The following is a 57671-nucleotide window of genomic DNA, read 5'->3' as shown; positions in this document are numbered from 1 at the left end:
GACGTCGGCGTCGCGATGAACACCGGCACCTCGGCCGCCAAAGAGGCCGGCAACATGGTCGACCTCGACTCCGACCCCACCAAGCTGATCGAGATCGTCGAGATCGGCAAGCAGCTCCTGATCACCCGCGGCGCGCTGACCACCTTCTCGATCGCCAACGACATCGCCAAGTACTTCGCCATCATCCCGGCGATGTTCGTCGGCCTGTTCCCCGGCCTGGACCTGATCAACGTCATGCGGCTGCACAGCCCGCAGTCGGCGATCCTGTCGGCGGTCATCTTCAACGCCATCATCATCGTGCTGCTCATCCCGCTGTCTTTGCGCGGCGTGCGCTACACGCCGAGCAGCGCGTCGAAGTTGTTGAGCCGCAACCTGTATATCTATGGGCTCGGCGGGATCGTCGCGCCGTTCATCGGTATCAAACTGATCGACCTCGTCATTCAATTCGTCCCGGGGATGTCCTGACATGAAGTTTTCGAACCTGTTGCGCATTCACTGGGCGGCGCTGCGCGCGCTGCTGGTGCTGACCGTCATCACCGGGATCGCCTATCCCCTGCTCATCTGGCTCGTCGCGCAATTCCCCGGGTTGCACGAGAAGGCCGAGGGCTCGATCCTGACCGCCAACGGCAAGCCGGTCGGGAGCCGGTTGATCGGTCAGCTCTTCACCGACAAGGACGGCAACGCCCTGCCGCAGTACTTCCAGAGCCGCCCCTCGGCCGCCGGCAACGGCTATGACCCGATGTCGTCGGGGGGCAGCAACCTGGGTCCGGAGAGCACCGTCGACACGCCCGCCGACCCGGCGCTGCTCGCCGCGGGCAAGTCGGCGAGCGACGCGGGCTTCAAACCCAGCCTGCTGACCCAGGTGTGCTCGCGCAGCGTCGCCGTGGCCTCGCTGGAGGGGCTGGACAAGGCGGCCGCGGCCCGCCCGTTCTGCACCGGCGGCGGCGTGGGCGCGGTGCTTTCGGTAATCGGCCCCCGCGACGCGCGCGGCGGCGTCGTGCATCCCACCCGGGTCGTCAGCGTCAACGAGCCGTGCCAGTCGACGCCCAGCCCGTTCGTCGCCTTCTATGAGGGCGTGCGGGTCGAGTGCGCGAAATTCGGTGAGGACTATTCCCTGGGGCAGATCGTGCCGGTGCGCGGCGCCGCGCCGGCCGAGCCCGTGGTGCCCGCCGACGCCGTCACCGCGAGCGGCAGCGGGTTGGACCCGAACATCTCCGTCGCCTACGCCGACCTACAAATCGCCCGGGTGGCCCGGGCTCGCCACGTCAGCCCGGATCAAATCCGCGCGGTCCTTGCGCAGTACCGCAGCGGCCGCGAGCTCGGCTTTTTGGGGGAGCCTTGCGTGAACGTGGTGCAAGTCAACGTGCAACTCGACCACAAATACCCCCTGTCCGGCTAGCGCCGCGGGTGGATGATGGTTGACGTGAGCGACGTCGACCGCCACCCCAAGCGGGGGGAGCTACGCATCTATCTCGGAGCGGCACCGGGTGTCGGCAAGACCTATGCGATGTTGGGCGAGGCGCACCGGCGGCTGGAGCGGGGCACGGATGTGGTGGCCGCGGTCGTCGAGACGCACGGGCGTCGCAAGACCGCCGAGATGCTTAAAGGCATCGAGACGATCTCCCCGCGCTATCTGCGCTACCGCAGCGCCAGCCTCGCCGAGATCGACGTGCCGGCGGTGCTGGCGCGTCGCCCGCAGGTGGTGCTCGTCGACGAGCTCGCCCACACCAACACCCCGGGCAGCAAGAACGCCAAACGGTGGCAGGACGTCGAGGAGCTGCTGGACGCCGGGATCACGGTGATCTCCACCCTCAACGTGCAACACCTGGAAAGCCTCAACGACGTCGTCACCCAGATCACCGGGATCGAACAGAAAGAGACCATCCCGGATTCGATCGTGCGGCAGGCCGCCCAGGTCGAGCTCATCGACATCACCCCGGAGGCCTTGCGGCGCAGGCTATCTCACGGCAACGTATACGCCCCGGACCGCATCGATGCGGCGTTGTCGAACTACTTCCGCCCCGGAAACCTCACCGCGCTGCGGGAATTGGCGTTGCTGTGGGTGGCCGACCAGGTGGACACCGCGCTGGCGAAATACCGCGCCGAGAACAAGATCACCGACGTGTGGGAGGCGCGCGAGCGGGTGGTCGTCGCGGTCAACGGGGGCACCGGTTCGGACACGCTGCTGCGCCGGGCGTCCCGGATCGCGTCGAAGTCCAGCGCGGAGCTGATGGTGGTGCACGTCGTCCGCGGCGACGGACTGGCCGGGCTTTCCGAGGCGCGGATGAGCAAGATCCGCGAACTCGCCACCAGCCTGGACGCCTCCCTGCACACGGTGGTCGGTGACGACGTACCGACCGCGCTGCTCGACTTCGCGCGCCAGATCAACGCCACCCAGTTGGTGATCGGCACCTCGCGGCGGTCGCGACTGGCGCGGATCTTCGACGAGGGCATCGAGCAGGCGGTCGTCGAGCGCTCGGGCCGGATCGACGTCCACATCGTCACCCACGAGGCCGAGGCCAAGCGCGGCCTGTCCGCCGTGGCGCTGTCACGCCGCGAGCGACGCATCGCGTCTTGGTTGGCCGCGATCGTCACCCCCTCGGCCATCTGCACGATCGCGGTCACGTTGCTGGACCCCTATTTGGACACCAGCGCCGAAAGTGCGCTGTTCTTCATGGGCGTGCTGCTGGTCGGGCTGCTGGGCGGGATTGCGCCGGCGGCACTTTCGGCGGTGCTGTCGGGACTGCTGCTCAACTACTTCCTGATCGCTCCCCGACACAGCTTCACCATCGCCGAACCAAGCAGCGCCACAACGGAATTGGTGCTGCTGTTGATTGCCGTCGCCGTCGCGGTGCTGGTCGACTTCGCCGCCAAACGCACGCGCGAGGCGCGGCGCGCGTCCCAGGAGGCGGAACTGCTCACACTGTTCGCGGGTTCGGTGCTGCGCGGGGCCGACCTCGAGACGCTGCTGGAACGGGTGCGGGAGGCGTACGGGCAGCGTGCGGTCAGCATGGTGCGCCGCCCCCGCGATGCGGGGGCGGCGGGCCGCAAGACGAGTGAGGTGGTCGCGTCCGTGGGCCGCGACCCGTGCGTCAACCTCGAATTCGCCGACACCGCCATCGAGGTGGGCGACGACGAGTTCTGGATGCTGCTGGCCGGCCGCAAGCTGTTCTCCCGCGACCGGCGGGTGCTCGGCGCGGTGGCGCAGCAGGCCGCCGGGCTGGTGCGGCAACGCGAACTCGTCGAGGAGGCCAGCCGGGCCGAGGCGATCGTGCGGGCCGACGAGTTGCGCCGCTCGTTGCTGTCCGCGGTCAGCCACGACCTGCGCACGCCGCTGGCCGCGGCCAAGGTGGCGGCGTCGAGCCTGCGCGCCGAGGACGTCGCCTTCTCCCCCGACGACACCGCCGAACTGCTTGCCACCATCGAGGAGTCGATCGACCAGCTGACCGCGTTGGTGGGCAACCTGCTCGATTCGTCGCGGCTGGCCGCGGGCGTGGTCCGTCCGGACCTGCGCCGGGTGTACCTCGAGGAGACCGTGCAGCGGGCCCTGGTCAGTATCGGCAAGGGCGCCACCGGTTTCTACCGCTCCGCGATCGACCGGGTCAAGGTGGACGTGGGCGACGCGGTGGTGCTGGCCGACGCGGGGTTGCTGGAGCGGGTGCTCGCGAACCTGATCGACAATGCGCTGCGCTACGCGCCCAACTGCGTGATCCGGGTCAACGCGGGACGGGTGGGCGAGCGGGTGCTGATCAACGTCATCGACGAGGGGCCGGGCATTCCGCACGGCAGCGAGGACCGGGTGTTCGAGTCGTTCCAGCGGCTCGGGGACCAGGACACCACCACGGGGGTGGGGCTGGGCATGTCGGTGGCGCGGGGGTTCGTCGAGGCGATGGGCGGCACCATCACCGCGACCGACACCCCCGGCGGCGGCTTGACGGTGGTGGTCGATCTCGCCGTGCCGGACTCGGTCGAGGCGCCATGACGCGCGTGCTGGTGATCGACGACGAACCCCAGATTCTGCGGGCGCTGCGCATCAACCTGTCGGTGCGTGGCTATGACGTGGTGACTGCGTCCACCGGCGCAGGGGCGCTGCGCGCGGCCGCCGAACACAAGCCTGACGTGGTGATCCTCGATCTGGGGCTGCCCGACATGTCCGGGATCGACGTGCTGGCCGGCCTGCGCGGTTGGTTGACCGCGCCGGTCATCGTGTTGTCCGCGCGCACCGATTCGTCGGACAAGGTGGAGGCGTTAGACGCCGGCGCCGACGATTACGTCACGAAACCCTTTGGCATGGACGAGTTCTTGGCGCGGTTGCGCGCGGCCGTGCGCCGCAACACGGCGGCGTCGGGACTCGAGCAACCGGTCGTCGAGGCGCAGTCGTTCACGGTCGACCTGGCCGCCAAGAAGGTCACCAAGCACGGGGCCGAGGTGCACCTCACGCCCACGGAGTGGGGAATGCTCGAGGTGCTGGTGCGCAACCGCGGCAAGCTGGTCGGGCGGGAGGAACTCCTCAAAGAGGTGTGGGGCCCGGCGTACGCCACCGAGACTCATTATCTGCGTGTCTACCTGGCGCAGCTGCGACGCAAGCTGGAGGACGACCCCTCGCATCCCAAGCACCTGCTGACCGAGTCGGGCATGGGATACCGCTTCGAGGTGTGAGCGCGGCGGGCTTTTCGGGGGCAGTGACGAAGTGCCCGCCTCATAGCGACAACGCACGCGCCGCTGGGCGCTAATCCCGGGCGCGCGAGCGGGCCCCCTCTCCAGGGGCAGTGACGAAGTGCCCGCCTCATAGCGACAACGCACGCCGCCGGGCGCCGTCCATGGGAGCGCAACGAGAACAACGCCCGCTCGGCATGCGGGCCCTTCTCTCCGGGGTTACTTACGAAGTGCCCGCCTCGCAGCGACAACGCGCCGCCGCACGCAGCGCCAGCACGCGCTGATGGATGCGGTACTCCGTCGATCGCGGCAGATAGCCGGGCCCGTACCTGCCACGTCCCAGCCTGCACACCCGGGCCCGGCCGACCTCCCAGCGCAACGCGTCCGAGATGGCTTTCGACGGGCGACCGTGCACCCGGAAACCGTAGTCGACCAGGGCGTCATGCAATTCCGAGACGGTGGCCGGCCCGTGCACGGCCAGGTGCATCGCCAGCACGTAGCGAAGCTCGATTCCTTTGAGTGGTTCGTCCATCGGCGAACCGTCGCACACGGGTGTGACAATCCGCAGTTGTCGCTATGAGGCGGGCACTACGACACATGCTTGGGGAGAGCGCCGCGGGCGCCCGGCGCCGCGCGCCAGACCCGGTCCGCGCCCAACATGCTAGTCGCCGAGCGAGAGCACGATGCCGTCGAGGATGTCGTGTTCGCTGACGGTCAGCTCGTCGATGCCTGCGCGAGCCCGCAATTCGCGCGCCAACTCCTGCACCACGATGGCGCCCCCGCCGATGACGTCCGCGCGGCCCTCGTGCATCGGCGGCAGCGCCGCGCGCTGCGCGCGCGTCATGCCGATCAAACGCTCGCACACCGCCAGCAGGTCCGGCCCGGCGACCCGCGAAAGATGAATCGCCGCAGAGTCATACTCCGTCATCCCGTGCGCCAGCGCCGAGAGCGTGGTCATCGTCCCGGCCACCCCCACCCACCGGCGGGCACCCTCGACCGGCACGGCTCGCAGGGCCGCCGCGAGGCGCTCGCGCACCACCTGCCGCGCCGCCGCCACCTCCGCCGCCGTCGGTGGGTCCGAATGCAGGCACCGTTCGGTCAATCGGACGCAGCCGATGTCGGCGGAGAAGCTCGCGGCCACCGTCCGGTCGCCGACGACGATCTCGGTAGACCCGCCGCCGAGGTCGACGACCACGAAAGGCCCATCGGCGGAATCCAATTCGCCGACGGCGCCGCGGAACGATAACTCCGCCTCCTGTGCACCGGTGATCACCTCGGCCACCGCACCGGGGAGCACCGCACCCAGCACCTCAGCCGTCATCGCGAAGAATGCGTCACGGTTGGCGACGTCACGCGCCGCCGAGGTGGCCACCATCCGCACACGCTCGGCGCCGTGCTGCCGAATCAGGGACGCGTAATCGGTCAGCGCGGCGCGGGTGCGCTCCATCGCCTCCGGCGCGAACTCCCCCGTGGCGTCCACACCCTGACCCAGGCGCACGATCCGCGTCTCCCGATGCACGTCGCGCAGCCCACCCGCGCCGGCGTCGGCGATCAGCAGCCGAATCGAGTTGGTGCCGCAGTCGATTCCGGCGAGCCGGCTCACCACCGCCCCGCCTCCAAGACGCCGGCCAGCGCCGGTTCACCCGCCAGGATCGCCAGGGCCTCGTCGCCCAGCGGGTTGCAACCGGGGCCCTTGGCCAGCGAGTGCGCGATCAGCACGTGCAGGCACTTCACCCGGTCCGGCATCCCGCCGCCCGAAAATTGCGTCCCGAGCGGCTCGATCGAATCCCGTTCGGCCAGATAGGATTCGTGGGCCCGCCGATACGCGGCCGCAAGTTCGTCATCGCGGCCCAGCCGCTCGGTCATCTCCCGCATCAGTCCCGTCGTCTCCAATCTGCTCGCGGCGGCGGTCAACGCCGGATGCGTGAGGTAGTACAGCGTGGGGAAGGGTGTGCCGTCGGGCAGTTTCGGCGCGGTCTTCACGACCCCGGGTTCGCCATTGGGGCACCGGTAGGCGATCTCCAGCACGCCGCGCGGTTCGCGCCCCAGCTGGCGCGCCACCGCGTCCAGGTCGGCGCGATCAACCACCGGGAGGAGTTGGGGTCGGCGCGGGCGAATTAGGCTGCGGGGCAGAGGTTTCCGGCGCCGCCGCGGGCGGTAGATGCGGCGCGTCGGCGATGGTGTGCCACAGCGAGGTGTACCACGGGTCGTTGTTGGCGGGCTTCGCCGATTGCGTGCCCGGCTGCACCGGCACCGCCGCTGTCGGCGGGAGCTGCACCTGGAACGGGATGTCGCCGGGCTTGACGAAGCCGAGCCGCTCGCGGGCCTGCGCCGCGATGTAGGCCGGATCGGCCAGTTTCGCCTTCTTGGACTCCAATTCGGTGATCTGGGCGCGCAACGCGGCCTGGCTCGCCGACAGCTGATTCATCTCGGTGCGCTGCGCGAAATAGGTGCGCACCGGGCCGGCGATCGTCAGCGTCAGCACGCAGACGACCGCGGCCAGCACGGCCGCCCGGCGCGCCGTGAAACCCAACCGCTGATCCGAACGGTGCTCGACGGATTCGGCGGCTTGGCGCTTGATGGGTTCGACGACGTGCTCGAACGGCGTCCGGGTGGTGGCGCCACCGACGGTGGGCGACGCCGACGGCTTGGCCGTGGGCTTCGCCGAAACCTGGGTCGGCTTGTTCGGGCGCCGGCGCCGGCCCGCGTCACCGGCCTTGCCCGGCCGCGAGGCCGGGGAGCGCCGCCGCGAGTCCGGCCGGTTCCCGTCGGGCATGTCAGACGCCGTTGCCTGTCAAGCTATTTCGCCTCGAACGTGTACCGCGGGAAGGCCAGGTCACCGGCGTAGCGGGCGGCGTCGCCGAGGGCTTCCTCGATGCGCAACAGCTGGTTGTACTTCGCGACGCGCTCGCTGCGGGCGGGCGCACCCGTCTTGATCTGACCGCTGCCGACCGCCACCGCCAGGTCGGCGATGGTGGTGTCCTCGGTCTCGCCGCTGCGGTGACTCATCATCGTGCGGTAGCCGCTGTGGTGGGCCAGGGCCACCGCGTCGAGCGTCTCGGTGAGCGTGCCGATCTGATTCACCTTGACCAGCAACGCGTTTCCGACGCCCTTCTCGATGCCCTCCTCGAGCCGCTCGGGGTTGGTGACGAAGATGTCGTCGCCGACCAGCTGCACGCGGTCACCGATCGACGCCGTCAGCGCCGCCCAGCCGTCCCAATCGTCCTCCGACAGCGGGTCTTCGATGGAGACCAGGGGGTAGGAGCCGAGCAGCCCGGCGTAGAACTCCGCCATCTGCGCCGCGGTGCGGGTCGTGCCCTCGAAGGCGTAACCGGTGCCGTCGGTGTAGAACTCGGTGGCGGCCGCGTCCAGCGCCAGCGCCACGTCGGAGCCGAGCTTGAAACCCGCCGATTCGATGGCCCGGCTGATCAGGTCCAGCGCCGCGGTGGTGCCGGCCACGTCGGGCGCGAAGCCGCCCTCGTCGCCGAGGCCGGTGCTCAGCCCCTCTTTCTTCAACACCGCCTTGAGCGAGTGGTACACCTCGGCACCCCAGCGCAGGGCCTCGGCGAAGCTGGGGGCGCCGATCGGCGCCACCATGAACTCCTGGATGTCGACGGCGGTGTCGGCGTGCGCGCCGCCGTTGAGGATGTTGAGCATCGGCACCGGCAGGATGTGCGCGTTCGGGCCGCCGAGGTAGCGGAACAACGGCAGCTCGGCGGAGTCGGCGGCCGCCTTCGCGACCGCCAGCGAGACGCCCAGGATCGCGTTGGCGCCCAGCCGGGACTTGTCGGGGGTGCCGTCCAGGTCGACCAGCGCCTGGTCCACCAGCCGCTGGTCATCGGCGTTGAGCCCGATGACCGCCGGGCCGATCTCGTCGAGCACGGCCTGCACCGCCTTGTGCACGCCCTTGCCGCCGTAGCGGTCGCCACCGTCGCGCAGCTCCACGGCCTCGTGCTCACCGGTCGACGCGCCGGAGGGCACCGCGGCCCGGGCGAACGTCCCGTCGATCAGGGCTATCTCGACCTCGACCGTCGGGTTGCCGCGGGAGTCGAGGATCTCGCGAGCCCCGACCTGCTCGATAATCGGCACTACAGTTCTCCTTAACCGGTGCGTGCTTGGTGGGTCAGCGATACATCCTGCTACAGCGGATGACCCGCCGCATAAGCGGTCGCCCAGTCGCGGACGGCACGGGCGTAGACGCCGGAGTTGTTGTAGGCGCGCAGCGCGGTGATCCAGCCCCGCGGCGTCGCCAGATCCTTACCGCGCCAACACAGGTAGCCCGCCGCGGCCAGCGCCGAATCGTCGATGTTGTCGGGGCTGACCCGCCCGTCGTTGTGAGCATCGACACCATAGAGCCGCCACGTCTCCGGGATGAACTGCATGGGGCCCATGGCGCGCGCCACCCCGTCGTCGTCCGTGACGTCCTCGGCGCTGTCGACGATGCGCAGGTTGCCGCCGGTGCCGTCCAGGCGGACGCCACGGATCGGGGGGCTGACGTCGCCGTTGGGCGCCAACCGCGAGCCGCGGTAGGTGCCGTGATGGCTTTCCACCTGCCCGATGCCGGCCAGGGTGGTCCACGCGATGTGGCATTTCGGGTTCTCGACCTCGGCGACCCGCGCGGCGTAGGCGTACGCCTCGAGCGCGATGACCGGGATCTCCAGGGCCGCCGAGCGCTGCTGCGCCCAAGCCCGCAGCTGATCCGCGGGCCGGCCACTGGCGTGGGTGTTGACCGGCGGCACCGCGTCACCGGGCGGTGGCGGCACCCCCTCGGGGATGAACAGGCTCAACTGCCAGGTGCAACTGGACGCGAGGAGCATCGCGGTCGCGCCGATCACGGCGGCCGCGCGCAACCAACGCCTCGGCGACACCATGGCTGTCCGCAACACCCTTACACTCCCCCGCATCACTTGCCGCAACCATCGTCCCATGCGATCGCGCGGTGTCAGGGCGCGTCGGGGCGCGGCGCCCCGGTTTTCCCGCCGAATCCGCAACGCCGCGATTAGCTGGCCCGGCCCGCAGCGACGGCGATCAGACGGCGTCCGCGGCCGGCTCGGTGCCGTCTTGGGGGGCGCCCGGAGCGCCGGCCTCGGGGACCTCGTGGGGCGTCGGGGCGTCGGCCGGCGTCGGAGCGTCGACGACCGCCAAGGCCTCGGCGCCCGCCAAGGCCTCGGCGCCCGGCCAATGGCCGCGCCATTCCGCCTCGCTGACGTCGTCGAGGCGGGCGACGTCGAACTCGTCGGGAAAGCCCGATCCGCGGCGGGCGGCGGCGATCCGCTTCTCCACGGCGCGGACCGTGTCGACGAAGTCCAGAACCGCCGCGCGCAAAGCGCTTTCGGCATCGACGTCGGCCGACACCGTCACGGAGGTGATCGCCGCGGGCACCAGGTCGGCCGGCACGCCGGCCCTGGCGGCGCGCTGAATCACCTTCTGCGCCAGCGCCAACGCGGGCTGACCGGTGTGCACCTCGTCCATCACCGATGTGCGGGGCTTCTCGGCGGCCTTACGCTCCTCCCACTGCGCCAGCTGCTCCTCGAGCGAAATCGACTGTCCGGCAAGAACTCCCGGCACCCGATTGCCCAGCTTGCGCATCAGCGCCGCGGCCACGTCGTCGATGGTGAACGGGGACTGCGGCGCGTCCTCGGCGATGCGGGCGTGGAAGAGCACCTGCAGCAACACGTCGCCGAGCTCCTCGCGCAACTGCTCGGCGCTACCGCTGCCCACCGCGTCGAGCAGCTCGTAGGTCTCCTCCAACAAGAACCTGCGCAACGAATCGTGGGTTTGCTCGCTCTCCCAGGGCCCCGCCGTGCGCAGCTTGTCCATCATCGCGACGGCATCGACGAGCCGTTCGCCGCGCGGCGTCTCGGGCGCCGCGATCAGCCGGGCGCCGGCGGCCAGCCGGGCGGTGACGGCCGGGTGCTCGGGGTCGGACGACAGCAGGACCGGGGCCGGGGCGTCGGGGTCACCGGAGTGCACCGGCCGCGCCGAGCGCAGCGACCACGGCACCGCGACCGGCATCTCCTCGGTGTACTCCACCTCGCCGCTCAGGTGCTCGATGGCCTCGACGGGCACCAGCGACGGGCGGCGCGGGTCGAACAACACGACGATCATGAGCGCACCTCCTCATCGCTTCGTCGGCCGCAAGCGGGCGGTACCCCCACGGCGTCGTCGCGGGCACCGATCATCGCGCTTGCCGCCCCTCACTGGCCATCGACGCAGGTAATTCACTCGTTATACCAACATCCGTCTGCGGTTTACCTTGCAGCGCCGTGACCAGATTGGCCACCATCTGCACCAGCTCGACGTCGCGCAGCCGCGGCGCCCCCACGCCGCCCGCGCGCGGTATCGGCACCTGCACCGTGTTCGTCGTGGCGCGGTAGTTCGCCGACGGATACATCCGCTTGAGCCGCACCTGCGCCGAATCCGGCAGCGTCAGCGGGGAGAGCCGAACCGTCGTCGCCGACGGCGCCGACACCTCGGTGATCCCGGCGGCGCGGCACACCAGCCGCAACCGGGCGACGGCCACCAGCCGCTCGGCCGGTTCGGGCAGCGCCCCGTAGCGGTCGACGAGCTCCTCGACCGCCGCATCCACCGCGGCGTCGTCGGCCGCGGCGGCCAGCCGCCGGTACGCCTCCAGGCGTAGCCGGTCACTGGCGATGTAGTCCGGCGGCAGGTGCGCGTCCACCGGCAGGTCGATCCGGACGTCCTTGGGCTCCTCGGCGGTGGTGACCGTCTGGCCGTCGGCCGCCGCGCGGTAGGCCTCGACGGCCTCGCCGACCAGCCGGACGTACAGGTCGAAGCCCACCCCCGCCACGTGCCCGGACTGCTCGACGCCCAGCACGTTGCCGGCGCCGCGGATCTCCAGGTCCTTCAGCGCGACCGCCATGCCCGCGCCCAACTCGTTGTTCTGCGCGATGGTGGCCAGCCGGTCGTACGCCGTCTCGGTCAGCGGCGTGTGCGGCGGGTACAGGAAGTAGGCGTAGCCCCGTTCCCGGCTGCGCCCGACGCGGCCGCGCAGCTGGTGCAGCTGCGAGAGGCCGAAGGTGTCCGCGCGCTCCACGATCAGCGTGTTGGCGTTGGAGATGTCCAGGCCGGTCTCCACGATCGTGGTGCACACGAGGATGTCGTACTCCCGGTTCCAGAACCCCTGCACGGTGCGTTCCAGCCGGTCCTCGGGCATCTGCCCGTGCGCGACCACCACGCGGGCCTCGGGCACCAGCTCCCGGATCCGGGCCGCCGCGCGGTCGATCGAGCTGACCCGGTTGTGCACGTAGAACACCTGCCCGTCGCGCAGCAGCTCGCGTCGCAGCGCGGCGGCCACCTGCTTGTCGTCGTGCGGGCCGACATACGTCAGCACCGGGTAGCGCTCCTCGGGCGGGGTGAGGATGGTCGACATCTCGCGGATGCCGGCCAGGCTCATCTCCAGGGTCCGCGGGATCGGGGTGGCGCTCATCGTCAGCACGTCGACGTGGGTGCGCAGGCTCTTGATGTGCTCCTTGTGCTCGACGCCGAACCGCTGCTCCTCGTCGACGATGACCAGGCCGAGGTCCTTCCAGCGCACGCCGGTCTGCAGCAGCCGGTGCGTGCCGATGACGACGTCGACCGAGCCGTCGGCCAGGCCCTCGATCACGGCGCGCGACTCGGCGTTGTCGGTGAACCGCGACAGCCCCTTGACGGTCACCGGGAACCCGGTCATCCGGTCGGTGAACGTCTGCAGGTGCTGGTCGGCCAGCAGCGTGGTCGGCACCAACACCGCGACCTGCTTGCCGTCCTGCACGGCCTTGAACGCCGCCCGCACCGCGATCTCGGTCTTGCCGTAGCCGACGTCGCCGCAGATCACCCGGTCCATCGGGATCGGCTTTTCCATGTCGGCCTTGACCTCGGTGATGGCCGTGAGCTGATCGACGGTCTCGGTGAAGCCGAACGCATCCTCCATCTCGGCCTGCCAGGGCGTGTCCGGCCCGAAGGCGTGACCCGGGCTGGCCTGCCGCTTGGCGTACAGCGACACCAGCTCCCCGGCGATCTCGCGCACGGCCCGCCGGGCCTTGGTCTTGGTGTTCGTCCAGTCGCTGCCGCCCAGCTTGGACAGCGCCGGCGCCTGCCCGCCGACGTAGCGCGACAGCTGGTCGAGGGAGTCCATGGGCACGTAGAGCTTGTCGGAACCCCCGCCCCTCTTGCTGGACGCGTATTCCAGCACCAGGTATTCGCGGCGGGCGCCGCCGACGGTGCGCTCGGTCATCTCCACGAACCGCCCGATGCCGTGCTGGTCGTGCACCACCAGGTCGCCGGCCGTCAGCGCCAGCGGGTCGACGGTGTTGCGCCGCTTGGCCGCGAGGCGCTTGCCCTCGACGGCGGTCACCCGGCTGCCGGTCAGGTCGGTCTCGGTGATGACGACCAGGTTGGCGCCGGGGATCACGACACCCTCGTGCAGGGGCCCCTTGAGCACACCGACGACGCCCGCCTTGGGCGCCGCGCCGCAGTCCAGCATGCCGGCGGCGGTTTCCGACTCGGCCAGCCGCTCGACGACGCGGTGGGCGGTGCCGGTGCCGGGCGCGACCACCACCGCGTAGCCGCCCGTCGAGACGTGGGCGCGCAGCATCGCGAAGATGCTGTCGATGTCGTGCTGGTGGCCGCGCGCCGACGGCGACGGCCGCACGTCCAGCTCCAGCGCCGCCTCATCGGAGAGCTGGCTCAGCGTCCACCACGGGTGCTCGGAGCCGGCCGCCGCGGCCCGCACGTCGTCGAGCTCGGCGAACCCGGAGCCGCCGAACTGCTCGGCGTCGACCGGCGCATCGGTGCCCAGGGCGGCCACCGACCACGCCGCCTCGAGGAACTCCCGGCCGGTCTTGATCAGGTCGGCGGCGCGGGTGCGCACCTTCTCGGGGTCGCACACCAACAGCGGGGTCCGCGGGGCCAGCTGGTCGATCAGCAGCGCGTGCTTGCCCGGGCACAGCACCGGCAGCAGCGCCTCCATGCCGTCGACCGGGATGCCCTCGGCGAGCTTGGCCAGCATGTCGCTGACGCCGCCCGTGATGGCCGGCTCGGCCGCGGGATGCTGCGCGACCAGTGCGGCGGCCCGTTCCCGCACGTCGTCGGTGAGCAGCAGCTCGCGGCAGGCGACCGCGATCACCGAGTCCACCTCGATCTCGGGGATGGAGCGCTGGTCGGCGACGGCGAACATGCGCATCTCGCTGACCTCGTCGCCCCAGAACTCGACGCGGACGGGGTGCTCCGCGGTCGGCGGGAAGACGTCGAGGATGCCGCCGCGCACGGCGAACTCGCCGCGCCGGCCCACCATGTCGACCCGGGTGTAGGCCAGCTCGACCAGCCGGGCGATGACGGCCTCGAACTCGATCTCCTGCCCGACGCTGAATGTGACGGGTTCCACGAGGCCCAACTGCGGGGTCATGGGTTGCAGCAACGACCGCACCGCCGTCACGACCACCTGCAGCGGCGGGCCCAGCCGCGCGTCGTCGGGGTGCGCGAGCCGGCGCAGCACCATCATCCGGGTGCCGATGGTGTCGACGCCGGGCGAGAGGCGTTCGTGCGGGAGGGTCTCCCAGGACGGGAAGACGGCGACGGCGTCACCCAGGACGCCGCGCAGTTCGGCGGTCAGGTCGTCGGCTTCGCGCCCGGTCGCGGTGACTACCAGCAGAGGCCCCAACCGCGCCAGGGCGGCGGCCGCGAACAGCCGCGCGCTGGCAGGACCCACCAGGCTCAGTTCGGCCGGCCGTGCGGCCGCGGTGTCGATGAGCTGGGTGAAGGTCGGCGCGGTGAGCGCCAATTCAACGAGCCCCGCGATCGGGGTTTCTGGGCTAGCAGCCCCCGGTGCGGTCATGATGAATTCCATTCTAGGGGGCCGCAAGACGCGCCGAAGTTCGTCAGGATCGGCGCCGGGGGCGTCAAGGATCCGTCAGGGAGGCGCCGGCCGGGGCCGCGCGGGAGCAGCGTGGACTCATGACGTTGCTCGACATCCTGCCGTCGCTCGGCCAGGCGGCTCCCCCACGGTTCGATCCGACGGTGTGGCCCGTCACCGCCCGTCCCGACGAGGAGGGCAGGCTCTGCGTCGGCGGGGTCCCCCTGGTCGACATCGCCGACGAGTTCGGCACCCCGGCGTACGTGATCGACGAAACCGACTTCCGGGAGCGGGCCCGCCGCTACCGCAAGGCGCTGCGCGACGCCCAGGTCGTCTACGCCGGCAAGTCACTGTTGACCTCCGCGGTCGCCCGGTGGGCCCGCGACGAGGGGTTGGGCATCGACGTCTGCTCGAACGGCGAGCTGGCCACCGCGCTGGCCGGCGGCGTGGACCCGGCCCGGATCATCCTGCACGGCAACGCCAAGACCCCCGACGAGCTGCGCGACGACGTGCGCGTCGGGGTCGGGCGCATCGTGGTGGATTCCGGCATCGAGGTCGCGTACCTGGCCGGCCTGGCCCGACGCCGCCAGCCGGTGCTGGTGCGGGTGCCCGGTTCCACCCTCGCCGACGACCACGCCGCCGAGGCCGTCACGCGGGTGCTGGCGCACCCGATCCTCGACCTCGTCGGGCTGCACTGCCAGATCGGCCCGCAGGTCGGCGACCCGGCGCAGTTCGGTGCCGCGATCCGCCGGCTGATCGCCGCGATGGCCGACATCCGGGGCCGGCACGGGGTGATCCTCACCGAGCTCAACATCGGGGGCGGGCACGCCGTCCCGTCGGCCCCGGGCGAGCGCGAGCTGGACCTGCCGGCATTCAACGCGGCCATCGAGGACGCCCTGGACGAGGCCTGCGCCGCGGAGCACTTCCCCCGGCCGACGGTCGTGGTGGAGCCGGGCCGGGCCATCAGCGGCCGGGCCGGGGTCACGCTGTACCGGGTGTGCTCGGTGAAGGCCCGGCCGGGTGGCGGCACCGTCGTCGCCGTCGACGGCGGTATGAGCGACCACCCGCGGGTCGCGCCGCGCGGCGCCCGGTGCACCGTCGCGCTGGCCAACCGGCATCCGGTGGGCGCCCGCCACCGCGTGACCGTCGCCGGTCGGCATGGCGAATCGGGCGACGAGATCGCCGTCGACGTCGAGTTGCCCATCGACCTGCGGGCCGGTGACCTGCTGGCCGTGGCCTGCACGGGGGCCTATCACCACAGCATGGCGTCCAACTACACGATGGTGTGCCGCCCGGCCCTGGTCGCGGCGCGCGACGGCCGGGCGCGCGAGCTGGTCCGCCGCGAGACCATCGCCGACCTGCTGGCGCGTGACCGCGGCTGACATCGCGCCTCCCCGCCTGGCCTCTTCGCCGAGCGTAAGCGCACAGTGAAAAGTCAGGCCGAAAATCGCGGCCCGCTTACGCTCGCGGCGAGTGGGCCCTCAACCGTCCTGCAGCCGCGGGTCGGCCTCCAGGTGCGTCAGGCCGTTCCACATCAGGTTGACCAGGTGGGCCGCCACCACCTCTTTCTTGGGTTCGCGGGTGTCGAGCCACCACTGCGCGGTCATCGACACCGAACCGACCAACGCCTGCGCGTACAGCGGGGCCAGCTCGGCGTCCAGGCCGCGGCGGGCGAAGTCGCCAGCCAGGATCGAGCTGACCTGGCTCACGGCGTCGTTGAGCAGGCTGGAATAGGTGCCCGAGCTGATCGAGGCCGGGGAGTCGCGGATCATGATCCGGAAGCCGTCGGTGTGCTCCTCGACATAGGTGAGCAGCGCCAGGGCCACCCGCTCGACCCGGACGCGGGACCGGTTGTTGGTCAGCGACGACGTGATGCCGTCGAGCAGGGCGGACATCTCGCGGTCGACGACCACGGCGTACAGGCCCTCTTTGCCGCCGAAATGCTCGTAGACGACGGGCTTGGACACGTTGGCGCGCTGCGCGACCTCCTCGATCGAGGTGCCCTCGTAGCCGCGTTCGGCGAACAGCGAGCGCGCGATCCCGATGAGTTGCTGGCGGCGCTCGGTGCCCGTCATCCGGGCCCGCGGCGCCCGCACCTCTTTATCGGGCTCTTTCGGGGTGTGGGAATCCGGCACGGCCACGTGCTCAGCGTATCGGCTCGGCGGGCCCGCATGGGGCGCCCGGCCGCCCACACCGTCTAAAGTCATTGGCGCGGTCCGCCCGCAATCCGTCGTGGTGTAATCGGCAGCACCTCTGATTTTGGTTCAGATAGTTCAGGTTCGAGTCCTGGCGACGGAGCATCTCGAGGAGGGTTGATGTCGTCTCGTGGTGACACCGCGGTCGTGGTGCTCGCGGCCGGACCGGGCACCCGCATGCGGTCGAACACCCCGAAAGTGCTGCACACCCTCGGCGGCCGCAGCATGCTGGCCCACCTGCTGCACGCGATCGCCAAGGTGGCGCCGCAGCACCTGGTCACCGTGTTGGGCCACGACAACGAGCGCATCGCCCCGATCGTCGCCGAGCTGGCCAGCGACCTGGGCCGCCCGATCGACGTCGCCCTGCAGGACCGCCCCCTGGGCACCGGCCATGCCGTGCGCTGCGGGCTGTCCGCGCTGCCCGAGGACTACGCCGGCCTGGTGGTCGTCACCTCCGGGGACACCCCGCTGCTGGACGCCGACACGCTGGCCGACCTGATCGCCGGCCACAGCGCCGGGTCGGCCGCCGCGACGGTGTTGACCACCACGCTGGACGACCCCAGCGGCTACGGCCGGATCTTGCGCACACCCGACGACGAGGTCACGGCCATCGTCGAGCATGCCGACGCGACGCCCTCGCAGCGCGAGATCCGGGAGGTCAACGCCGGCGTGTACGCGTTCGACGCGCCCGCGCTGCGCTCGGCGCTGAGCCGGCTGAGCTCCGACAACGCCCAGCAGGAGCTCTACCTGACCGACGTCGTGGCCATCCTGCGCGGCGACGGCCTGGCCATCCGCGCCCGGCACGTCGACGACAGCGCGCTGGTGGCCGGGGTCAACAACCGCGTCCAGCTCGCCCAGCTGGGCGCCGAGCTCAACCGCCGGCTCGTCGCCGCCCACCAGCTGGCGGGCGTCACGATCGTCGACCCCGCCACCACCTGGATCGACGTCGACGTGACGATCGGGCGCGACACCGTCGTGCACCCAGGCACCCAGCTGCTCGGGCGCACCCGGATCGGCGGCGGCTGCGTCGTCGGCCCCGACACCACCCTGACCGACGTGACCGTCGGCGACGGCGCGTCGGTGGTGCGGACGCATGGCACCGAGTCGTCGGTGGGCGCCGGCGCCACCGTCGGGCCGTTCACGTATCTGCGCCCGGGCACCGTCCTGGGCGCCGACGGCAAGCTCGGCGCGTTCGTCGAGACGAAGAACGCCACGATCGGCACCGGCACCAAGGTCCCGCACCTCACCTACGTCGGCGACGCCGACATCGGCGAACACAGCAACATCGGCGCCTCCAGCGTGTTCGTCAACTACGACGGAACCTCGAAGTCGCGCACGACGATCGGCTCCCACGTGCGCACCGGCTCGGACACCATGTTCGTGGCCCCGGTGACGGTCGGCGACGGGGCCTACACGGGCGCGGGCACGGTGCTGCGCGACGACGTCCCGCCGGGCGCGCTGGCGGTCTCGGCCGGTCCGCAGCGCAACATCGAAGGCTGGGTGGCGCGCAAGCGGCCGGGCAGCGCCGCCGCGCGGGCGGCGGAGAAGGCGGCCGCGAATTCCGAGCCCGCCGCCGAACCCACGGTCGACCCCGCCGCCGAGCCCGAATAGACACCGTGCATTTGGTATCTGGCAACCCGGGCACTTTTCCGTACGATTCGCTTCGTACGATGGGGCGTTCCATTCCCCATCCCCACCCCGACACGGCGAGGGCAGTGCGTTGAGCCACGACTGGTCAGACAACCGCAAAAACTTGATGCTCTTCTCCGGTCGCGCGCACCCGGAGCTGGCCGAGCAGGTCGCCAAGGAGCTCGACGTCCACGTCACCGCGCAGACGGCCCGCGAATTCGCCAACGGCGAGATCTTCGTGCGGTTCCACGAGTCGGTGCGCGGCTGCGACGCCTTCGTGCTGCAGTCCGCGCCGTGGCCGGTCAACCGCTGGCTGATGGAGCAGCTGATCATGATCGACGCCCTCAAGCGGGGCAGCGCGAAGCGGATCACCGCCGTCATGCCGTTCTACCCCTACGCCCGGCAGGACAAGAAGCACCGCGGCCGCGAACCCATCTCGGCCCGGCTGGTCGCCGACCTGCTCAAGACCGCGGGCGCCGACCGGATCGTCACCGTCGACCTGCACACCGACCAGATCCAGGGCTTCTTCGACGGCCCGGTCGACCACATGCGCGGCCAGAACCTGCTGACCGGCTACATCCGGGACAACTACCCCGACGGCAACATGGTGGTCGTCTCCCCCGACTCGGGGCGGGTGCGCATCGCCGAGAAGTGGGCCGACGCGCTCGGTGGCGTCCCGCTGGCCTTCATCCACAAGACCCGCGACCCGCGGGTGCCCAACCAGGTGGTGTCCAACCGCGTCGTCGGTGAGGTCGCCGGGCGGACCTGCGTGCTGATCGACGACATGATCGACACCGGCGGCACCATCGCCGGTGCGGTGAAGCTGCTGCACGACGACGGCGCCAAGGACGTGATCATCGCGGCCACCCATGGCGTGCTGTCCGACCCGGCGTCCGAGCGCCTCGCGGCGTGCGGCGCCCGGGAGGTCATCGTCACCAACACCCTGCCGATCGGCGAGGAGAAGCGCTTCCCCCAACTGACCGTGCTGTCGATCGCCCCGCTGCTGGCCAGCACCATTCGCGCCGTTTTCGAAAACGGCTCTGTGACAGGGCTGTTTGACGGGGACGCCTAGATGGGCGGCACCGTCATCTATCACAACCCCAAGTGCAGCACCTCGCGCAAGACGCTGGAATTGTTGCGCGACAACGGGATCGAGCCCGAGGTGGTCCAGTACCTGAAGACCCCACCGTCGCGCGAGGAGCTGGCGCGGCTGATCCGCGACGCGGGCATCGAGGTTCGCGCCGCGGTGCGTAAACGCGAATCGCTGTACGGTGAACTGGGTTTGGCGGAGGCGGCCGACGAGGAGCTGCTCGACGCCATGGCCGAGCATCCCATCCTCATCGAACGTCCGTTCGTCGTGACACCCAAGGGCACCCGGCTGGCCCGGCCGATCGACGCGGTCCGCGAGATCCTGTGAAGGCGCGGCTGTATCGCGCCTGCGCCGCCGCGGTCGCGATCGGCGCCATGACGTGTGGGTGCGGGCCGGAAGCGCCTGACTACCAATCCGTTCTGTCGCGGACCACCACGACGACCACCAGCACCGCTGCGGCCGAGAAGCCCGTCCCGCTGTCGCAGTACCTGCAGAGCATCGGCGTCACCGGGACGCAGGTGGCCCCGGCGTCGCTGCACGACCTGACGGTGTCGATCCCGACCCCGCCGGGCTGGTCGCCGTTCACCAACCCGCACATCACGCCCGAGACGGTGATGATTGCCCAGGGCGGCAAGTACCCGACGGCGCGGCTGGTGGTGTTCAAGCTGACCGGGGACTTCGATCCCGCCCAGGTCGTCAAGCGCGGCAACGACGACGCGCAGCTGTTCGAGAACTTCAAGCAGCTCGACGCCTCCACCGCGCCGTTCAACGGGTTTCCGTCGTCGATGATCCAGGGCAGCTACGACCTGGACGGCATTCGCCTGCACAGCTTCAACCGGATCGTCATCGCCACCGGCTCGGCGCCCGACCATGCGCGCTATTTGGTACAGCTGACCATCACCGGCCTGGCCAATCAGGCGGCCGCGCAGTCCACCGACATCGAGACGATCATTCACGGCTTCGTCGTGGCGGCAGGTCACTAGGCTCTTCAGCCATGACCAATTGGACCGCGGCGGATCTGCCGTCGTTCGCGGGGCGCACCGTCGTGATCACCGGCGCTAACAGTGGGCTGGGCGCGGTGACGGCCCGCGAGTTGGCCGGCAAGGGCGCGACGCTGATCATGGCGGTCCGCGACGTCCGCAAGGGCGAGAAGGCCGCGCTGCACATCAGGGGCACCCATACCGGCCCGGTCGAGGTGCGCGAACTGGACCTGCAGGACCTGTCGTCGGTGCACCGGTTCGCCGACGGGGTGGACACGGTCGACGTGTTGATCAACAACGCCGGCATCATGGCGGCGCCGTACGCCCTGACGGTCGACGGGTTCGAGAGCCAGATCGGCACCAACCACCTCGGCCACTTCGCGCTGACCAACCTGCTGCTGCCCAAGCTGACCGACCGCGTGGTCAGCGTGTCGTCGATGGCGCACTGGGCGGGCCGCATCGACTTCGAGGACCTGAACTGGAAGAAGCGGCGCTACTCGCCGTGGCTGGCCTACAGCCAATCCAAGTTGGCCAACCTCCTGTTCACCAAGGAGCTGCAGCGGCGCCTCGGGGTGGCCGGCTCCCCGCTGCGAGCGCTGGCGGCCCACCCCGGCTACTCGCACACCAATCTGCAGGGCGCGTCCGGGCGGCGGCTGGGCGACGCGATGATGTCGGCCGTGACGCGGGTGGTCGCCACCGACGCCGACTTCGGCGCACGCCAGACGCTGTATGCGGCGTCACAACACCTGCCGGGCAACACCTTCATCGGCCCGCGATTCGGCCAGGTCGGCCGCACCCAACCGGTGGCGCGCAGCCGGCGCGCCCAGGACGGCGCGGCCGCGGCGGCGCTGTGGGAGCTCTCCGAGCAGCTCACCGGGACCCAGTTTCCGCTCTGAGGTCGCTGTCCAGGGTGGTAGGCGAAGTGCCCGCCTCACAGCGACAACGCGGCGACCCGCTCCAGGGCGGTGGCGGCGAGCCCTCTCCAGGGTGGTAGGCAAAGTGCCCGCCTCACAGCGACAACGCGGTGGACCCGTTCCAGGGCGGTAGGCGGCGAGCCCTGTCCAGGGTGGTAGGCGAAGTGCCCGCCTCGCAGCGACAACGCGGCGGCGCGCGCCGTTGTCGCTGTGAGGCGGGCACTTTGCACATGCCTTCCGTCCTGACCCTGACCCGCCTGCCGCCAATTTCCCCTCTCGCGCGCGGATGCGCTAACCTGACCGGGCGTCACGGCGAGGGTGGCTGGTCGACCAGCACCGTTATCGACGGAGACCGACTTTCACACAGTCGCGACCTTGCCGTGCCCCCCAGAAGGTAACGAGCAGTCGAGGAGCGACAGCATGGCGAAGGCCGCCGCAGGCAACGAACTCAAGGTCACGGTGCGCAGCGCCACCGGCAAGGGCGCGTCCCGGCGGGCCCGCCGCGACGGCAAAATCCCCGCCGTCCTCTACGGCCACGGCACCGATCCCCAGCACCTCGAACTGCCCGGCCACGACTTCGCGGCCGTGCTGCGGCACGCCGGCACCAACGCGGTCCTGACCCTCGACATCGAGGGCAAGGAGCAGCTGGCGCTGACCAAGTCGCTCGACATCCACCCGATCCGGCGCAGCATCCAGCACGCCGACCTGCTGGTCGTGCGGCGCGGCGAAAAGGTCACCGTCGAGGTCACCGTCGTCGTCGAGGGCGACCCCGTCCCCGGCGCGCTGGTCACCCAGGAGGCCAACGCCATCGAGATCGAGGCCGAGGCCCTGTCCATCCCCGAGCAGCTGACCGTGTCGGTCGAGGGCGCCGAGGAGGGCACTCAGATCAACGCGGGCCAGGTCGAATTGCCTCGCGGCGTGAACCTGGTCTCCGACCCGGAGACGCTGGTGGTCAACGTCGTCACCGCCCCCACCGCCGAGGACCTCGAAGGAGAGGTCGCGCAGGAGGAGGCCGAGACGGCCGAGGCCGAAGAGGCTGGCGCGCCCGAAGAGATCGAGTAGGCGGTCCGCGACGTGGCCGAGCCGTTACTGGTCGTCGGCCTGGGCAACCCCGGGGACAACTACGCCCGCACCCGCCACAACGTCGGCTTCATGGTCGCCGACGTGCTGGCCGCGCGGCTGGGCTCGACATTCAAGGCGCACAAGCGATCCGGCGCCGAAATCGTCACCGGCCGGCTGGCCGGGCGTTCGGTGGTGGTCGCCAAGCCGCGCTGCTACATGAACGAATCCGGCCGCCAGGTGGGGCCGTTGGCGAAGTTCTACTCGGTGGCCCCGGCCGACCTCGTCGTCGTGCACGACGACCTCGACCTGGACTTCGGTCGGATCCGGCTCAAGATGGGCGGCGGGGAGGGCGGCCACAACGGCCTGCGCTCGATCGCTGCGGCGTTGGGCAGCAAGGACTTTCACCGCGTGCGCGTCGGCATCGGCAGGCCGCCGGGGCGCAAGGACCCCGCGGCGTTCGTGCTGGAGCCGTTCAACGCCGGCGAGCGCGCCGAGGTCCCCACGATCTGCGAGCAGGCGGCCGACGCCACCGAACTGCTGATCGAGCTGGGCCTGGAGCCGGCGCAGAACCGGGTGCACGCCTGGTAGGCGCGCGCCAGCACCCTAGGTGACCAGCGTGACCGAGTTGGATCGGCGCAGCTTGCCCGACGGCGTCTTCGGGATGGTCCCCGGCCCGAGCACCACCACGTTGCGCGGCCGCATGTCGACCTCGGCCACCACCTCACGGGCGACCTGGTGCTCGATGCGCCGGACCTCGGCCGGGTCCTGCCAGGCGTTGGATTCGACGGCGACGGCGAACGTCTCGCGGGAGTGGCCCGCGTCCAGACGCACGGCGACGGCGCAGCCGGGCCGCACGCCCTCGACGCGGCACGCGGCGCGCTCGATGTCGGTGGGGTAGATGTTGCGGCCCGCCATGATGATGACGTCCTTGACGCGGCCGCACACCACGACGTGACCCTCCTCGGTCAGGTAACCGAGGTCGCCGGTGTCATACCAGCCGTTCTCGTCCTGGGCCGGGATGAACCCGCCCATGGTCAGGTAGCCCGGTGTCAGGCTTTCGCCGCGCAACTCGATGACCCCGACGCCGCGGGCGGGCATCACGTCGCCGTTGTCGTCGATGATGCGGGCCTCGAGGTCGCGCAGCAGCGGCCCCAGCGTCGCCAGCCGGCGGGTGTTGCCCTTGGTGGCGGGCACGGCGCGGCGCAGGGCGGCCAGCAGGTCGGCGTCCACCTCGTCGACCACCAGGCCGGCGTCGCACTCGGAGAAGGAGACGGCCAGCGTCGTCTCGGCCATGCCGTAGGCCGGCAGGATCGCCGAGGGCCGCAGGCCGAACGGCGCGCCCGCGTCCAGCAGGTCCTCGACGTCGGCGGGCTCGACGGGCTCGGCGCCCGACAGGGCGAACCGCAGGGTGGACAGGTCGAAGTCGCCGGGCTTGGCGTTGCGGCGCAACCGCTTGGCCAGCAGCGCGTAGGCGAAGTTGGGCGCCGCGGTCATGGTGCCCTTGTACTTGTCGATCAGCTTGGCCCACAGCAGCGTGTCCCGCAGGAAGTCCATCGGGGTGACCTTGACCAGCTCGGCCCCGAAGTACATCGGGATGGTGAGGAAGCCGACCATCCCCATGTCGTGGAAGCAGGGCAGCCAGCTGACCATGACGTCGTGGTTGACGTCGTACTGGGCGCCGATGAACATCGCCTCGGCGTTGGAATAGATGTTGCGGTGGGTGATCTGCACGGCCTTGGGCGATCCCGTCGAACCGCTCGTCAGCTGCATCAGCGCCAGGTCGTCCTCGCCCACCTCGACGGGGTCGATCGGGTCGGCGGCCAGCAGGTCACCGACGGTGAGGACCTGGATGCCCTTCTCCTCGAGCACCGGGATGGCGACCAGGAATGGTTCCGAGACGATGACGGCCCGCGCCTCGATCATGCCGATGACGTTCATGGTGTCCTCGGCCCAGACGGCGAGGTCGGTGCGCGGGGTGGGCTGGTGCAGCATCGTCAGGCTGGCGCCGCGCATCCACAGGCCCTGCGCCGTCGGCGCGATCTCGACCGGGAAGCCGGCGAGCACGCCGACGGCGTCGCCGAGGCCGATATCCGCGGCGGCCAGGCCCCCGGCGATGCGCCGGGCGCGCTCGTGGACCTCGCCCCAGGTGTGCCGGACCGGTTCGTGAGGCTCACCGGTGACCATGCCCGTCGTCACGGTCCGGGCATTGCGGTACATCTTCTCGGTAAACCTGCTCACGCATACCTCCTCGGTTCGGGCTCGCTCCCCAGCGCCCGGGATCTGATAGTCCGCCTGTGGGAAAACACTTGACCGCAGGCGCGCCACGGTTGGGCGGCAGTCAGGTCTGCAATCGGTGCCGGCGCCTCGAGGGCGCGACGCCCGGCCGCCCACTGAGCGCGCGGGCGGCGCGGCCACGCCCGAACGATCAGTCGTCCGCCGGCAGGTCCGGCGGACGACGAATCAGTGTGATCTTGCTCAATGGTCTCGGTCACCGCGGCTTATCTTAAACTCCTCTTAGGGAGCCGCCCAAGCATTTGGCGATTTTGCGGCGGTTTTCACACTTCCGTCGGCGTCGGCACCACGCGGGCGCCGGCGACCGGCCCGCTGGCCACCCGCACGGTGCGGCAGACGCCGGCCCCGGCCACCTCGGCGCCCACCTCCACGGCCGACTCGGCCGACGAGCACAGGAAGGCGCACGTCGGCCCGGACCCGGACACGACGCCGGCCAGGGCGCCGGCCTGGACCCCGGCGCGCAGCGCGCGGCGCAGATCCGGGTTCAGGCTCACGGCGGCCGCCTGCAGCTCGTTGCCCAGTAGCGGCGCCAGCTGTTCGGCGTCGCCGGCCGCCAGCGCGGCCAGCACCGGCCCCGGGCCGGGCAGCCGCGGCGGGTCCCCCGTCTCGCGCAGCCGGTCGAGTTCGGCGAACACCTTGCGGGTCAGCAGCTCACCGTGGGCGAACGCCAGCACCCAGTGAAAGGTGTTCCGCGACAACACCGTCGCCAACTCCTCGCCGCGGCCGGTACCGAGCGCGGTGCCGCCGTGCAGCGCGAACGGCACGTCGCTGCCGAGCCGGGCGGCCAGCGCGTGCAGGTCGCGGCGCGGCAGACCCAGCTCCCACAGCGTGTTCATCGCGACCAGCACGGCGGCGGCGTCGGCGCTGCCGCCGGCCATGCCGCCGGCGACCGGGATCGACTTGTCAATCAAGATCGAGACGTCCGGCGCCCGGCCGACGTGCTCGGCCATCAGTTCGGCGGCCTGCCAGGCCAGGTTGCGCTCGTCGGTGGGCAACGTCGCGGCGCCCTCGCCGACGACCTCGAGCGAGAGGACGTCGGCGTTGCGGACCGTCACCTCGTCGAGCAGCGAGACGGCGTGGAAGATCGTGTTCAGCTCGTGGTAGCCGTCCTCGCGGCGGTCGCCGACCGCCAGGTAAAGGTTGACCTTGCCGGGCACCCGGACGGTGACCGAGCCGGTGGGCACCCACTGCGCGGCGGTGCTGCCGTCAGACGCTGACACCGCAGCAGACTATCGCGGGACGGCCCGCGGGCCGCGGGTTCAGCGCGCCGGGGCCTGCCGGTCGGCCGGCCCGGGGCTGGCCGCCTCCGGATCTGGGTCGGCGGAGCGCTGCAACAGCCGCACGAAGTCGTCGATGGCCAGCGTCTCGCCGCGGCGCGCGGGGTCGATGCTGGCGGCCAACAGGCGATTGGCCGACTCGTTGCCCGACCCGGCCCAGTCCACGAAGGCGTTGCGGCAGGTCTTGCGGCGCTGCGCGAACGCGACGTCGATCAGGTGGAAGACCTGCTTGCGAAAGTCCGGGTCGGTGGGCCACGGCGAGCTGGCGTACCGGTCGATGCGGACCAGCCCGGAGTAGACGCGGGGAATCGGCCAGAACACCGTCGGCGAGACCATGCCGCAGCGGCGCACCTGCCCGTAGTAGCGGACCTTCACGCTGGGCACGCCGTACTCCTTGCCGCCGGGCTCGGCGGCCAGGCGCTCGGCCACCTCGGCCTGCACCATCACCGTCACCACCCGGATGGAGGGGAACTCGGCCAGCAGGTGCAGCAGCGCCGGGACGGCCACGTTGTAGGGCAGGTTCGCCACCAGCGCGGTGGGCGCGTCGGCCACCTCGTCGCGGCGCAGGGTCAGGACGTCGCGGTTGAGCACCGTCAGGCGCCCGCTTTCGCTGTGCGAGTGCTCGGCGACCGTCTGCGGGAGCCGCGCGGCCAGCACGGGATCGATCTCCACGGCGGTGACGGCGGCCCCGCGTTCCAGCAGGGCCAGCGTCAGGGAGCCCAACCCGGGACCGACCTCCAGGACGTGATCGGCGCGGCCGACCCCGGCGGTCGACACCACGCGACGCACGGTGTTGGCGTCGTGCACAAAGTTCTGGCCGAGCGATTTGCGCGGCCGTACGTCAAGCTCCCTGGCCAGCTGCCTGATCTCGGTGCGCCCGAGCAGCCGGATGGTCAGCTCGCACCAGCTCGTCCGCTGCACACGGGCCAGGCTCCCCACCCCTGGCGCGCCCGCGTCACCTCGGCGATCGCGATCTGCTCCTCGCGGGTCGCCAGGTCGGCGCGCGCGGCGAAGCGCAGGCCGCCGTTGCGCTCCCAGGTGCCCTGATCGAACTGCACGCCACCGTAGTACCCGTTGCCGCTGTTGATCGCCCAGTTACCGCCGGCCTCGCAGCTCGCGATCGCGTCCCAGGTGGCGCCTTCGACCACCGGCGGGACGTCGGTTCCGGGCTTGGTGCCGACGCGCACCACGGCGTCACGGGCGGGCGTGATCACCGAGTTGGCGATGGGCAGCCGGCCGGTCTCGACCCCGTTGACGGTCGCGATGGCGTAGGTGACGTCCTGCGTGCCGGGCGCGCCCGGGTCTTCGACGACCTGACGGCTCATGTTCATGTCCGGGTCCTCGATCCGCCGGGCGAACGGCGGCAGCGCCGTCCGCTCGGTGACCCGCTGGATCCGGTTGCGGGTCACCAGGATCTCCATGCCGTCGGAGATGGGTGTGGTCGCCGCGGGCACCACCTGGTCGCTGTCGGCCAGCGGCGCGCCGGCGGCGCTGAGCAGGCCCCCGACGTTGGGCGCCGGCAGGTGCACGGTGCGGATCGCGCCGCCGTCGTTGATGCGGACCGTCTTCGCGCTGACGACCGGCAGCGCCATCCCGGCCAGGGGCACGCGGCTGCCCCGCGAGGCCGCCGCGGGCGCGGTGTCGGTCATGGCCAGCTGGGCCAGCGCCTCGTCGACGGTGGACGCGGTGGTCCACACCTGCTTGGTGTCGTGGCCGTCCAGCGAGATCTGCAACGGGCGGCTGCGCCGTAGCACGATCTTGCCGGCATCCCGCACGGCGACATCTGCGGCGGGATAGAGATCGTCACGGTCGTCGACGACGAAGCCGTTCTCCTGAACGACGTCGAGCACCCGGGACTTCATCGTGGTCACCTGCATCGCGATGCCGTCGACCGTCAGAGTCACCGTCTTGCACGCCGAAACCGCGAAACCGCCGGCACAAGCCAGCACTACCAGCAAGCCTCCGACGATCAACCGCAGCATCGGCGACGGACTCTGATGAAGTTTTGTCACTATGCTCAACGCGCGTCCCGACCTCAACAATTACTCAGCAAGCCATAAATGAAGGGCCCTAGGCGAGCCCCAAACCGTTCGATCACAAGACGGTAACGAACCGGCCAATGTTGGGCAACTCTGGCGCGGCGATGTTAGGAGAATCTCCCTACCGCCCGCGCCCGCTAGGGCGCCGGCAGGCCGTAGACCCGCCGGGCGTTGGCCGCCGTGACCTGCGCCACGTCCTCGGGGCGCCGACCGACGAGTTCGGCGATCGCCCGGACAGTATAAGGAAGGCAATACGGCTCGTTGGGCGCGCCGCGATAAGGATGTGGCGTCAGAAAAGGCGCGTCCGTCTCCACCAACAACTGCTCGTCCGGGATCAGCGAAACGGCGTCGCGCAGGGCGCGGGCATTGCGGAAACTCACGGTCCCGGACAGGCTGAGCAGCCAGCCGGAATCGACACAGCGCCGCGCCATGGCCGCGTCCGACGAGAAGCAGTGGAAGATCACGGTCTGTGGGGCGCCCTCGGCCGCCAGCACGTCGAGCACCGCGGCGTCGGCGTCGCGATTGTGGATCATCAGCGGTTTCCCGGCCCGCTTGGCCAGCTCGATGTGCCACGCGAACGCGTCGCGCTGCGCGTCCGGGGCGGCGCAGCCGTCCAAGCGCCCGGGCCAGTACAGGTCCATGCCGGTCTCGCCCACCGCCACCACCCGCGGGTGCGCCGCCAGCCGCTCGATCTCGGCGCGCGCGTCGTCGTCGAGGGCGTCGGCGCGCGTCGGGTGCAGGGCGACCGCGGCGTACACCCGGTCATCCCAGTCCGCGGCGCGGGTCACCCAGCGCGCCGAGTCGAGGTCGTCGGCGATGGTGACCACCGCGCCCACCCCGACCGCCGCGGCGCGGTCCACGATGGCGCGCACCGACGCGGCGTCGTGAGCGCCGCAGGCGTCGAGGTGGGTGTGGGCGTCGATCAGGGGCGCCAGCGGCGGCGGGGCGGGCGGCGCTTCGCGTTGTCGTCGGTCCGAGCTCACGGGCACACAATAAGGTGGTTTCTCGATGAGGCCGTTCTATGTCACCACCGCGATCACGTACCCCAACGGCAACCCGCACGTCGGGCACGCCTACGAGTACATCGCCACCGACGCCATCGCGCGCTTCAAGCGGCTCGACGGCTTCGACGTGCGGTTCCTGACCGGCACCGACGAGCACGGCCTGAAGATGGTCGAGACGGCGGCCGCCGAGGGCATCCCGACGGCCCAGCTGGCGCGGCGCAACTCCGACGTCTTCCAGCGGCTGCAGGAGAAGCTGAACATCTCCTTCGACCGCTTCATCCGCACCACCGACGCCGACCACCACGAGGCGTCCAAGGCGATCTGGCGCCGCATGGAGGCCGCGGGCGACATCTACCTGGACAGCTACTCGGGCTGGTATTCGGTGCGCGACGAGCGGTTCTTCGTCGAGTCGGAGACCGCCGTGGTCGACGGGACCCGGGTCGCCGTCGAGACGGGCACGCCGGTGACGTGGACCGAAGAGCAGACGTACTTCTTCCGGCTGTCGGCGTACGGGGACAAGTTGCTGGCCCACTACGAGGCCAATCCCGACTTCATCGCCCCCGAGGTGCGGCGCAACGAGGTCGTCAGCTTCGTCTCCGGCGGCCTGCGCGACCTGTCCATCTCGCGGACGTCGTTCGACTGGGGCGTCAAGGTGCCCGACCATCCCGATCACGTCATGTACGTCTGGGTCGACGCGCTGACCAACTACCTCACCGGCGTCGGCTATCCCGACACCGAATCCCCGCTGTTCCAACGCTATTGGCCGGCCGACCTGCACATGATCGGCAAGGACATCCTGCGCTTCCACACCGTCTACTGGCCGGCGTTTCTCATGTCGGCCGGGATCGAACTGCCGCGGCGGGTGTTCGCGCACGGGTTCCTGCTCAACCGCGGCGAGAAGATGAGCAAGTCGATCGGCAACGTGGTCGACCCGTTCGCGCTGGTCGACACCTTCGGCCTCGACCAGCTGCGCTACTTCCTGCTGCGCGAGGTGCCGTTCGGCCAGGACGGCAGCTACACCGAGGACGCCATCGTCACCCGAATCAACGCCGACCTGGCCAACGAGCTCGGCAACCTCGCCCAGCGATCGCTGTCGATGGTGGCCAAGAACCTCGACGGCGTGGTCCCCGAGCCCGGCGCGTTCACCGCCGAGGACGCCGAGTTGCTCGACGCGGCCGACGGCCTGCTCGATCGGGTGCGCGCCGCCTTCGACAGCCAGGCCATGCACCTGGCCCTGGAGGCCATCTGGCTGATGCTGGGCGCGGCCAACAGATACTTCTCCGCCCAGCAGCCGTGGGTGTTACGCAAGAGTGCGGCCGCGTCGGACCAACAGCGTTTTGGCACAGTGCTTTACACGACGTGCGAGGCCGTGCGCATCGCGGCGCTGCTCATCCAGCCGGTCTTGCCGGACTCCGCCGCCAAACTGCTGGAGCTGCTGGGCCAGCCGCCCGAGCAGCGCAGCTTCGCCGCCGTCGGTTCTCGGCTAACCCCGGGCACGGTGCTGCCGGCACCGAGCGGGGTGTTCCCGCGGTACCAGCCACCGAGCGACGACGGGCCGGCGAAAACGAAATGACCAGTGGTCATGGCGTCGCGTCGCCGATCTGGTGTCGGCCATATGTTCTGCCATAGGCCATAATCGGGCCGTGGACCGACGACAGAATCGGCAAACCGGGCAGTCCCCGATGACGGCCCTCAAGCAGCTGCCCGCGCTGGTGGTGCTGGAACGCATTCCGGTTCCCGTCCTGGCCATCGGCGACGACGGCAGCATCCTGTTCACCAACGGCGCGTTCGCCGAGATGGTGGGCTGCGACGCCGAGGAGATCCTGTCGCTGCGCTTCGACCAGATCTTCCACGACGCGCCCGCGTCGGAGTCCCTGCTCTCGACGGTGCACGCGCTGGCCAACGAGGTGGTCGGCCTGGTGCACAAGGACGGCTCGGTGGTGCGCGCGCTGATGAGCAAATCGGCCACCCGGCGCGCCGACGACCAATTCGTGCTCGCCGTGTTCCAGGATCTCACCGAACAACTGTGGAAAGACGGCGACTAACGCCGCACCGCTAGCGTCGGCGTGACTCGCGCCGGGTGCGCAGCACGATCACCGCGACGCCCACCACGGCCACCGCGGCCCACGCCCCGCCGAACCACCACAGCCACCCGCGATCCGCGTGACTCGCCGCGGTCGCGGCCGCCGCGGCGGCGGCCGCCGGCGAGTTCTCGACGATCACCGGGTCCTGCCCCTGGGTCGACAGCACCGCGACGCCCTTGAGGCGCTGCCAGCGCTTGACGTCGGTGTTGAGCCAGCGCAACAGCTCGTCGAGTTGGGCGGGCGCGCCGTTGGAGGTGGCGACCAACAGCGACCGGCCGCGGTTAAAAACCGTTTGCAGAGAAGCGAATCGCAGCGCCGGGTCCAACGACAGCTTCGTCGGCTTGCCGCCGGATTCGACGGCGTTGACCGTGATGGGCCCGCTGGGGCCCGCCGACACCGGCAGCGTGACGTCGGAGTGGTTCCACCCGTCGGCCGCGATCAGCACCGCGGGGTTGGGCGAGTCGAGCGCCTGTTGCACGCTGGTGACCGCGGTGTCGATGGGAATCGAGCTGATCCGCTGCAAGCCCACCATGAGGTTGACCGCGCGCACGGTGTCGATCAGCGACTTGTCACCGATGCCGACCTGCACCCGCGGCATCAGGGACTGCGGCACCGACTGCATGCCGTCGGGCACCGGGGGCGCGGCGCGGGTGCTCTGAATGGTGCTGTCGCCGTTGATGTTCAGGGTAAGCAGCTGATTCCCCGCGCCGGCGGTGTAGAAGTCCCCGCAGTGGCCGATGTTCGACGCGACGTCGAGCACCACGTCGACGCTGGTGTAGCGCTGCAGCAGCCGGTCGGGGACGTCGACCCAGCGGTCGATGACCCCCTGGCCGTCCGTCGGCCACTGGTCGATGTTCTCCGGGCCGACCGTCACGGCGATCCGGCCGCCGATGTTGGCCGGCGTCGGGGTGTAGGAGCCTTGCAGGTGCACCCGCACCCCGTGGATCGACCTGCCGAAGCGGGTTTGGTCCACGCCGATCGACACCCGGGGCTGCAACGAGGTGGCGTTGGCGAACTGCTGCCCGAGATCGCGCAGCTTGACGGTGTCGCCCGGCAGCTGCGGGGCGGTCTTCACCGACTCCGCCGACGCCCGGGCCGTCAGCGCCAGGTCGGACACGTCGCTGAAGAGCACGGCGGTGTCGGATTCGTCGGTCTTGCCCAATGGGCCCGAGACCTGCAGCCAGGTCGCGGTGCCGCCGCCCTGCACGGTCAGCCCGTTGTCCGACCCCTCCTTGACGACGACCTGGCGTTCCAACGGTTGCGGCGGCGTGGGCGGTGCCGTCTGCCCCTCGTTCAGCGGTACCACCGTGATCTCTGGCGTCTGCCGCCCATAGCGCGAGGCCGCCGAGGCGGCCAGCTGGATCGCGGCGCCGGACTCACCGGCGGTGGGCGATTGCGGCAGGAAGATGGTCAGCTTGCGCAGCACCGGCGGCAGGAAGTGCGCCACCGTCGTGGGCGGGCGTTCGACGCCGGTGTAGGTGACGGTGCCGTTGGTCAGCCGCAGCGGGCTCTCCGGGTAGAGGCAGAATCCGTCCAGCGGCACCAGGTACGTCCGCAGCGTCAGGGTCAGCCAGTTGTCGATGACCTCCGCGCCGGCCAGCGGGATGACGATCGGCGTCTGATCCGCGGTCGGCAGGTTCAGCCGCGCGATGGTGCGGTCGTCCTGAGTCACGGTGAGCGTCCCGGATCGCAGGTTGATCGGCAGTTCGACCGTCGCGTTCAGCGCGGCCGGCGTCAACCCCCGCAACACCGGCACCCTGAGCTGTTGGGACGTGGTCTGACCCCAGAACTCCAGGCTCGGGGCCAGCCCGAGGTCGCTCAGCGTCATGGTCGGCGAGTCGGTGGTGGTGGCACCCGGATCGGTGGGCGCGGCCCACGCCGCCGGCGCGCTCATCACCAGGAATCCGAGAACAGCGGCCAGCGCGGCACCTTTGCCCAGCCATCTCCGGTACGTCACCGGAGCAGTATTGCACTGTTGAACTCGCGTCAAGCCCAAGACCGGAAAGCCGTGTTGAGGGGGCGGGTTTCGCGTCTTAGGCGGATCCCGGCGCGCTCGTCGGCCCGTCGCCGGCGGGTTCGGCGGCGGTAGCCGTGGCGTGGCGCAGCGCCTCGCGGGCCAGGAACTGCCGGATGTAGGACAGCGACGCGTCGGTCACGATGCCGGGCAGCAAATAGCTCCAGATCTGCAGCAGCCGGCCGGCGCGTTCGCCGACCTCGCCCGCGTTCGTCCGGTCCCCGTGCTGCGCCGTGGCCATCAGTCGCAGCCCGAACATGGCGCCCACCATCGACACGCTCAGCGTCTGCGGGTCGATGTCCTCGCGCAGGTCACCCTCCTTGATGGCCCGCCGGGCCTGGGCGGTCATGGCCGCGGTCAGGTCGCCGTAGAAACCCGCCGCCGCGGCGTTGTAACCGGCCAGCGCCGCGGCCAGCCGCTCGGCGATGCGGGCCTGTCTGTCGAGGGTCAGCACCTCGTTGACGGTGAAGGTGCCGTGGACCATGTTCTCCAGCCCCGGCGACGACGCCTTGCAGACGTTGCGGAACGCGTCGAGCAAGATCTCGGACCCCTCGGCGATCAGGGCCGCGGCCAGCGAGTCCTTGGAGTCGAAGTGGTGATAGAGGGCGCCCTTGGTCATCCCGGTGCGCTCGATGATCGTGGCCCACCCGGCGCCCGCATAACCCACCTCGCCGAACACGTCGATCGCGGCGTCGAGGATCTTGCGCCGCGTCGCCTCGGATCGGACCTGACGAGCCATTACCCCCCCTGCACAACGGTGTCTCGTCGAAGCGCAGATGATCTCTGGTCTTGCACATCCCAGTGAGGGCCCAAGATATCAGCTGCGCCGCCGCGCGGTTTCGGGCGCGAAGGCCCCGCCGGGGCCCGTCAGGGCTCCTCGTCGTCGGCGGTGCAGGTGTTGACCGCCAGCGTCGCGCGCCGCCGGACGAACTGGCGGAAGTAGTCGAGTCGGTCGGGCTTGAGGATGCCGGGCAGCAGCAGGTACCAGCATTTTTCGACGTCGCGCAGGAAGCGTTCCGGCTCGTCGAGGTCGCTGGTCTTGCGCAGGCCCATGTGCAGGGACACCAGCATGCGTCCCAAGTCTTGCGGCCCGCAGGACTCGGGGATGTCGCCCTCGGATATGCCCCGGGAGACGACGGCGCCCAGCGCCTCGACCCACTCGTTGAACAGCCGGGCCTGCAGCCCCTCGGCCCGCCCGACCGACTCGATCAGGTTCAGGCCGGCTCGGATCAGGTCCGACTGGATGTCCTGGACCGCGATCAGAAACGAGAAGTCGATCAGGGTCTCCAGTCCGGACAACCCCCGGGTCGACAGCTCGTCGACGGCGACCGCGGCGCCCGCGGTCTGCTTGTCGATGATCGCGACGGCCAGCGCGTGCTTGGACTTGAAATGGAAGTACATCGCGCCCTTGGTGAGCTCGGCCTCGGCGAGGATGTCATCGAGGCCGACGTCGTGATAGGGCCGGCGCGCGAATTGATGGGACGCCGCGCGCAAGATCTGTCCGCGCGTCGCATCGGCGCGTCCATCGGTCGAGGTACCGGGCATCGTCGTGCGGACTCAGCGCCCGGCGGGTCGAAAACCGACGACAAGTATGGATTTACGGTCGTGGACAGGGGGCCGCCCGGTGCCGTCCCCGGCCCCGCGATCGGCTGAACCGGCCCCGCGACCGGCTCGACCGGCCACGCGACCGGAGTCGACGCGGCTCACGTCCACGACGCCTCGCTTGAGCAGAGCACTGAAACCTCGGTTCTCTAGCGGGCCACCGGCGATCTGACCTGCAACGTTGTGAACTCTCAGGCTACTCCAGACGCAAGCAGCCGCCAGTCACCTTAGTTGACGTGCTCGTCAAATACTTGCGGTCTACATCACAGCGTGTTGTCAAACTAATAGTATGTTTTGTACGTTATTGTCAGAAAGTCAGTTTGCGGCACCCCATCGCCACTGGACTTCGGTCCGGGCGGCAAGGCCAAGCAACACGCTCGTCTCTTCGAAAGGCGTTAGGGGAACCACATGGCGTTGAACACCAAGGCACCGGGGCCGCAGGCCCCGGGCTGTCGCGAGTTCCGCGGCCGGGGTGTGCAGTGATCGACTTCGGCGCGTTCCCCCCGGAGTTCAACTCCGCGCGGATGTACGCCGGTCCCGGCCCGGTGTCGCTGACGGCGGCGGCCCTGGCCTGGGACGGCTTGGCCGCCGAACTGCACTCGGCGGCCAGCACCTACCGGTCGGTGATCACGGGGCTGACCACCGCCCGCTGGATGGGCCCCACCTCGCTGGCGATGGCCTCGGCGTTCGCCCCCTACATGGCCTGGACCGCCGGCGCCGCGGCGCGGGCGGCGGAAGCCGCCGGCCAGGCGAGGCTCGCCGTGGAGATCTACGAGGCGGCCTTCGCGATGACCGTTCCGCCGCCGGCCGTCACCGCCAACCGCGTCCAGCTCGCCACCCTGCTGGCCACCAACTTCTTCGGGCAGAACTCCGCGGCGATCGCCGCCACCGAGGCCGAGTACGGCGAGATGTGGGCCCAGGATGCCGCCGCGATGTACGAGTACGCGGCGGGCTCGGCGGCGGCGTGCGACGTCACGCCGTTCCTGTCACCGCCCGACGTCGTCGACCCGGTCGGGGTGTCCAACCAGAGCACCGCGGTGAGCACCGCGCTCGGCATGTCCGCCACCCAGCACGCGGCGAACATCGTCTCCTCGGTGCCCACCACTCTCCAGACGCTGGCCTCCCCCACGACCGCCACCACCTCGTCGCTGGGTTCGACCCTGGGCTCCGCGGTGACCGGCAGCGTGACCAGCGCGGCCACCGACTCGACCTCCTCGTCGATCGTCTCCGCCCTGGTGTCCAGCGTCCCGGGCTCCATCCCCAGCTACTTCATGGCCGGCGCCACGCCGCTGTACGGCATGTCGTCCATCCTGGGCATCGCCCAGACCGCGCAGGGCCTGGCCAAGGCGGCCAGCGACGGCGCGATCGCCGCCGCCGGAACGGCCGCGAGCGCCGCCAGCTCCGGCGCCGGCGCGCTCGGCTCGCTGGGTTCCGGGGTGATGGGCAGCCTCGGCAGCGCGGCTTCGTTGGGCCCGCTGGCCGTGCCGGCCAGTTGGACCAGCGTCATCCCGTCGGCCAACCTCACCGCCGCGCTGCCCGCCGTCGCCATCAACAGCCCGTCAATGCCGCCCAGCATGTTGGGTTCGCTGCCGCGCCTGGCCGCCGCCTCCGGCAAGACGCTCGGTCCCCGCTACGGCGTCATTCCCACCGTGATGACGCGGCCCCCGTCCGCCGGCTACGGATAGGCCGGCTGATGCGCCGCCCGCCCCGACGAATCCAGCCCAGCCCGCCACGAAAGGAGCGGTAAGTGAAGTACACGCCCACCAGAATCGCCGGGCTGACGATCATCGACCTCGAGCCGCAACGCGATCACCGCGGCTTCTCCTCGCGATCGTTCTGCGCGCGCGAATTCGCCGACCGCGGGCTGGTGTTCGACGTCGCGCAGACCGAGAACCTGTTCAGCTACACCCGCGGAACGGTGCGGGGGCTGCACCGGCAGGCGCCGCCGCACGCCCAGACCAAGCTGGTGCGCTGCAGCCGCGGGGCCATCGCCGCCGTCACCGTGGACATCCGGCCCGAGTCGCCGACCTACCGCACCCAGGTGATGGTCGAGCTGAGCGCCGACAACCACCGCGCGCTGTTCCTGCCGCCCTACGTGGCGCACGGGTTCCAGACGCTGATCGACGACACCGAGGTCAGCTACCAGCTCAGCGGCCAGCGGGCGCCGCTCGGCGAGCAGGGCTTCCGGTGGAACGACCCCGAATTCGCCATCGTGTGGCCGCTGCCGGTCACCGTCATCTCCGAGCAGGACGCCACGTGGCCCTCGCGCACCGCCGAGTTGGCGCCCGTCGAGACGGCGGCACGGCTCGGGCAGCTCTGCGCGAAGGCCGACCGGTGAGCGCGCCGATATGTCCGGCCCCGACCGGCATGCAGGCCTGGCCGCACCAGCGGACGCGTAAGCGGGCACCGGCCGTGATGATCTCGTTGCCCGGCGACCCGGCCGACGGCCTCCCGGCGAGCCCCGCACCCGCGACCGCACCGGCGCGGCGCTGGCAGCGCCAGTTCGCGCGGCGGCTGCGGCTGTCCGACACCGCGATCGTGTGCGCGTCGGTGCTGCTCGCCCAGTACGTCCGGTTCGGCGAGATCGCGAACACCTCGGGCTACCCCGACGCCGTCATGACGTTCTTCTCGGTCCTGTTCGCCGCGTTGTGGCTGTCGGCCCTCGCGGTGTTCCAGACCCGCTCGGCGCGGGTCATCGGGGCGGGCATCGACGAGTACCGGCGCATCGGCAGCGCGTCGTTCTGGACGTTCGGCATCATCGCGATGGTCACCCTGCTGGCCAAGGTGGACCTGGCCCGCGGCTACCTGGCGATCGCCCTGCCCGCCGGGACCCTAGGGCTGCTGGCCAGCCGCAGCCTGTGGCGCACCCACATCAGCCGCATGCGGGCGGCCGGCCAGTGCCGCACGACGGTGCTGGCGATCGGCGACCGCACGGCCGTCTCCCACCTCGCGCACGAGCTGGCCCGCAACCCGAAGAGCGGCTGCGTGGTGGTCGGGGTCTGCATCCCCGGCTACGGCCCGGCGCGCGGCAAGACGCTGACCATCGGCGGCCGCGAGGTGCCCATCCTCGGCGACGAGACCGACGCCCTGGCCGCCCTCGAGCGCTGCGGCGCCGACACCGTGGCGGTGACGCGCACCGAGCACTTCGGCGTGCAGGCCATCCGCGAACTGATGTGGCAGTTGGAGAGCCGCGACGTCGACCTGGTCGTCGCCCCCGGCGTGGTGGACGTCGCCGAGGCGCGGCTGACCCTGCGGCTCACCTCCGGATCGCCGCTGCTGCACGTCGAAAAGCCGCAATACGAAGGCACCCAGCGCTTCCAGAAGCAGGCCTTCGACGTGTGCTTCTCGCTGGCGGCGCTGCTCGCGACGCTGCCGATCCTGCTGGTCGCCGCAATCGCCATCAAGCTGACCAGCAGGGGACCCGTCTTCTATCGGTCGGAACGGATCGGCATCGACGGGCAACCGTTCACCATGCTCAAGTTCCGCACGATGATCGACGGGGCCGACCGGCAGCTCGGGCAGCTGTTGACGCTCAACGACTCCGCCGGCGGCATGCTGTTCAAGATGCGCAGCGACCCCCGGGTCACCCCCGTCGGCAGGTTCCTGCGGCGGTTCAGCATCGATGAGCTGCCCCAGTTCCTCAACGTGGTCAAGGGCGACATGAGCGTCGTCGGGCCGCGGCCGCCGCTGCGCCGCGAGGTCGAGAACTACGACGGCGACGTGCGGCGGCGGCTGCTGGTCAAGCCCGGCGTCAGCGGGCTATGGCAGGTGAGCGGGCGCTCGGACCTGTCGTGGGACGAGTCGGTGCGGCTGGACCTGTCCTACGTCGACAACTGGTCGATGGCCGGTGACCTCATGATCATCGCCAAGACGGTCAAGGCCGTCCTGACCAGCCACGGCGCATACTAGGGGCCATGACTGAGCCGACGGCGCCAGACGCGGTCGTGGGCTCGGTGCCGGTGTCGCGGATGGCGCACGCCTTCTCCATCCAATTGGCCTGCCGGGCGGCGGGCATGCTCGCCTCGGTGGTGTCGGTCGCGATGACCGCCCGCTACCTCGGCCCCGGCCGTTACGGCCAGCTCTCCATCGCGATGCTGTTCATCGCCATGTGGACCAGCCTGGCCGACCTCGGCATCGCCACCGTCATCGTGCGCCGGGTCACCTCCGGGCGCGGCGACCTGGAACGCCTGGTACGCATCAACAGCGGTCTGGCCCTTATGTATTGCGTTCCGCTCGCGGTGCTGGCGGCCGGGTCCGGCGTGCTGATCTACGGTGACGCGCACGTGCGGGTGATGCTCGTGGTGCTTTCGGGTGCGCTGCTGATGCAGACCATGGTGACCCGGTTAGAACCGGTGTTCCTGGCCACCGTCCGATTCGCCGCGGTGGCGATCTCCGACGTCGCCGGCCGGATCGCCGCCCTCATCCTGGTCGCCTGGCTGGTGGCCTCCCGCTGCGACGTCATCTGGTTCGCCGTCGCACAGCTCATCCCGCCGGCCATCGCGCTGCTCGTCCAGGGCGGCGCCGCGATGCGCCAGATCTCGGTGCGCCCGCTATTCGCGCTGCGCGAGGCCGCCGACCTGTTGCGGGAAAGCCTGCCGCTCATCGGTTTTCTGGTGGTCGGGCTGCTGTATTGCCGCGCCGACGGCGTCATCCTGTCGTTGTTGAGCACGCCATCCGAGGTGGGCGTCTACGGCCTGGCCTTCACCATCGCGTTCAACACCATCGTCGTCTCGCTGATCTTCCTCAAGTCCACGCTGTCGACCGCCACCGAGCTGTTCGCGCGGGACGTGGCCGCGTTCGCCGGGTTCCTGCGCCGCAGCGTCGAGCTGATGTACTTCTCGGCGGTGCCGGTCGCGGTGATCGGCGCGCTGCTGGCCGGTCCGCTCATCGGGTTGTTCGGTGACAAGGCGTTCATCGCCCGCGGCACGCCCACGCTCGCGCTGCTGTTCGTCGCGGCGGCGCTGCGGTTCGTCAGCGGCACCCTGGGCCAGGGCCTGGTGGCCAGCCACCACCAGCGAATCCTGTTGTGGCTGACCGTCGCAACGCTGGTGCTCAACGTCGCCCTGAACGTCGCGCTCGCGGGACGGCTCGGCGCCGTGGGGCCGGGCATCGCGCTGGTGTGCACGGAGTTCTTCAACATGGTCATCAGCAGCTGGTGGTTGCGCCGCGAGTGCAGTTACCGCACCCCCGTCCTGTTCGGGCTGCGCGTGCTGATCCCGACCGGGGCGAGCGTCGTTGCCGCCCTGGCGCTTTCGGGTCAGCACGTGGTGTTGCGGCTCGGCGTCGCGGCCGTCGTCTACCTGGTCACCAGCGCCGTAGTGGGCCCGTTGCGCTGGTCGGATCTGGGTGCGCTGCGGACCTCCGTGCAGGGCCCGCCGCACCAGAACCAGCCGGTCGCATGACGCGCCAGGAACTGGACCGGACGTACCTGCGGCGCCCGGCCGGCGGCGACGCCGGGCCGCCCGGCACCCGTTCGCTCGCGGCGCTGGTCGTCGGGTACCGAAGCCACGACGCGCTGCGGGTCTGCCTGGACAGCGCGGCCGAACACCTGCCGGGCGTGCCGATTCACGTCTACGAGAACAGCGGAGCGGACTACCCCGGCCGCCGCGAGCTGGCGGCGGCGTACCCGCACGTCGACTGGGTGTTGGGGTCGGCCAACATCGGCTTCGCCGCGGCAGTCAACGCGTTGGTGGATCGCACGCCCGCCGGCGCCGACCTGCTGGTGCTCAAACCCGGCGCTCGGCTGCTGGGGCCGTTGCAGCGGACCCGCGAGTTGCTGCGCCGGGAGAAGGTGGCAGCGGTCGCGCCGATGACCCGCGACGACGCCGCGGCCGCAGAAGCGCCGTGGGACAACGCCAGCCGCCCGCCCACCCTGCTGCGGGCGCTGACCTCGGCCGCGGGGTACGACGCGGCGCTGCGCGGCACGCCGCTCTCGCGACACTATGGCAGGCAGCCGCGGGAGACGGCGGCCCTCGAGGGCGACGTGAGCGGCGCGTGCCTGGCGATCAGCCGCGCGGCGTGGAACAGCGTCGGCGGCTTCGACGAGGAGTTCTTCGTGCACGGGGAGACGGCCGACTGGCAGGCCCGCGCCCGCGCGGCCGGCTGGCGGATCCTGCTCGCCGACGAGCTCGGCGCCGTCCGGCGCGACCCGGGTGTCGGCACGGGCGCCGAGCGCGACCGCGTGGGTGACCTGGTACGCGCCAACACCGCGCTGCTGCTCGAGCATCAGCGCGGCGTCCACCACGCCGATGCGTATCTGGCCGCGACCGCGCTGGCGCGGCGGCCCCGCCCGGCGCCGCGGCGCACCGGGACGCCGAGCATCGTGATCAGCACCAACCGCCTGGTGCACGGCGGCGCCGAGCGCCAAAAAGCGCTGCTGGCAACCGAATTGGACCGGCGCGGCTACCAGGTGACCATCGTGTGCATGCAGCGGTTCGGCCCGTTGATCGCCGAGATCCCGGCCACCGTGCGCGTGGTGCGCCAACCCTGGTGGGCCCCGATCGTCGACATCCCCCGCGGCCCGGCCGTGCTCATCACGGCCGACACCAACACCGAGGCCGGCTTCGCCACGCTGTGGCGCGCCGCCGGGCGGGACCGGCGCTGGCTGGTCGCGCCCCACGTCCCGCCCGAGGAGGATCGGCCCATCTACTCGCGGCCGTTGACCGCCGCGATGTGCCGGGCGGACGGCTTCATCGTTCTCGCGCAACGGCATTGGGAGATGCTGGCCGCCCAGCACCGCCTGCGGGGGCGGCGGTTCACCGCGCCCAACGGTGTCGCCCTGACCGGTGAACCCGCCCCGCGGACCCGCGACGCCGCCGATGCCCCGCATCTGGTGATGCTGTCGCGCATCCTCGAGCACAAGAACCCGCACGTGTTGGTCGAGGCGCTGGGCGAACTGGCCGACCTGCCGTGGCGGCTGTCCATCTTCGGTGACGGCCCGGACCGGGAGCGGCTGCAGGCCCGCACCCCGGCCGCGCTGCGCGACCGAGTGCACTGGCGCGGCTGGTCGCCCGGCCCGGGGCCCGCCCTGGCCGACGCCGACCTGCTGTGCGTGCCCAGCCGCTCCGAGGCGTTCCCCCTGGTGATCCTCGAGGCGATGGCCCGGGCGGTGCCCGTCGCGGCGTCGGCCATCTGCGCCGTCCCGGAGATGCTCGACTTCGGCGCCGCCGGGTTCCTCGTCGACGACGTGTCGGTGCGCGGTTGGCGGGACTGCCTGGCCGCGATCCTCGCCGACCCCGCCGCCCTGCCCGCGGTGGGGCGCCGCGGCTTCGAGCGGATGCGGCGGCTTTACACCGTGGAGGCGATGACCGACGCCTACCTCGAGGCGATCGGCGCCGTCCTCGACGACGTTGGCGCCCAACGCTTCTGAGGCGTCAGCGCCCGCCGAGGATTTTCGCCACGGTCCGCGGCGACGTCGGGTGCTGGCCGAATCCGCCGTAGAGGAAGTAGCGCGGTTCGGCGTAGAGCTGGGCGATGTCGGTGGGGACGTCGGCGAAGCGCTCGGCGAAGGCGGCGTCGACGAAGAACGCGTCGGAACCGGAATGGGCGTTGCAGCAGACCAGCCGGTAGTCGAAGGTGGCGAACAGCGCGGCGAAGCTGGCCAGCGACGCCCCGAAATAGTCGTCGGACTGCCAGACGTGCTGCGGGTCGTAGGCGATCTGGAAGCGCACCGGGGGCGGGAACTTGCCGTTGTATTCGACGACGAACAGCTTCGGGCGCACCCCGCCCGCCAACAAGGTCTCCACGAGGTAGATGTCGTTGCCGTCGAGGTCCAGCGACACGACATCGACGGTCGTGGCGTCGATGGCCCGCAGGCACTTCCGGCTCAGGGCCAGGATGTTCGCGGCGGTGATCCACGCCTTCTCGTAGGTGAAGCGCGGGTTGTCGCCGGGGTCGACCGCCAAATCCTGGCCGCCGACCCAGAATCCCTTCCAGCCCAGCGCGGCGAGGATCAGCGTGTTGTTCTCGGTGCCGTCACCCACCCCGAATTCGCCGAACACCCCGTCGTCGAGCGACCCGATCCGGCGCAGGATCTCCAGGGTGATCCCGTCCTGGTCGGTCGACGAGAAGCACTTGCGCCCGGCGCGGTTCAACGGGTTGGGGTGCTCGGCCTTGCGGGACTGTGAATGGTCGAACAGCACCAGATCCTTGAGCTGCTCCAGCGTTTCGGTGCCCAGGACGCGCCGCACCCGCTGCTTGACCCGCTGCCGGGCCGAGGGCGTCGCGTTGCTGCTCATCGGGCGGTCATCTCCGCAGCGCCTCTTTCCCGGATGCTCGAGTGGACCATAAAGCTACCAGCAAGGAGTTGCCACGCCGGTGATTTGCCGCGAGGGACGCCAGGCCTCGCCAATGCCGTTCCTTCCCAACCGCTTCCTGCGTCCGGTGGACACCGCCGAACGCTTGCCCACCGCGCGCCGTGTGCCGTAGGTTCGAACCGTCCGTCTCGCGTTTGCTGACAGCGCGGGACCCGTTCGGGGAAGGCTCGATAGCGTGCTGTGCCGCATCTGCAGTTCCGGCACCACCCCGGCGTTCTCGCACCAGGTGCTGGGCAAATACCAGACCCACTATCACTTCTGCGGCAACTGCGGCGGCCTGCAAACCGACGAGCCGTTCTGGCTGGACGAGGCCTATGCCAGCCCGGTGGCGGCGGCGGACACCACGTTGCTGTGGCGTAACCAGTACCTCGCCCGGGCGGTCTCGGTGTTGCTGTACTTCCTATTCGACCGGGACGGCCGCTACCTCGACGCGGCCGGGGGCTACGGGGTGTTCACCCGCCTGATGCGCGACATCGGTTACGACTTCTACTGGACCGACAAGTACTCGCCCAACCTGACGGCGCAGGGCTTCGAGGCCGAGGCCGGCCCGGGCGCCCCCTACACCGCCGTCACGGCCTTCGAGGTGCTCGAGCACCTGGCCGACCCGGTCGCGTTCGTCGCGGAGCTGCTGGACACCACCGGCACCGACACGATCATCTTCACCACGGAGATGTTCGCCGGTGCGCCCCCGGATCCGCGGGAGTGGATGTACTACGCGTTCGCCACCGGCCAGCACATCACCTTCTACCAACGCTCGACGCTGGAGCTCATCGGCAAGCGATTCGGCATGGACTTCCACACCTCCAAGACCCGGTGGTGGGCGTTGGGGGGCATGGGGATTCACGTCTGGACGCGGGCCAAGATGAACCCGCTGGTGTGGCGGCTGCTCGCCTCGCCGCGGATCACCGGCGCCCTGCAAGCATTGCCGCGGCGCGGCCTCCAGACGCGGATGTGGACCGACGCGGACACCTTCTTACAGCCCGATCAGGGCCGGGCCCTGCCGTGACTTCGCCTCGGGTGCTGTGGCTTTCGCCATGGACGCGGCCGGCGGTGCGGGTGCAGGCGGAGGCGTTGCAGCGGGCCGGCGCCGACGTGTTGTTGGTGACCTCCGACCGGCATCCCGAGTCGGACGCCGCCCGCGACTACGAGCTGGTGCTCGATCCGCGGTTCCGCACCGCGTCGACTTGGCCGCCGACCCTGCGGGCGTGGGGCCGGATACGGCGCTACCGGCCCGACGTGGTCATCGCCGAGATCGTCCGCGATCCCCGCTGGATCGCGCTTGCCGGGCGGGCGCCACGCATCCAGGTGGTGCATGACGACCAACCGCACGACCCGGGTGAGCAGACGCCGGGCTACGAGCGCGCGGTCTTCGACCGCTGGGGGGCCCGCTCGGCGGCCACGATCACCTACAGCGACTATGTGGCGGCCGGCGTGGCCGGGCGCCGCGACGTGGCGGGCACGGCCGTGCACGTGGTGCCGCTGGCCAGCGACATCGACCCGCCGCGGGTGCCGCCGTTCGTCGGGCCGCAGGGGCGGCGCGACTTCGTCATGTTCGGCCGCCTCAACCCGTACAAGAACGTCGACGTCGTGCTCGAGGCCTGGCAACGGCACGTCGGCGGCGGCGGTTGGCGCGGCGACGATCTGGTCCTCATCGGTGGCGGGTCGCTCGACCCGGCGGCGCTGCCGAAGCACACCCGGTGGCGCACCGGCAGTTACCGCTACGCCGACGTCATCCCGACGCTCGCCGCGGCGAAGGGCTCGATCTCGCACTACCGGCGCGCCTCGCAGAGCGGCGTGCAGGTGCTGTCGATGCAGCTGGGCGTGATGCCGATCGTGTCCACCGCGGGCGCCCTGCCCGAATACCAGCCACCGGGTTGCGATCCCGTCGGCGTCGACGACGTGGCCGGATTGGCCGCCGCGTTCGACCTACTGGCCGACCCGGGGGCCGCCGCGCAGCTCGGGGCGCAGGCGGCGCGGCACTACGCGCGGCGCTGCGACGTCGACATCGTCGCCCAGCGCATCCTCGAGGTGATCGCCGGGGTGTTGGCGCGCCGGCGCTGAACCCGTCACGCGGTCCTGGGTTGCGTTGCTTCGCAACCCTTTCGGGCCGCGGCGAGGCGGTCCGCCAGCCGGACGCCCAGAGCGATGCCCAGCAGCGTCGGATTGGCCTGGCTGGACGTCGGCAGCACCGAGGTGCTCGCGACGTAGAGGCCGCGCACCCCGTGGACTTGCAGGTCGGCGTCAACGACGCCGCCGTCCGGGGTCCGCGACATGCGGGTCGTCCCGGCCTGGTGGTAGCCGGCGTGCCCGCGCAGAAATTCGCGCACCGCGCCCTCGACGTCGTCGGTGAGCCACTCCACGTGCCCGACACCGTGCCGCCGCAGGTGCGCGTCGATGACGGCGATGGCCGCACGCACGCTGGCGTAGTCGGCGTCGGAGAAGTGGATATGGGTGCGCAGCCTGCGCATGCCGAGCGCGTCGCGGTCGTCGGCCAGCTCGACCCGGCTTTCCCAGTGCGGCAGGTGTTCCCCGTGATAGTGCAACAGGTAGCGGTTGTCGGCGCTCTTGACGAAGAAGCCCGGCGCCTTGCGGCCGCGGCGCAGGAAGCGGGCGTAGGAGAAGGTGACGGCGAACCGCAGCGAGCCGAAGAGATCCCGGACGATGTTGCGCAGGTGCGCCAGGACGCGCGGCGGGCCGTCGGTGTGCGTGTGCTTGGCGCGGATCGCCTCGGCGAGCAGGAACCGCCCGACCGGCGAGATCAGCGTCAGGTAGACGCCCGACAAGATCCCGCTGCCGTGGCTCGGGTCGCTGATCGGCGGATTGACCAGCCAGATAGCGGCATTGAGCATCCCCGCCTCGCGCTGCAGCCGCGGGTCGAAGGTGAACCGCCGCCGGACGTAGACTCCGTCGCCGTCGCGTTCGTAGCCGTAGCGGACGTCGTCGGTGCGAAAGTGCACGCGTGCGACGCGGCCCTCGACGTGCGACATGTACCAGCGCCCGAGGTGCCCGCCCGCGTTGCCCAGCTCGCCGGAGGCCAGCAGCAGCCGCGTCGCCTCCAACCCCCCCGTTGCGAGCACGTAGTCGGCGGCGACCACCCGGCCCTGCCGGCCGTCGAGCGACTTGACGACGAGATGGCCGACGCGGTCCCCGGCCGTGACGATCTCGGTGCACGTCAGGCCCGTCCACACGGTCAACGTCTCGGCGACGCGCAGCGCCGGGCGGTACTGGCGCCCGAACCGGGTGGGCAGCGCCCACCGCTCGAGATCCGTTGTGCGGACCTCACCGTCGGGCAGGCCGGCCACCAGGTCGTGCCGGGCGAGCTCCGGCACGTCGCGCGCGTTGAACACCGCCCGTCCGCACGCCGCCCAGTCGCAGGCGCGCTGCAGGTATGGCGCGACGTCGTCGTAGCCGATGGGCCAGGGCGCCTGCGCCGTGAGGGGCCGCTCCTCGAAGTCGATGCGGTCGAATGCGACGCAGCGGCCGCCCCACAGCGCCGTCGTCCCGCCCAGCTGGCGGCGGATCATCAGCTCGCTGCGCGCGTGCAGCTCGTCGTCCTGCCGCGAGTCCAGCGTCGACAGGTCTTGGGCCGCTGGGCTCGTCCGCTCGAGTCCGCTTTCGATCAGCGCCACCCGCACGCCCGCCCGCGCGAGCTCCAGCGCGGTCGCGATGCCGATCGCGCCGGCCCCGACGACCGCCACGTCGGTCTCGATGGTCGCGCCGTCGGTGAAGTCCTCCCGGATCATCTGTCACCGCCGCGGCCGTCGGCGGCGAGGGCGAGGAAGCGCGTGACGGTCTCGGGGTCGGGCGGCGACGACAGCGCGTGGGCGGCCTCGGCGACGCGCCGGGGCTTGGTGCTGCTGTACAGGATGGCTCGGCACCCGGTCGCGGCCGCGGTGCATCCGAGGATCAGCCTGGCCAGCACCCCGGGCGCGAGCGGGTCGAGCTGCAAGGTGTCGCGCCAGCGGCGGGCCAGGGCCGCGTCGGCCCGCAGCGCCGCGGTCAGCGTCGTGTGCGCCGAATTGAGCACGCCGAAAACGAGGTCCGCCGGGCGCGGCGGCGGGGTGAGCGCGTCGCCGCGCACCTGGCTGACCCCGTGCGGGGCGAAGTCGCGCGCGAAGTCCACCTCGAGCCCCTCGTCTTGCGAGACCCCCCACGCGCGGATCTTGCCCTGCCGGTGGGCGCGCTCGAAGAACCCGCACAGCTCGTCGGCGGCCACGACGTCGCCGGGCCGCGGCCCGTGCACGAACAGGATGTCGACATGCTCGACGCCCAACGCGGCGAGGCTCTCGTCGAGGCTGCGGGCCGCCCCGACGGCGTCGTAGACCCGGGGCGCCGGCGGCGCCGCCTGGCGCCGCTTGACCGCGGCGCGCAGTCCCGGCGCCGCCCGCAGCAGGGCCCGCGCGGGCGCCTGAAACCGCCCCAGCCGCCGCGCCATCGGGCCCACGCCGATGCCGAACTTGGTGGCCACCGTCACCGCGTCGCGGTCGACGGTGCGCAGGAACGCGCCCAGCTCCGCCTCCGCCATGCCCAACCCGTACATCCGGGCGGTGTCGAAGTGCGTGATGCCGTTGTCCACCGCCGCGGCGAGCACGGCCAGCCGCTCCCGGCGCGACGGCGCCTGCAGCAGGCCGCCGCAGCCGAAGCCGACGGCGCTCACCGGCACCCCTTGCAGCTCAACGTGTTTCAACGGCGCAGCCCTCGTAGATGCGGCGCAGCTGCGCGCCGATGACCTCCGGACTGCGGGTCGCGGCGATGTGCGCCTGACCGCGCAGGCCGTCGCGTTCGGCCAGCTGCGGATCGCGCAGGTACCGGCCGATGGCCAACGCGAGCGCGGGCACATCACCGACGGGCACCAACATCGCGGGGTCACAGGCGATTTCGGCCGTGCCGCCGACGGGCGTGGCGACGAACGGACGCGCCCCGGCGAGGGCCTCGGTGAGGATCATCGGCATCCCCTCGGCGAAGGACGGCAGCGTGACCACCCGCACGGTGCGCAGCAGGTCGCGGATGTCGTCCGGGTGCACCGGGCCCTCGACGGTCAGCCGCTCCACCTGCGGCGGCACGTAGTCGTCGAGGACGCCGACGATGCGGCAGTGTCCCTCGATGCCCTCGGCGAGCAGCAACCGCCACGCCTCGACCAGCTTGTCGACCCCCTTGCGCCTGCCGATGGTGCCGGCGAAGAGCACCACGGGCGGCGTCGACGCGGCACCGGGCGCGTCGGCGTCGATCGCGATCGGGTTCGCCACCACGGAGGTCGCCACGCCGGGGGCCACCGCCTCGACCGCGGTGCGCGCCTCCTCCGACAGCACGATGACGTGGTCTGCCCTGCGTAACGTCGACCCGACGAATTCCGGTCGCGCGCGGGCGAATGCGGGGAAGTCCGAGCCGTGGATGGTGACGACCACCCGAAAGCCGCGGGCCCGGGCCAGCCGCAGTAGCGGCCCTTCGCGCAGCCAGGCCCCGCCGTTGGAGATGTGGAAGTGTGTGACGGCCGAGCGCGGGGCGCGGGCCAGCGCCGCGCCCGCACGCGCCGTCAGCAGCAAGCTCTTGCCGTGCCGCCGGCCGTTCCAGGTCGACAGGACGCGCACGTCGTCGGCCCCGATCGTGTGGTCGCGCAGCACCCGGATCACGGACTGCGTGCCGCCGAAGCTGTACATGTCGGGGCCGACGTGGATGACCGCGGTCACGGGTGCGCCCCGGCCAGCGCGGGGGCGGCGGCCGGCGGGGCGTCGGCCCGCTCGGGGCGCGGCAACCGGGCGAACGCCATCGTCGCGCCCAGGGCCAGTCCGATCGCCAGGGCGTCCATCGGCATCTCGGGCAGCGGCCACACGGCCGTGATCGCGAGCAGCGCGGAACTGACGGCGGCGGCCAGCTTCGCCTGCGGGGTGGCGCGCCGCACCGCCCGCACCACGGGGGTGAGCGCGAACCAGGCGAACACCAGCATGCCCACCGCCCCGGCCTTGGCCAGCCACCATTGGTAGAACAGGTGCGAGTAGGTCGGGCCGAGCTTCCAGGAGAAGGCGTTCGGGTCGTTGCCGGAGGGCAGCTGGTAGGCGTAACCCAGCCCGTGGCCGAACACCGGCGCCTGCGCGATCGCGTCGTTGAGGCGGGCGACCTCGCGCAGCCGGTCCAGGGTCGACTCGTCGACGGCCAGGGCGCTGGCGGAGACGCCGCCCAACACCCGCTGATTGAACGCGCTGAACTGGTCGCTCAGCCACGATCCGGCGCCGGAATGTTGCAGCAGGAACAGCGATCCGGGCACGGTCACCGCGAACACCGCCGCGCTGAACGCGACCACGCCGGCCGTCCGGCGGATGGCCGGCCAGCCGAAGCTGGTGACGAAGGCGACCGCGGCGGCCACTGCGATGGCGATCAGGGTGTTCCGGGCGAAGGACAGCAGCGAGATGATCAGCGCGGGCGGCCCGAACGCGAGATACACCGCGGGGCGCACGCGCCCCATGACGGCGGCCGCGACGAGCCCGGACAGCGCGGCGGTGGCCGGCGACTGGATCGACAGCACGATGCGCAGGGCCTGCCCGGCGCCCGTCGCGCCCTCCAGGCTTTCCGCCCGGCCGGCCAACCGAATGGCGTGCAGCGAGCTGATGATGGCCATGCCCGCCGAGAACCACAGGATCACCACCATCACCCGCAGGGTCCACCGGACGTAGCCGCCGTAGACCACCAGCAGGGCCATGACGAACCCGATGACCATCTCGATCAGCGTCGTCGACTCGCGCACCACCATCGTCGAGTCGTGGCCGACCTCGAATCCGAGCAGCGTGTAGTAGAGCACGGTCAGCAGGAAGACTCCGGGCAGCAGCCAGTCGCCGAACCGCAACCGCACCTTGGGCAGCAGGTACGCGATCGCGAGCAGCGCGGCACCCTGATAGGCGTACACCGCCAGCGGGCCGATGACCTTGCCGACGTGCAGGCCCTCCGGCAGCGCGGCGAACGCGCCGAACAGCGTGACGCCCACCATGCCTTCGGGTTTCACCCAGTAGACGACGAGGCAGAACAACGCGGCGATGAGGATGACGCCCTCGGTGGTGCGGCGCACCGAGAGCACCCCGAACAGCACGCAGCCGAACAGGAAGACCGCCAGCAAAACGCCGTCCACTGCCAGGCGACGGCGACCGGGCAGGTAGGGGATCACGCCGGCCCGCTGACCTTTGCGCGGTAGTTCTTCGCGGCGGCCCGCAGGTGCATTGACGGTCGGGCGTCGGTCAGCACGGTGCCGACGATCTCTGCGCCCGCCGCGCGGAACGCGCTCAGCGCGTCCTTCAGTTCGTCGACCGTCGTGCGGTTCGCCCGCACCACCAGCACGGTCGCGGACACGGCGCCGGCCAGCAGGCCGCTGTCGGCCGTCGCCAGCACCGGCGGTCCGTCGACGACGATTCGGTCGAAGCGCGACGAAAGATCGTCCAGCACGCGGTCGATCACCTCCGGCAGGAAGGCGCTGGCGGTGGGGGCGTCGCGGCGCGCGGTCCGCGACGCGAGGGTGAACAGCTTCGGGATGCCGGTCGGCTTGACGGCTTCCGCGGCGATGTCGGGGTTGGCCAACGCGTTGCCCAGCCCCTCCCCCGACTCCACCCGCAACAGCCCCGCGATGACGTGGCGGCGGGTGTCGCCCTCGATCAGCAGGACGTCCTCGCCGATCTCGGCGAGCGCCAAGGACAGGTTGAGCGCCGTCGACGTGGTGCCCTCACCACCGAACGGCGCCGCCACCAGCACGCGCCGGGCGTCGGGGCCCATCGCCCGCAGCAGCCGGGCCCGCAGCCCGCGCACGGCGTCGTCGAAGGTGGGGTCGCTGCCGAACCGCGGGGTATTGCCCCGCTTGCCGGTCAGTTCGGCCAGGGTCGGCAGGCCCGAAAGTTGTTCCAGTTTCTCGCGGGTGCGCACCGTGCGGTCGCCCGCTTCGCGGGTCAGGGCCACCGCGATGCCCAGCAGCATCCCCGCGATCAGCCCCATCGCCATGTTGCGCGCCGGCACCGGGGTGATCGCGTGGTCGGGCACCCGGGGCGGCTCGACCACCCGGGCCCGGGCAACCGGCAGCGGCTTGGCCGGCGTGCCGGTCGCGTCCGTCGGCTGCACCACCACCGGCGCCGCGGGTTCGGCGTCGTCGGGCTTGGGCGCCACGGACGGGCCGGCGGTCGCGGGGGCGGCCCGGCCGTTCGGGCCCGCGCCCGCCCCGAGCGTCGGGATCAGCGCGGCGAACTGGTCGGCCATGGCCCCGGCCAGCGCGGCCGCCCGCGACGGGTCGGTGTCCCGGACGCTGATGGTGAACAGCATCGACTTCGCGGTGTATTTCACCTGGGTCTGCGAGACCAGGTCGTCGGCGCTCAGCGGCACCTGCAGCTGGGCGACGGCGCGCTGCGCGACGGTGCGGCCGCCGGCGATCTGGGCGTAGGACGACAACCGTTCCTGCGCGGTCAGGGTGCCGTTGTACAGCTCGGTGAGGTCGGTGGCGCCGGGGAAGGAGACGAGGAGGGTGGCCGACGACTGATAGTGCTTGGTCTGCACGGCGGTGACGGCAGCGGCGCCGATGGTGCAGGCGAGCAGCGCCCCCAGGGCCAGTTTCCAATGCGCGAGCAAAACCCTGGTGAAGGTGCGGAAATCCATCCACTAACCTCTCTGGATCGACGCCCGCCGACAGGCGCCGAATTGTGTCACTTCACACCCGCCGCGCAAAGTTCATCCGACATTATGCACCCATCGTGACCTCGGAACCGGCGGTTCGGCGGGGGGTTCGGCGACTTTGCTGCGGCGCCGCGCCCGCCGCTCACCGCGGGGGCACGGAGGTCAGCGCGTCGCGCGGTATGTCGAGCGTGGCGAGCGGATAGCCGCCGGCTTCGTCACGCCCATAGCGGGCCAGGTGCATGGGTGGATAGTTCACCACGTGCGACGCACCCGGCTTGTGCTGCTGCCAGTCGACCGAGGCGCGCAGGGTGTAGTGCCCCGGCGGCAACCCGTTGAGGTCCACCGACACCGACTCGGTGTGCGACGTGGCGACGGGCTCGTCGCCGGAGTCTTGAGACTTCCCGGGCGCCAAGGTCTTCAGCGCGAAGGTCGCCGGCAGGGTGCGCACCGCGGCGCCCGCGAAATCCACGAGCCGGTAGGTGGGCACCCAATTCTCGACGGCCGCGGCGGACCCGTAGTTGGTCCACACCACCGACAGCGTCGCGACGCCGTCGCGCACCGTCTGCGAGTCGGGCCGCGGCTCGACCGAATAGCGGTAGCCGGCGAAGACGTTGGCCTTGGCCCACAGCAGATACAGGGCGGGGTCCATGGGAGTCGTCGCGTCGACCGCCGGGAAGTTGAAGCTCGACGTCATCGACACGTGGTATTTGACGACGTCGCGCAAGCCCTTGTCGTAGTAGGCGCGCGGGTCGGTGCCGTCGGGCAGCTGGCACCACTCGGTGATCACCAGGCCCGACGCCATCCGGTCCTTGAGCTGACCGACCAGCGGGTTCTTGGTCTGCACGTAGTGGGAGCCGTCGGCTTCGGCCCACGCCGGCAGGGGCGCCAGCACGCCGAGGCAATCGGACCGGATGCCCACCGGCGCCGACAGCTTCTTGGTCACGTCGTCGTCGAGCAGCTGCTTGACGATCTCCGGGTTGAGCGGCGTGGTGACCAGCTGGGTGTGCGGAAACGCGTCGACGTTGGCGGCGACCAGCTGCTGGATCGACGCGCTGGTGATGCTCTGGTCGCGAAACTGGCTGTAGTAGCCCAACTTCGCGACGCTTTCGTCGGGCAGCGCCCCGGGGGCGCCCAATTTGTCCCGCAGGTAGGCGATGTGGTTTTCGCTGAAGTCTCCGTATCCGGAGAACTCGAACACGCTGAGCCGTTCGTCGCCGTCGTAGCGCTCGGCCAGCGCGGCGAGCAGGTCGCCGAAGGCACGCAGGTAGGCGGGGTCGTTCCAGTTCGGGACCACCTGGGTCACCCCGGGTGTCCACCAATACCGTTGCGGCCCGGGGTATTCGGCCGACTCCGGGCGCATCCAGTCGGGGATGGCGATGTTGGTGTTGTTCGGGTAGCTGGCGTCGCAGCAGGAGTTGTAGGCGAACACCCGCAGCGTCAGCCGCATGTTGCGGGTGGCCAGTTTGGTCAGCGCGTCGTCGATCACGCTGAAGTCGAACTTCTTGTCATCGGGGGTGTCGGGGGGCAGCGTGCCCGGGTCGGCGGGCTGCAGTTGGCGCCAGGACACTCGCAGGCTGGCGTCGTCGGACGCGGGCCACGCCGGGTAGCGCCGCTGGCCCGGGTTGGCCTGCGGGAACAGCGGCATCATGAGGTCCTCGTACTGCCCGCGCAGCGGGTTGGCGATCTCCTGCACGCCCGGTGGGATCGTCGCCCCGGGCACCACCACGAGCGGGCCGGACGCGCCACGGTCACCCCCGCCGCATCCGCCCAGCAGCAGCGCCGCGCACAGCACGGCGACCGCCCTGCCTATTCTCGAGTGTCGGAGCATCGTTGCGATGTTAGATCCCGCCCAGGGGCAACGTCTCGCGGTCGGCGAGGAACGGCAGCGGCATCCACCGCGCAGACAACAACGCCTCCATCGCCTCGCCGGGCACCGGACGCGACAACAGGAAGCCCTGCGCGCGGTGGCAGCCGTGCTGCAGCAAAGTCGTTGCGGCGGCCGGGGTTTCGACACCCTCGGCCACCACTTCCAAGCCGAACGCCTCAGCCAGACCGATGATGGCGCGCACGATGGCCAGATCACCGGCACTCGTTCCGAGATCGCGCACGAAGCCGGTGTCGATTTTGAGCATGTCAACCGGCAGCGACTTCAGGTGCGACAGCACCGCGTAGCCGGTGCCGAAGTCGTCGATCGCGACCTGCACCCCGACATCCTTGAGCTCCGCCAACGTCTTTCGTGTCATGTCGATGTCGTGCACGACCGCGCGCTCGGTGATCTCCAGGCACACCGACCCCCCATCGATGCCGAACTCCTCGATGATGTCGGCGACGGACGCGACGAAGCCACGGGTGAGCAGTTCCAGCGGTGAGACGTTGATGCGCAAGATGGCGCCCTGGCCGACGCCGTTGGCGCGCCACCGGCTGAATTCGGCGCACGCGCTGCGCATCACCCAGCGGCCGAGTTCGGCCGCGAGGTTGGTGGTTTCGGCGACACCGATGAAGGCGTCGGGCAGCAGCAGCCCCCAGACCGGGTGCCGCCAGCGGACCAGCGCCTCGGCTCCCACGACGGCGCCGGTGCCCAGGTCGACCTCCGGAAGATAATGCAGCAGCAGGGCTTCGCCGTCGATGTCGCCCTGCAGGTGCAACTCGATGTCGTTGCGGAAGGCGCGCTTGAGCGACATGTCGTCGGTGGACACCGCGGTCTGGTTGCCGCCGGCCCGCTTGGCGGTCAGCACCGCCTCGTCGGCGCGGCGCAGCAGGTCGGTGCAGTTGTCGTGGCCCGGCATGCCGACGGCCAGCCCGATGCTCACGGTGCGGCTGATCACGTGGCCGCCGATGGCCAGGCGTTCGCACAGCGTCGTCGACAGGCCGCGGGCGAGCGTCTCCGCGGCCTCCGACGACATCGGCTGATCGGGGACGACGACGAACTCGTCGCCGCCCAGCCGGGCGATCACGCTGTCGCTGCCCACGCATTCGCCGATGCGCTGCGCGAACAACCGGATGAACCAGTCGCCCGCGGTGTGGCCCAGCGAATCGTTGATCGGCTTGAGCCGGTCCAGGTCCAAATAGAGCACGGCGACCGGTCCGGGCCGGTCCGGCGCGAGGCGCTCGGCGAGGCGCGCGAGCAGGGCCCGCCGGTTGTACAGGCCGGTCAGGTCATCATGCTCGGCGAGGTAGCGCAGCCGCTCCTCGGCGGCGATGCGGGCCTGCAGCTGCGCGAACAGGGCGGCGACGGCCTCGAGGGTGTTGAGCTCCTTGGCTTTCCACTTGCGCGCCCCGAACCTGACGAAACCCAGCAGCCCGGTGGTGATGCCGCCCGCCACCAGCGGCGCGGCCGCCACCGACGGCGAGGCCGGTCCGCCGGGCGTGCGCCGCCCCGACCGGCCGGCCGGGTCCGGCCGCAGGACCACGGGTCGGCGGCCGTGCTCGCACTGCTCCAGCAGCGAGCGGGCGCCGTCCGCCCGGAGGAAAGCCATGGGGTCGGGGTCCGGCGCGTCAGTGCGCGACGGCCACTGGGCGACCAGCTCCGTCGTCTGGGTGTCGTGGTCGTGGTGGCACAGGAAGCTGGCGTCGACGTCGAACTCCTCGACGAGCTGCGCGAGCACCTGGCGGCTCACCGCGGTCGCCGAGGCCGCGGTGGCTTCCATGAGTTGGGTGGCGACGGAGGTGACGACCAGGTCCAGGCTGCGCTGCACGAACACCTCCGGTAGGGGCAGGGCAGGGGTCGTTACCGAAAGAAACCTTAGCACCCGCGGCGGAGCCCGACCGGGTGTGCGCGGCGGTCCGCGCACCCGCTACCGCGCGTCGCTCGAAATGTCGAGGGTGGCAACGGGATACAGGCCCGAGCCATCGCGACCGTCGCGCGCCAGCGCCATCGGCGCGTAGTTGACCACGTGCGAGGCGCCCGGCTTGTGCTGTTGCCAGTCCACCCCGGCCCGCAGCGTGTAGTGCCCGGGCGCCAGCCCGGTGATGTCGACGTGCACCGCCTCGGTCGCCGACTCGGGGACCGCCCCCTCGCGCGACTGGCTGGAGTCGTCGTGCACGAGCGTCTTGAGGTTGACGGTCGAGGGCAGGTTGCGCACCACCGCGCCGGAGAAATCCACCAGTTTGTAGCCGGGCGCCCACTGTTCGGTGGCCGCCGCCGCGCCGTAGTTGGTCCACGCCACCGAGATGGTCGCGACCTTGCCTTGGATCGACTGGGAGCCGGGCTTGGCCTCGACCGAGTAACGGTAACCGGCGTAGGTATTGGCTTGCGCCCACAGCAGATACAGCTTGGCGTCCATCGCCGACGACGAATCCCGGTCGGGGAAGTGGGCGCTCGCCGTCATCGAGACGTGGTAGCGGACGACGTCGCGCAGGCCCTTCTCGTAGTAGGACCGGGGGTCGGTCCCGCCCGGCAACCGGCACCAGTCGGTGATCACCGGCGCCGAGACCAGGCGCTGTTTGATCGCGCTGACGACCGCGTCGTTGGTGCGCACGTAGTGCGAGTCGCCGGACTCCGCCCACTCGGGCAACGGCGCTTGCACGCCAAGGCAATCCGCGCGGACGCCGACCGGCGCGGACAGCCTCTTGGTGACGTCGTCGGCGAACAGCTCACGCACGATCTCGGGGTTCTGCGGGCTCACCACGAGTTGGGTGCGCCCGAAGGCGGCGACGTTGGCCGCCACCAGCTGCGCGACGGCGGCCTTGGTGATGGTTTGGTCGTGAAACTGGCTGTAGTAGCCCAGCTTTGACTGGCTGTCGTCGGGGCCCGGCGCGCCCGGGATCGCGATCCGGTTCGCCCCGCCGTCGCCGTATCCGGAGAACTCGAACACGCTGAGCCGCTCGTCGCCGTCGTAGCGGCGCCCCAACGCGGCCAGCAGCTGGCCGAAGCCGTTGAGGTAGTCGGGGTCGTTCCAGTTCGGGACGGCCCCGGTCGGCGGGCGCATCCAGTCGGGCACCGCGACGTTGGCGGGGTCGGCGGAGTTGTACGCGTAGACGCCCAGGACCAGCCGCATGTTGCGGCTGGCGAGCTTGGTCAACGTGTCGTCGATCGCGGTGAAGTCGAACTTGCGGTCATCGGGGGCGTCGGGCGGGAGCGTGCGCGGGTCCACCGGCTGCAGCTGGCGCCACGAGACGCGCAGGCTCGCGTCGTAGGACGCCGGCCAGGAGGAGTACCGCTGCTGAGCCGAATTCCCCTGCGGGAAAAGCGGATTGAGCATCTCCTCGTACTGCCCGCGCAGCGGATTCGAAATCTCCTGGGCGGTGGGCGCAATGGCCGGGCTGACCATCGCGGACAGCGGCCCCGGGTCGGTCTTGTCCCCGCAACCGGCCACCACGGCCGCCGTGCACAGGGCAGCGGCCAACGCGCGAGGCAATGAGTGGACCATCGGGGGTCAGATCGCGCCCGCCGGCGCCCCACACCGGCCCGACGCCGACAACGTCGCGAAGTTGCTGATCTTCAAGGTTGCGTCTCCCAACACACACCGATGCGCACTGCTGAGTTGCCTCAACCGTCGCGGGTTTTCCGGCGCGGGTCTCCGGCCCTGGGGCAGGCCGCGAATTGGCGTAGCGCAGCGTATCACGACCCGCCGCGACGGCGTCGCCGCAGCTCATCGCCACCGCGGCCCGGGGTCTGAGTGAGACGGGTCACAAACGGGGCCCGTCTTGTCACGCCCGCCAGGGGCGCGGTGTCTGAAGGGTGTAAGCCCCCACGAGAACAGGAGACACCTCATGAACAAGCCGGTCGAGTACAGGCCACACGTCGTGGTGGTCGGCGGTGGCTACGCCGGAACCCTGGCCGCCAACCGGTTGCGCCAGCGCCCGGATGTCGACATCACCCTCGTCAATCCCCGCCCGGTGTTCGTCGAGCGGATTCGGTTGCACCAGTTGGTCGCCGACACCGGCGCGGCGACCGCCGATTACGCGACGCTGCTGGGCGAGGGCATCCGGCTGGTGGTGGACAGCGTCGAGGGGATCGAGACCGCCGGGCGGCGGGTCCTGTTGGCCTCGGGCGCCGAACTGCCCTACGACTACCTGATCTACGCCG

General features: G+C 70.9%; 48 protein-coding genes and 1 tRNA gene (1 of these 49 running past the window's edge). 23 read left to right on the top strand and 26 right to left on the bottom strand.

The window, feature by feature from the left end:
- The 4 genes in view from kdpB to A5700_RS24595 are tightly spaced (at most 12 nt apart) and all read left to right on the top strand, a layout consistent with a single transcriptional unit that may run on beyond the window.
- Positions 1-465: the end of a potassium-transporting ATPase subunit KdpB gene (gene kdpB, locus A5700_RS24610; protein ID WP_068065165.1), read on the top strand. 1698 nt of this gene lie to the left of the window's left edge; the window shows 465 of its 2163 coding nt (coding positions 1699-2163); its start codon lies off the left edge, out of view; its stop codon occupies positions 463-465.
- 1 nt (position 466) lies between these two features.
- On the top strand, positions 467-1399 hold the full coding sequence (locus tag A5700_RS24605) for a potassium-transporting ATPase subunit C (RefSeq protein ID WP_068065169.1): 933 nt from the start codon (positions 467-469) through the stop codon (positions 1397-1399).
- A 12-nt stretch (positions 1400-1411) separates the two neighbouring features.
- Positions 1412-3982, top strand: a complete 2571-nt coding sequence (locus A5700_RS24600; RefSeq protein WP_068065173.1) for a sensor histidine kinase KdpD — start codon at positions 1412-1414, stop codon at positions 3980-3982.
- Positions 3979-4659, top strand: coding sequence for a response regulator (locus A5700_RS24595; RefSeq protein ID WP_068065175.1), 681 nt, complete (start codon positions 3979-3981; stop codon positions 4657-4659). The genes A5700_RS24600 and A5700_RS24595 overlap by 4 nt, the downstream gene beginning before the upstream one ends.
- A gap of 220 nt (positions 4660-4879) precedes the next feature.
- Here the strand turns inward: A5700_RS24595 and A5700_RS24590 are convergent, their stop codons facing one another.
- The 8 genes from A5700_RS24590 to mfd all read right to left on the bottom strand — a co-directional run bounded on the left by A5700_RS24590 (position 4880) and on the right by mfd (position 14491).
- Positions 4880-5188 (bottom strand): hypothetical protein, encoded by a 309-nt coding sequence (locus A5700_RS24590; RefSeq protein WP_068065177.1) that lies wholly within the window; start codon positions 5186-5188, stop codon positions 4880-4882.
- Between the two features lie 129 nt (positions 5189-5317).
- A complete protein-coding gene (locus A5700_RS24585) occupies positions 5318-6262 on the bottom strand; it encodes a Ppx/GppA phosphatase family protein (RefSeq protein WP_068065181.1) in 945 nt (314 codons plus the stop codon).
- Entirely contained in the window at positions 6256-6744 is a 489-nt protein-coding gene (locus A5700_RS24580) for a DUF501 domain-containing protein (RefSeq protein WP_068065186.1), read from the bottom strand. The genes A5700_RS24585 and A5700_RS24580 overlap by 7 nt, the downstream gene beginning before the upstream one ends.
- A complete protein-coding gene (locus A5700_RS24575; protein ID WP_068065189.1) occupies positions 6737-7432 on the bottom strand; it encodes a septum formation initiator family protein in 696 nt (231 codons plus the stop codon). Before A5700_RS24575 ends, A5700_RS24580 begins: the two co-directional genes overlap by 8 nt.
- A gap of 23 nt (positions 7433-7455) precedes the next feature.
- A complete protein-coding gene (gene eno, locus A5700_RS24570) occupies positions 7456-8745 on the bottom strand; it encodes a phosphopyruvate hydratase (RefSeq protein WP_068065192.1) in 1290 nt (429 codons plus the stop codon).
- A gap of 50 nt (positions 8746-8795) precedes the next feature.
- Positions 8796-9524 (bottom strand): lytic transglycosylase domain-containing protein, encoded by a 729-nt coding sequence (locus A5700_RS24565; protein WP_156671432.1) that lies wholly within the window; start codon positions 9522-9524, stop codon positions 8796-8798.
- 160 nt (positions 9525-9684) lie between these two features.
- Entirely contained in the window at positions 9685-10764 is a 1080-nt protein-coding gene (locus A5700_RS24560) for a nucleoside triphosphate pyrophosphohydrolase (protein WP_082960324.1), read from the bottom strand.
- Between the two features lie 70 nt (positions 10765-10834).
- On the bottom strand, positions 10835-14491 hold the full coding sequence (gene mfd, locus A5700_RS24555) for a transcription-repair coupling factor (RefSeq protein WP_197502712.1): 3657 nt from the start codon (positions 14489-14491) through the stop codon (positions 10835-10837).
- A 119-nt stretch (positions 14492-14610) separates the two neighbouring features.
- On the opposite strand from mfd, the gene A5700_RS24550 reads away from it, so the two are divergent.
- Positions 14611-15891 (top strand): diaminopimelate decarboxylase, encoded by a 1281-nt coding sequence (locus A5700_RS24550; protein WP_068205090.1) that lies wholly within the window; start codon positions 14611-14613, stop codon positions 15889-15891.
- A gap of 99 nt (positions 15892-15990) precedes the next feature.
- Here A5700_RS24550 and A5700_RS24545 read toward each other — a convergent pair whose 3' ends face one another.
- Positions 15991-16584, bottom strand: a complete 594-nt coding sequence (locus A5700_RS24545) for a TetR/AcrR family transcriptional regulator (RefSeq protein ID WP_068065204.1) — start codon at positions 16582-16584, stop codon at positions 15991-15993.
- Positions 16585-16735: 151 nt separating this feature from the next.
- On the opposite strand from A5700_RS24545, the gene A5700_RS24540 reads away from it, so the two are divergent.
- From A5700_RS24540 to pth, 8 genes are all read left to right on the top strand, one after another.
- Positions 16736-16807 (top strand) — tRNA-Gln (locus A5700_RS24540).
- 17 nt (positions 16808-16824) lie between these two features.
- Entirely contained in the window at positions 16825-18315 is a 1491-nt protein-coding gene (glmU, locus tag A5700_RS24535) for a bifunctional UDP-N-acetylglucosamine diphosphorylase/glucosamine-1-phosphate N-acetyltransferase GlmU (protein WP_068065205.1), read from the top strand.
- Positions 18316-18424: 109 nt separating this feature from the next.
- Positions 18425-19405, top strand: a complete 981-nt coding sequence (locus A5700_RS24530; protein ID WP_068065207.1) for a ribose-phosphate diphosphokinase — start codon at positions 18425-18427, stop codon at positions 19403-19405.
- Positions 19406-19750: an arsenate reductase (glutaredoxin) gene (gene arsC / locus A5700_RS24525; protein WP_068065208.1), complete on the top strand. Its 345-nt coding sequence runs from the start codon at positions 19406-19408 to the stop codon at positions 19748-19750. It begins immediately after the preceding gene.
- A gap of 47 nt (positions 19751-19797) precedes the next feature.
- Positions 19798-20406, top strand: a complete 609-nt coding sequence (locus tag A5700_RS24520) for an LpqN/LpqT family lipoprotein (protein WP_068065601.1) — start codon at positions 19798-19800, stop codon at positions 20404-20406.
- 11 nt (positions 20407-20417) lie between these two features.
- Positions 20418-21299 (top strand): oxidoreductase, encoded by an 882-nt coding sequence (locus A5700_RS24515; RefSeq protein ID WP_068065209.1) that lies wholly within the window; start codon positions 20418-20420, stop codon positions 21297-21299.
- A gap of 438 nt (positions 21300-21737) precedes the next feature.
- Positions 21738-22379 carry a 50S ribosomal protein L25/general stress protein Ctc gene (locus A5700_RS24510; protein ID WP_068065210.1) on the top strand — a complete coding sequence of 214 codons (642 nt, stop codon included), beginning with the start codon at positions 21738-21740 and terminating at the stop codon, positions 22377-22379.
- Between the two features lie 12 nt (positions 22380-22391).
- Positions 22392-22967 (top strand): aminoacyl-tRNA hydrolase, encoded by a 576-nt coding sequence (gene pth / locus A5700_RS24505; protein WP_068065213.1) that lies wholly within the window; start codon positions 22392-22394, stop codon positions 22965-22967.
- Between the two features lie 15 nt (positions 22968-22982).
- Here the strand turns inward: pth and A5700_RS24500 are convergent, their stop codons facing one another.
- From A5700_RS24500 to A5700_RS24480, 5 genes are all read right to left on the bottom strand, one after another.
- Positions 22983-24617, bottom strand: a complete 1635-nt coding sequence (locus tag A5700_RS24500) for a fatty acyl-AMP ligase (protein WP_068065215.1) — start codon at positions 24615-24617, stop codon at positions 22983-22985.
- A 317-nt stretch (positions 24618-24934) separates the two neighbouring features.
- Complete coding sequence (locus A5700_RS24495; RefSeq protein WP_068065217.1) at positions 24935-25891, bottom strand: 4-(cytidine 5'-diphospho)-2-C-methyl-D-erythritol kinase; 957 nt, start codon at positions 25889-25891, stop codon at positions 24935-24937.
- 39 nt (positions 25892-25930) lie between these two features.
- Positions 25931-26878, bottom strand: a complete 948-nt coding sequence (rsmA, locus tag A5700_RS24490) for a 16S rRNA (adenine(1518)-N(6)/adenine(1519)-N(6))-dimethyltransferase RsmA (protein WP_068065603.1) — start codon at positions 26876-26878, stop codon at positions 25931-25933.
- Entirely contained in the window at positions 26842-27930 is a 1089-nt protein-coding gene (locus A5700_RS24485; protein ID WP_068065221.1) for a resuscitation-promoting factor, read from the bottom strand. The genes rsmA and A5700_RS24485 overlap by 37 nt, the downstream gene beginning before the upstream one ends.
- A 194-nt stretch (positions 27931-28124) precedes the next feature.
- Positions 28125-28976 carry a TatD family hydrolase gene (locus A5700_RS24480; protein ID WP_068065224.1) on the bottom strand — a complete coding sequence of 284 codons (852 nt, stop codon included), beginning with the start codon at positions 28974-28976 and terminating at the stop codon, positions 28125-28127.
- Positions 28977-28995: 19 nt separating this feature from the next.
- Here A5700_RS24480 and metG point away from each other — a divergent pair, with 19 nt between their 5' ends.
- Both metG and A5700_RS24470 read left to right on the top strand, forming a co-directional pair.
- Positions 28996-30564, top strand: a complete 1569-nt coding sequence (gene metG, locus A5700_RS24475) for a methionine--tRNA ligase (protein ID WP_068065226.1) — start codon at positions 28996-28998, stop codon at positions 30562-30564.
- 109 nt (positions 30565-30673) lie between these two features.
- Positions 30674-31036 carry a PAS domain S-box protein gene (locus A5700_RS24470; protein ID WP_068065233.1) on the top strand — a complete coding sequence of 121 codons (363 nt, stop codon included), beginning with the start codon at positions 30674-30676 and terminating at the stop codon, positions 31034-31036.
- A 10-nt stretch (positions 31037-31046) separates the two neighbouring features.
- Here the strand turns inward: A5700_RS24470 and A5700_RS24465 are convergent, their stop codons facing one another.
- The 3 genes from A5700_RS24465 to A5700_RS24455 form a co-directional block, all read right to left on the bottom strand.
- Entirely contained in the window at positions 31047-32969 is a 1923-nt protein-coding gene (locus A5700_RS24465) for a hypothetical protein (RefSeq protein ID WP_369828305.1), read from the bottom strand.
- Between the two features lie 139 nt (positions 32970-33108).
- Entirely contained in the window at positions 33109-33828 is a 720-nt protein-coding gene (locus A5700_RS24460; RefSeq protein WP_068065236.1) for a TetR/AcrR family transcriptional regulator, read from the bottom strand.
- A 128-nt stretch (positions 33829-33956) separates the two neighbouring features.
- Positions 33957-34634: a TetR/AcrR family transcriptional regulator gene (locus A5700_RS24455; RefSeq protein ID WP_068065238.1), complete on the bottom strand. Its 678-nt coding sequence runs from the start codon at positions 34632-34634 to the stop codon at positions 33957-33959.
- Between the two features lie 536 nt (positions 34635-35170).
- Here A5700_RS24455 and A5700_RS24450 point away from each other — a divergent pair.
- The 5 genes from A5700_RS24450 (at position 35171) to A5700_RS24430 (ending at position 42060) form a co-directional block, all read left to right on the top strand.
- Positions 35171-36376, top strand: a complete 1206-nt coding sequence (locus A5700_RS24450) for a PPE family protein (RefSeq protein WP_068065241.1) — start codon at positions 35171-35173, stop codon at positions 36374-36376.
- 62 nt (positions 36377-36438) lie between these two features.
- Positions 36439-37029, top strand: a complete 591-nt coding sequence (locus tag A5700_RS24445) for a dTDP-4-dehydrorhamnose 3,5-epimerase family protein (RefSeq protein WP_068065245.1) — start codon at positions 36439-36441, stop codon at positions 37027-37029.
- 77 nt (positions 37030-37106) lie between these two features.
- Positions 37107-38600, top strand: a complete 1494-nt coding sequence (locus A5700_RS24440; protein ID WP_231973689.1) for a sugar transferase — start codon at positions 37107-37109, stop codon at positions 38598-38600.
- Between the two features lie 5 nt (positions 38601-38605).
- Positions 38606-40093 carry a flippase gene (locus A5700_RS24435; RefSeq protein WP_068065248.1) on the top strand — a complete coding sequence of 496 codons (1488 nt, stop codon included), beginning with the start codon at positions 38606-38608 and terminating at the stop codon, positions 40091-40093.
- Positions 40090-42060, top strand: coding sequence for a glycosyltransferase (locus tag A5700_RS24430; protein ID WP_068065251.1), 1971 nt, complete (start codon positions 40090-40092; stop codon positions 42058-42060). The genes A5700_RS24435 and A5700_RS24430 overlap by 4 nt, the downstream gene beginning before the upstream one ends.
- A gap of 4 nt (positions 42061-42064) precedes the next feature.
- On the opposite strand, the gene A5700_RS24425 is transcribed toward A5700_RS24430, so the two are convergent.
- A complete protein-coding gene (locus A5700_RS24425) occupies positions 42065-42928 on the bottom strand; it encodes a hypothetical protein (RefSeq protein ID WP_068065254.1) in 864 nt (287 codons plus the stop codon).
- 253 nt (positions 42929-43181) lie between these two features.
- Here A5700_RS24425 and A5700_RS24420 point away from each other — a divergent pair, with 253 nt between their 5' ends.
- Both A5700_RS24420 and A5700_RS24415 read left to right on the top strand, forming a co-directional pair.
- Positions 43182-44012: a class I SAM-dependent methyltransferase gene (locus tag A5700_RS24420; protein WP_068065257.1), complete on the top strand. Its 831-nt coding sequence runs from the start codon at positions 43182-43184 to the stop codon at positions 44010-44012.
- Between the two features lie 11 nt (positions 44013-44023).
- Positions 44024-45067, top strand: a complete 1044-nt coding sequence (locus tag A5700_RS24415; RefSeq protein WP_068065260.1) for a glycosyltransferase family 4 protein — start codon at positions 44024-44026, stop codon at positions 45065-45067.
- Between the two features lie 5 nt (positions 45068-45072).
- Here the strand turns inward: A5700_RS24415 and A5700_RS24410 are convergent, their stop codons facing one another.
- From A5700_RS24410 to A5700_RS24375, 8 genes are all read right to left on the bottom strand, one after another.
- Positions 45073-46749 carry a GMC oxidoreductase gene (locus tag A5700_RS24410; RefSeq protein WP_068065263.1) on the bottom strand — a complete coding sequence of 559 codons (1677 nt, stop codon included), beginning with the start codon at positions 46747-46749 and terminating at the stop codon, positions 45073-45075.
- Entirely contained in the window at positions 46746-47669 is a 924-nt protein-coding gene (locus A5700_RS24405) for an aldo/keto reductase (RefSeq protein ID WP_068065266.1), read from the bottom strand. The genes A5700_RS24410 and A5700_RS24405 overlap by 4 nt, the downstream gene beginning before the upstream one ends.
- A gap of 10 nt (positions 47670-47679) precedes the next feature.
- Complete coding sequence (locus A5700_RS24400) at positions 47680-48693, bottom strand: glycosyltransferase family 4 protein (protein WP_068065269.1); 1014 nt, start codon at positions 48691-48693, stop codon at positions 47680-47682.
- Positions 48690-50159: an O-antigen ligase family protein gene (locus A5700_RS24395; RefSeq protein WP_068065274.1), complete on the bottom strand. Its 1470-nt coding sequence runs from the start codon at positions 50157-50159 to the stop codon at positions 48690-48692. The genes A5700_RS24400 and A5700_RS24395 overlap by 4 nt, the downstream gene beginning before the upstream one ends.
- Positions 50156-51625: a polysaccharide biosynthesis tyrosine autokinase gene (locus tag A5700_RS24390; RefSeq protein ID WP_068065277.1), complete on the bottom strand. Its 1470-nt coding sequence runs from the start codon at positions 51623-51625 to the stop codon at positions 50156-50158. The genes A5700_RS24395 and A5700_RS24390 overlap by 4 nt, the downstream gene beginning before the upstream one ends.
- Positions 51626-51785: 160 nt before the next feature.
- A complete protein-coding gene (locus A5700_RS24385; protein ID WP_068205088.1) occupies positions 51786-53471 on the bottom strand; it encodes a hypothetical protein in 1686 nt (561 codons plus the stop codon).
- 10 nt (positions 53472-53481) lie between these two features.
- On the bottom strand, positions 53482-55338 hold the full coding sequence (locus A5700_RS24380) for a bifunctional diguanylate cyclase/phosphodiesterase (protein WP_068065616.1): 1857 nt from the start codon (positions 55336-55338) through the stop codon (positions 53482-53484).
- 99 nt (positions 55339-55437) lie between these two features.
- Positions 55438-57012, bottom strand: a complete 1575-nt coding sequence (locus A5700_RS24375; RefSeq protein ID WP_068065283.1) for a hypothetical protein — start codon at positions 57010-57012, stop codon at positions 55438-55440.
- A 343-nt stretch (positions 57013-57355) separates the two neighbouring features.
- Between A5700_RS24375 and A5700_RS24370 the strand changes: the two genes are divergently transcribed.
- Positions 57356-57671, top strand: a 316-nt coding sequence (locus A5700_RS24370) for an FAD-dependent oxidoreductase (protein WP_197504172.1), incomplete at its 3' end; no start/stop codon positions are given.

The sequence above is a fragment of the Mycobacterium sp. E1214 genome, from assembly GCF_001666755.1.
Lineage (GTDB): Bacteria > Actinomycetota > Actinomycetes > Mycobacteriales > Mycobacteriaceae > Mycobacterium.
This window is presented reverse-complemented; position numbering and strand designations above follow the sequence as displayed.

What these genes read in the sequence shown, in the direction of transcription:
- A5700_RS24485 (WP_068065221.1), bottom strand. Translation starts at nt 27,930, where the DNA reads ATGCTGCGGTTGATCGTCGGAGGCTTGCTGGTAGTGCTGGCTTGTGCC.
- A5700_RS24545 (WP_068065204.1), bottom strand. Translation starts at nt 16,584, where the DNA reads ATGACGGGCACCGAGCGCCGCCAGCAACTCATCGGGATCGCGCGCTCG.
- A5700_RS24425 (WP_068065254.1), bottom strand. Translation starts at nt 42,928, where the DNA reads ATGAGCAGCAACGCGACGCCCTCGGCCCGGCAGCGGGTCAAGCAGCGG.
- A5700_RS24595 (WP_068065175.1), top strand. Translation starts at nt 3,979, where the DNA reads ATGACGCGCGTGCTGGTGATCGACGACGAACCCCAGATTCTGCGGGCG.
- A5700_RS24575 (WP_068065189.1), bottom strand. Translation starts at nt 7,432, where the DNA reads ATGCCCGACGGGAACCGGCCGGACTCGCGGCGGCGCTCCCCGGCCTCG.
- A5700_RS24460 (WP_068065236.1), bottom strand. Translation starts at nt 33,828, where the DNA reads ATGGCTCGTCAGGTCCGATCCGAGGCGACGCGGCGCAAGATCCTCGAC.
- A5700_RS24410 (WP_068065263.1), bottom strand. Translation starts at nt 46,749, where the DNA reads ATGATCCGGGAGGACTTCACCGACGGCGCGACCATCGAGACCGACGTG.
- A5700_RS24470 (WP_068065233.1), top strand. Translation starts at nt 30,674, where the DNA reads ATGACGGCCCTCAAGCAGCTGCCCGCGCTGGTGGTGCTGGAACGCATT.
- A5700_RS24375 (WP_068065283.1), bottom strand. Translation starts at nt 57,012, where the DNA reads ATGGTCCACTCATTGCCTCGCGCGTTGGCCGCTGCCCTGTGCACGGCG.
- A5700_RS24600 (WP_068065173.1), top strand. Translation starts at nt 1,412, where the DNA reads ATGATGGTTGACGTGAGCGACGTCGACCGCCACCCCAAGCGGGGGGAG.
- A5700_RS24520 (WP_068065601.1), top strand. Translation starts at nt 19,798, where the DNA reads ATGACGTGTGGGTGCGGGCCGGAAGCGCCTGACTACCAATCCGTTCTG.
- A5700_RS24605 (WP_068065169.1), top strand. Translation starts at nt 467, where the DNA reads ATGAAGTTTTCGAACCTGTTGCGCATTCACTGGGCGGCGCTGCGCGCG.
- metG (WP_068065226.1), top strand. Translation starts at nt 28,996, where the DNA reads ATGAGGCCGTTCTATGTCACCACCGCGATCACGTACCCCAACGGCAAC.
- A5700_RS24440 (WP_231973689.1), top strand. Translation starts at nt 37,107, where the DNA reads ATGATCTCGTTGCCCGGCGACCCGGCCGACGGCCTCCCGGCGAGCCCC.
- A5700_RS24550 (WP_068205090.1), top strand. Translation starts at nt 14,611, where the DNA reads ATGACGTTGCTCGACATCCTGCCGTCGCTCGGCCAGGCGGCTCCCCCA.
- arsC (WP_068065208.1), top strand. Translation starts at nt 19,406, where the DNA reads ATGGGCGGCACCGTCATCTATCACAACCCCAAGTGCAGCACCTCGCGC.
- A5700_RS24515 (WP_068065209.1), top strand. Translation starts at nt 20,418, where the DNA reads ATGACCAATTGGACCGCGGCGGATCTGCCGTCGTTCGCGGGGCGCACC.
- glmU (WP_068065205.1), top strand. Translation starts at nt 16,825, where the DNA reads ATGTCGTCTCGTGGTGACACCGCGGTCGTGGTGCTCGCGGCCGGACCG.
- A5700_RS24590 (WP_068065177.1), bottom strand. Translation starts at nt 5,188, where the DNA reads ATGGACGAACCACTCAAAGGAATCGAGCTTCGCTACGTGCTGGCGATG.
- A5700_RS24560 (WP_082960324.1), bottom strand. Translation starts at nt 10,764, where the DNA reads ATGATCGTCGTGTTGTTCGACCCGCGCCGCCCGTCGCTGGTGCCCGTC.
- A5700_RS24465 (WP_369828305.1), bottom strand. Translation starts at nt 32,969, where the DNA reads ATGAGCGCGCCGGCGGCGTGGGCCGCGCCCACCGATCCGGGTGCCACC.
- mfd (WP_197502712.1), bottom strand. Translation starts at nt 14,491, where the DNA reads ATGACCGCACCGGGGGCTGCTAGCCCAGAAACCCCGATCGCGGGGCTC.
- A5700_RS24510 (WP_068065210.1), top strand. Translation starts at nt 21,738, where the DNA reads ATGGCGAAGGCCGCCGCAGGCAACGAACTCAAGGTCACGGTGCGCAGC.
- A5700_RS24455 (WP_068065238.1), bottom strand. Translation starts at nt 34,634, where the DNA reads ATGCCCGGTACCTCGACCGATGGACGCGCCGATGCGACGCGCGGACAG.
- A5700_RS24385 (WP_068205088.1), bottom strand. Translation starts at nt 53,471, where the DNA reads ATGCTCCGACACTCGAGAATAGGCAGGGCGGTCGCCGTGCTGTGCGCG.
- A5700_RS24435 (WP_068065248.1), top strand. Translation starts at nt 38,606, where the DNA reads ATGACTGAGCCGACGGCGCCAGACGCGGTCGTGGGCTCGGTGCCGGTG.
- A5700_RS24390 (WP_068065277.1), bottom strand. Translation starts at nt 51,625, where the DNA reads ATGGATTTCCGCACCTTCACCAGGGTTTTGCTCGCGCATTGGAAACTG.
- A5700_RS24430 (WP_068065251.1), top strand. Translation starts at nt 40,090, where the DNA reads ATGACGCGCCAGGAACTGGACCGGACGTACCTGCGGCGCCCGGCCGGC.